Annotated in this window: 50 protein-coding genes, 1 pseudogene and 3 riboswitches (1 of these 54 running past the window's edge); of the genes and pseudogenes, 13 read left to right on the forward strand and 38 right to left on the reverse strand. The window is 39.6% G+C overall.

Going from position 1 to position 57,671, the window contains the following annotated elements; all coding sequences use genetic code 11:
* Positions 1–734: 734 nt before the first annotated feature.
* The 9 genes from M3221_RS20820 to M3221_RS20860 form a co-directional block, all read right to left on the reverse strand.
* On the reverse strand, positions 735–2,180 hold the full coding sequence (locus M3221_RS20820; RefSeq protein WP_251273598.1) for an MFS transporter: 1,446 nt from the start codon (positions 2,178–2,180) through the stop codon (positions 735–737).
* 144 nt (positions 2,181–2,324) lie between these two features.
* The gene (locus tag M3221_RS20825) at positions 2,325–2,894 is read right to left on the reverse strand and encodes a YdhK family protein (RefSeq protein ID WP_251273599.1); all 570 of its coding nucleotides are present in this window, start codon (positions 2,892–2,894) and stop codon (positions 2,325–2,327) included.
* A gap of 59 nt (positions 2,895–2,953) precedes the next feature.
* The gene (locus tag M3221_RS20830) at positions 2,954–3,574 is read right to left on the reverse strand and encodes a nitrite reductase (protein ID WP_251273600.1); all 621 of its coding nucleotides are present in this window, start codon (positions 3,572–3,574) and stop codon (positions 2,954–2,956) included.
* An 81-nt stretch (positions 3,575–3,655) separates the two neighbouring features.
* Positions 3,656–3,835 carry a flagellar basal body-associated FliL family protein gene (locus tag M3221_RS20835; RefSeq protein ID WP_251273601.1) on the reverse strand — a complete coding sequence of 60 codons (180 nt, stop codon included), beginning with the start codon at positions 3,833–3,835 and terminating at the stop codon, positions 3,656–3,658.
* 25 nt (positions 3,836–3,860) lie between these two features.
* Entirely contained in the window at positions 3,861–6,287 is a 2,427-nt protein-coding gene (locus M3221_RS20840) for a heavy metal translocating P-type ATPase (RefSeq protein ID WP_251273602.1), read from the reverse strand.
* Positions 6,288–6,366: 79 nt separating this feature from the next.
* Positions 6,367–6,573, reverse strand: coding sequence for a copper chaperone CopZ (copZ, locus tag M3221_RS20845; protein WP_251273603.1), 207 nt, complete (start codon positions 6,571–6,573; stop codon positions 6,367–6,369).
* A gap of 28 nt (positions 6,574–6,601) precedes the next feature.
* Complete coding sequence (locus M3221_RS20850) at positions 6,602–6,937, reverse strand: metal-sensitive transcriptional regulator (RefSeq protein ID WP_311316158.1); 336 nt, start codon at positions 6,935–6,937, stop codon at positions 6,602–6,604.
* Positions 6,938–7,544: 607 nt separating this feature from the next.
* Complete coding sequence (locus M3221_RS20855) at positions 7,545–8,135, reverse strand: HTH domain-containing protein (protein ID WP_251273604.1); 591 nt, start codon at positions 8,133–8,135, stop codon at positions 7,545–7,547.
* A gap of 2 nt (positions 8,136–8,137) precedes the next feature.
* On the reverse strand, positions 8,138–8,461 hold the full coding sequence (locus M3221_RS20860) for a hypothetical protein (RefSeq protein ID WP_251273605.1): 324 nt from the start codon (positions 8,459–8,461) through the stop codon (positions 8,138–8,140).
* A 54-nt stretch (positions 8,462–8,515) separates the two neighbouring features.
* Positions 8,516–8,602, reverse strand: a riboswitch (cyclic di-GMP riboswitch).
* A gap of 192 nt (positions 8,603–8,794) precedes the next feature.
* Here M3221_RS20860 and M3221_RS20865 point away from each other — a divergent pair.
* On the forward strand, positions 8,795–8,983 hold the full coding sequence (locus M3221_RS20865; RefSeq protein ID WP_251273606.1) for a hypothetical protein: 189 nt from the start codon (positions 8,795–8,797) through the stop codon (positions 8,981–8,983).
* Between the two features lie 56 nt (positions 8,984–9,039).
* Here M3221_RS20865 and M3221_RS20870 read toward each other — a convergent pair whose 3' ends face one another.
* The 4 genes from M3221_RS20870 to M3221_RS20885 all read right to left on the reverse strand — a co-directional run bounded on the left by M3221_RS20870 (position 9,040) and on the right by M3221_RS20885 (position 15,335).
* Positions 9,040–10,251: a PAS domain S-box protein gene (locus tag M3221_RS20870; RefSeq protein ID WP_251273607.1), complete on the reverse strand. Its 1,212-nt coding sequence runs from the start codon at positions 10,249–10,251 to the stop codon at positions 9,040–9,042.
* Positions 10,166–12,697: an EAL domain-containing protein gene (locus M3221_RS20875; protein WP_251273608.1), complete on the reverse strand. Its 2,532-nt coding sequence runs from the start codon at positions 12,695–12,697 to the stop codon at positions 10,166–10,168. The genes M3221_RS20870 and M3221_RS20875 overlap by 86 nt, the downstream gene beginning before the upstream one ends.
* Before the next feature lie 96 nt (positions 12,698–12,793).
* A riboswitch (cyclic di-GMP riboswitch) is annotated at positions 12,794–12,878 on the reverse strand.
* A gap of 919 nt (positions 12,879–13,797) precedes the next feature.
* Complete coding sequence (locus tag M3221_RS20880; RefSeq protein WP_311316159.1) at positions 13,798–14,400, reverse strand: adenylate/guanylate cyclase domain-containing protein; 603 nt, start codon at positions 14,398–14,400, stop codon at positions 13,798–13,800.
* Positions 14,401–14,516: 116 nt separating this feature from the next.
* Positions 14,517–15,335 (reverse strand): hypothetical protein, encoded by an 819-nt coding sequence (locus tag M3221_RS20885; protein WP_251273610.1) that lies wholly within the window; start codon positions 15,333–15,335, stop codon positions 14,517–14,519.
* 386 nt (positions 15,336–15,721) lie between these two features.
* On the opposite strand from M3221_RS20885, the gene M3221_RS20890 reads away from it, so the two are divergent.
* Positions 15,722–16,906: an IS256 family transposase gene (locus M3221_RS20890; RefSeq protein WP_251273611.1), complete on the forward strand. Its 1,185-nt coding sequence runs from the start codon at positions 15,722–15,724 to the stop codon at positions 16,904–16,906.
* Positions 16,907–17,038: 132 nt separating this feature from the next.
* Here M3221_RS20890 and M3221_RS20895 read toward each other — a convergent pair whose 3' ends face one another.
* From M3221_RS20895 to M3221_RS20910, 4 genes are all read right to left on the reverse strand, one after another.
* Positions 17,039–17,980: a DMT family transporter gene (locus M3221_RS20895; RefSeq protein ID WP_251273612.1), complete on the reverse strand. Its 942-nt coding sequence runs from the start codon at positions 17,978–17,980 to the stop codon at positions 17,039–17,041.
* Between the two features lie 262 nt (positions 17,981–18,242).
* Positions 18,243–18,539 carry a Dabb family protein gene (locus M3221_RS20900; RefSeq protein ID WP_251273614.1) on the reverse strand — a complete coding sequence of 99 codons (297 nt, stop codon included), beginning with the start codon at positions 18,537–18,539 and terminating at the stop codon, positions 18,243–18,245.
* Between the two features lie 14 nt (positions 18,540–18,553).
* Positions 18,554–19,729: an MFS transporter gene (locus M3221_RS20905; protein WP_251273615.1), complete on the reverse strand. Its 1,176-nt coding sequence runs from the start codon at positions 19,727–19,729 to the stop codon at positions 18,554–18,556.
* A 316-nt stretch (positions 19,730–20,045) separates the two neighbouring features.
* A complete protein-coding gene (locus M3221_RS20910; RefSeq protein ID WP_251273616.1) occupies positions 20,046–20,615 on the reverse strand; it encodes a TetR/AcrR family transcriptional regulator in 570 nt (189 codons plus the stop codon).
* Positions 20,616–20,922: 307 nt separating this feature from the next.
* On the opposite strand from M3221_RS20910, the gene M3221_RS20915 reads away from it, so the two are divergent.
* A complete protein-coding gene (locus M3221_RS20915; protein ID WP_251273617.1) occupies positions 20,923–21,963 on the forward strand; it encodes an NAD(P)-dependent alcohol dehydrogenase in 1,041 nt (346 codons plus the stop codon).
* A gap of 554 nt (positions 21,964–22,517) precedes the next feature.
* Here M3221_RS20915 and M3221_RS20920 read toward each other — a convergent pair.
* Positions 22,518–23,795: an IS110 family RNA-guided transposase gene (locus M3221_RS20920; protein WP_251273619.1), complete on the reverse strand. Its 1,278-nt coding sequence runs from the start codon at positions 23,793–23,795 to the stop codon at positions 22,518–22,520.
* Positions 23,796–24,162: 367 nt separating this feature from the next.
* Here M3221_RS20920 and M3221_RS20925 point away from each other — a divergent pair, with 367 nt between their 5' ends.
* Positions 24,163–25,398: an IS110 family RNA-guided transposase gene (locus M3221_RS20925; RefSeq protein ID WP_251273621.1), complete on the forward strand. Its 1,236-nt coding sequence runs from the start codon at positions 24,163–24,165 to the stop codon at positions 25,396–25,398.
* Between the two features lie 268 nt (positions 25,399–25,666).
* On the opposite strand, the gene M3221_RS20930 is transcribed toward M3221_RS20925, so the two are convergent.
* Complete coding sequence (locus M3221_RS20930) at positions 25,667–26,863, reverse strand: YhgE/Pip domain-containing protein (protein WP_251273623.1); 1,197 nt, start codon at positions 26,861–26,863, stop codon at positions 25,667–25,669.
* Positions 26,864–27,029: 166 nt separating this feature from the next.
* Between M3221_RS20930 and M3221_RS20935 the strand changes: the two genes are divergently transcribed.
* Positions 27,030–27,647 carry a TetR/AcrR family transcriptional regulator gene (locus tag M3221_RS20935; protein WP_251273625.1) on the forward strand — a complete coding sequence of 206 codons (618 nt, stop codon included), beginning with the start codon at positions 27,030–27,032 and terminating at the stop codon, positions 27,645–27,647.
* A 101-nt stretch (positions 27,648–27,748) separates the two neighbouring features.
* Here the strand turns inward: M3221_RS20935 and M3221_RS20940 are convergent, their stop codons facing one another.
* The 5 genes from M3221_RS20940 to M3221_RS20960 form a co-directional block, all read right to left on the reverse strand.
* Entirely contained in the window at positions 27,749–28,303 is a 555-nt protein-coding gene (locus M3221_RS20940) for an NADPH-dependent FMN reductase (RefSeq protein ID WP_251273627.1), read from the reverse strand.
* A gap of 146 nt (positions 28,304–28,449) precedes the next feature.
* On the reverse strand, positions 28,450–29,310 hold the full coding sequence (locus M3221_RS20945) for an SDR family oxidoreductase (RefSeq protein ID WP_251273629.1): 861 nt from the start codon (positions 29,308–29,310) through the stop codon (positions 28,450–28,452).
* A 70-nt stretch (positions 29,311–29,380) separates the two neighbouring features.
* Positions 29,381–29,728, reverse strand: a complete 348-nt coding sequence (locus tag M3221_RS20950; RefSeq protein WP_251273631.1) for a DoxX family protein — start codon at positions 29,726–29,728, stop codon at positions 29,381–29,383.
* Positions 29,729–29,808: 80 nt separating this feature from the next.
* Positions 29,809–30,855 carry an LLM class flavin-dependent oxidoreductase gene (locus M3221_RS20955; RefSeq protein WP_251273633.1) on the reverse strand — a complete coding sequence of 349 codons (1,047 nt, stop codon included), beginning with the start codon at positions 30,853–30,855 and terminating at the stop codon, positions 29,809–29,811.
* 12 nt (positions 30,856–30,867) lie between these two features.
* On the reverse strand, positions 30,868–31,512 hold the full coding sequence (locus tag M3221_RS20960; protein ID WP_251273634.1) for an NAD(P)-dependent oxidoreductase: 645 nt from the start codon (positions 31,510–31,512) through the stop codon (positions 30,868–30,870).
* Between the two features lie 148 nt (positions 31,513–31,660).
* Between M3221_RS20960 and M3221_RS20965 the strand changes: the two genes are divergently transcribed.
* The gene (locus tag M3221_RS20965; RefSeq protein WP_251273635.1) at positions 31,661–32,233 is read left to right on the forward strand and encodes a TetR/AcrR family transcriptional regulator; all 573 of its coding nucleotides are present in this window, start codon (positions 31,661–31,663) and stop codon (positions 32,231–32,233) included.
* Positions 32,234–32,674: 441 nt separating this feature from the next.
* On the opposite strand, the gene M3221_RS20970 is transcribed toward M3221_RS20965, so the two are convergent.
* From M3221_RS20970 to M3221_RS21000, 8 genes and pseudogenes are all read right to left on the reverse strand, one after another.
* A complete protein-coding gene (locus M3221_RS20970) occupies positions 32,675–34,135 on the reverse strand; it encodes a DHA2 family efflux MFS transporter permease subunit (RefSeq protein ID WP_396395190.1) in 1,461 nt (486 codons plus the stop codon).
* Between the two features lie 15 nt (positions 34,136–34,150).
* A pseudogene (locus M3221_RS26630) lies at positions 34,151–34,309 on the reverse strand (oxygen-insensitive NADPH nitroreductase); the annotation flags it as partial.
* Between the two features lie 216 nt (positions 34,310–34,525).
* On the reverse strand, positions 34,526–34,951 hold the full coding sequence (locus tag M3221_RS20975; protein ID WP_251273638.1) for a MarR family winged helix-turn-helix transcriptional regulator: 426 nt from the start codon (positions 34,949–34,951) through the stop codon (positions 34,526–34,528).
* 444 nt (positions 34,952–35,395) lie between these two features.
* The gene (locus M3221_RS20980) at positions 35,396–36,523 is read right to left on the reverse strand and encodes an NtaA/DmoA family FMN-dependent monooxygenase (RefSeq protein ID WP_251273639.1); all 1,128 of its coding nucleotides are present in this window, start codon (positions 36,521–36,523) and stop codon (positions 35,396–35,398) included.
* 151 nt (positions 36,524–36,674) lie between these two features.
* Positions 36,675–37,019 carry a hypothetical protein gene (locus M3221_RS20985; RefSeq protein WP_251273640.1) on the reverse strand — a complete coding sequence of 115 codons (345 nt, stop codon included), beginning with the start codon at positions 37,017–37,019 and terminating at the stop codon, positions 36,675–36,677.
* Positions 37,020–37,255: 236 nt separating this feature from the next.
* Positions 37,256–37,804 carry an NADPH-dependent FMN reductase gene (locus tag M3221_RS20990; protein WP_251273641.1) on the reverse strand — a complete coding sequence of 183 codons (549 nt, stop codon included), beginning with the start codon at positions 37,802–37,804 and terminating at the stop codon, positions 37,256–37,258.
* Positions 37,805–37,916: 112 nt separating this feature from the next.
* Complete coding sequence (locus M3221_RS20995) at positions 37,917–38,876, reverse strand: NAD(P)H-dependent flavin oxidoreductase (RefSeq protein ID WP_251273642.1); 960 nt, start codon at positions 38,874–38,876, stop codon at positions 37,917–37,919.
* Between the two features lie 176 nt (positions 38,877–39,052).
* On the reverse strand, positions 39,053–39,478 hold the full coding sequence (locus M3221_RS21000; RefSeq protein ID WP_251273645.1) for a MarR family winged helix-turn-helix transcriptional regulator: 426 nt from the start codon (positions 39,476–39,478) through the stop codon (positions 39,053–39,055).
* Between the two features lie 360 nt (positions 39,479–39,838).
* Between M3221_RS21000 and M3221_RS21005 the strand changes: the two genes are divergently transcribed.
* On the forward strand, positions 39,839–41,074 hold the full coding sequence (locus M3221_RS21005; RefSeq protein WP_251273646.1) for an IS110 family RNA-guided transposase: 1,236 nt from the start codon (positions 39,839–39,841) through the stop codon (positions 41,072–41,074).
* A gap of 419 nt (positions 41,075–41,493) precedes the next feature.
* Here the strand turns inward: M3221_RS21005 and M3221_RS21010 are convergent, their stop codons facing one another.
* Both M3221_RS21010 and M3221_RS21015 read right to left on the reverse strand, forming a co-directional pair.
* The gene (locus tag M3221_RS21010; protein ID WP_251273647.1) at positions 41,494–42,786 is read right to left on the reverse strand and encodes a Y-family DNA polymerase; all 1,293 of its coding nucleotides are present in this window, start codon (positions 42,784–42,786) and stop codon (positions 41,494–41,496) included.
* Positions 42,770–43,141 (reverse strand): YolD-like family protein, encoded by a 372-nt coding sequence (locus M3221_RS21015; protein WP_251273648.1) that lies wholly within the window; start codon positions 43,139–43,141, stop codon positions 42,770–42,772. Before M3221_RS21015 ends, M3221_RS21010 begins: the two co-directional genes overlap by 17 nt.
* Positions 43,142–43,329: 188 nt before the next feature.
* On the opposite strand from M3221_RS21015, the gene M3221_RS21020 reads away from it, so the two are divergent.
* The gene (locus M3221_RS21020; protein ID WP_251273649.1) at positions 43,330–43,551 is read left to right on the forward strand and encodes a hypothetical protein; all 222 of its coding nucleotides are present in this window, start codon (positions 43,330–43,332) and stop codon (positions 43,549–43,551) included.
* Positions 43,544–43,792: a LexA family protein gene (locus M3221_RS21025; protein ID WP_251273650.1), complete on the forward strand. Its 249-nt coding sequence runs from the start codon at positions 43,544–43,546 to the stop codon at positions 43,790–43,792. Before M3221_RS21020 ends, M3221_RS21025 begins: the two co-directional genes overlap by 8 nt.
* 193 nt (positions 43,793–43,985) lie before the next feature.
* Here the strand turns inward: M3221_RS21025 and M3221_RS21030 are convergent, their stop codons facing one another.
* The 4 genes from M3221_RS21030 to M3221_RS21045 all read right to left on the reverse strand — a co-directional run bounded on the left by M3221_RS21030 (position 43,986) and on the right by M3221_RS21045 (position 49,600).
* Positions 43,986–45,485 carry a PTS transporter subunit EIIC gene (locus tag M3221_RS21030; RefSeq protein WP_251273651.1) on the reverse strand — a complete coding sequence of 500 codons (1,500 nt, stop codon included), beginning with the start codon at positions 45,483–45,485 and terminating at the stop codon, positions 43,986–43,988.
* Positions 45,478–47,199 carry a glycoside hydrolase family 13 protein gene (locus tag M3221_RS21035; RefSeq protein WP_251273652.1) on the reverse strand — a complete coding sequence of 574 codons (1,722 nt, stop codon included), beginning with the start codon at positions 47,197–47,199 and terminating at the stop codon, positions 45,478–45,480. The genes M3221_RS21030 and M3221_RS21035 overlap by 8 nt, the downstream gene beginning before the upstream one ends.
* Positions 47,200–47,444: 245 nt before the next feature.
* A complete protein-coding gene (locus M3221_RS21040) occupies positions 47,445–48,428 on the reverse strand; it encodes a LacI family DNA-binding transcriptional regulator (RefSeq protein WP_251273653.1) in 984 nt (327 codons plus the stop codon).
* A gap of 179 nt (positions 48,429–48,607) precedes the next feature.
* Positions 48,608–49,600: a LacI family DNA-binding transcriptional regulator gene (locus M3221_RS21045; protein ID WP_251273654.1), complete on the reverse strand. Its 993-nt coding sequence runs from the start codon at positions 49,598–49,600 to the stop codon at positions 48,608–48,610.
* A 1,002-nt stretch (positions 49,601–50,602) separates the two neighbouring features.
* Between M3221_RS21045 and M3221_RS21050 the strand changes: the two genes are divergently transcribed.
* From M3221_RS21050 to M3221_RS21065, 4 genes are all read left to right on the forward strand, one after another.
* Positions 50,603–50,833, forward strand: a complete 231-nt coding sequence (locus tag M3221_RS21050) for a hypothetical protein (protein ID WP_251273655.1) — start codon at positions 50,603–50,605, stop codon at positions 50,831–50,833.
* Positions 50,834–50,915: 82 nt separating this feature from the next.
* Entirely contained in the window at positions 50,916–54,566 is a 3,651-nt protein-coding gene (locus M3221_RS21055) for a multicopper oxidase domain-containing protein (protein WP_251273656.1), read from the forward strand.
* Between the two features lie 483 nt (positions 54,567–55,049).
* Entirely contained in the window at positions 55,050–55,838 is a 789-nt protein-coding gene (locus M3221_RS21060) for a PAS domain S-box protein (RefSeq protein ID WP_251273657.1), read from the forward strand.
* Positions 55,839–57,283: 1,445 nt separating this feature from the next.
* A riboswitch (cyclic di-GMP riboswitch) is annotated at positions 57,284–57,367 on the forward strand.
* A 23-nt stretch (positions 57,368–57,390) separates the two neighbouring features.
* On the forward strand, positions 57,391–57,671 hold the 5' portion of the coding sequence (locus tag M3221_RS21065) for a L,D-transpeptidase (protein ID WP_311316160.1). It continues 274 nt past the right edge of the window; only the first 281 of its 555 coding nucleotides appear in the window; the start codon lies at positions 57,391–57,393; its stop codon lies beyond the right edge, outside the window.

Raw genomic sequence — 57,671 nt, forward strand, 5'->3', positions numbered from 1 at the left:
TATCTGTTGTAAACTGGTTCATAGGGAAGACCTCTTTTCTGTGAATTGTGTTGTGGTGATTCAATTCTACAAGAAAAGGTCTTCCTTTTTCTATTTACTCATTTACACAAAATATTTTACGCTCTCAGTGTTTGTGAGAGCGTCTGTTTTATTATAAATTTTTATATAAATATATATTAATATAAAAATTTATTTATATCAGCTTTAGGCTTGAAAATCCCGACATAACAAGGTTTTCGAGCTTCTTTCTTTATATAATCCATTGCCTTGAATGGATAGCCAAGCCGGTTATAAGCCACTGCCATGTTACAAAGAAACTTGAGCAACTGAACATCTTCAAATTTCGTAAACCCGTTGAGACACAAGTTATTGAACATAGAATAATGAACAGGGTTTTGTTACAAAAAAAGCAATAAAAAAGTGCCCTTTTGAGAACCGGGCGGCCGTGTTCAGAAAAGGACGAGTTTCTGCACATAATAGGTGATTAATGAAACATAGGTTTCGAGCAATTTATCTCAAGAAAAAAGCATGGTGAAAACTTGACGATAATTTTGAAGATCCGTTTTCCTAGCAACAAAAAGAACCCGCCTCAAGGCGGGCTTTTATTTGTAAATAAACAACCGTGAATAGCAATAATCGCACTTAGTTAAATGAATTGCTCTCCCGCCCATTAACTCGGTTTAACAGCTATTTAAAAACGCTCTTTACCTAATCTGAATCGCTGAGAATAGTGACTACAACGTTGCGGATCTATTCGATTTTGTTTCTCCTTGCTCTGATGAGTGAACAAATATAAGCGCTAATATGGCTCCTGCAAAAGCTGCTATTCCACACCAAAAAAATGCTTGTTGATAGCCTTCGTTTAAAGCAACTGCCGGGGTCCCTGTAGTATTGGCCGCAATTGCCGCTGCAATGGAAACCATGATGGCTAAGCCAACTGCTGATCCAACTTGGTATGTCGTATTATATAAACCAGATGCTAGACCAGACTCTTCTGACTTAGCCTCCGATACAGCAGCCGTAGTTGCTGGGAGATAGGCAAGTGCATTGCCAAGAGCAGCCAATAGCAGAGGGATAAACACATCACCCCAATAGTTTCCATCAACCGTATTTCCTGAAAACAGAAGCCCTGCACAGCCGAGTATGGTAAAGCCAATGACCATCGTAACTTTCATACCGAATTTCGCCATTACTTTTTCAGCTAGAACAATCATGAAAATAGCCATTAGAACCGGCGCCGGCAACATACCCATTGCAGCCGTGAAAGGTTCAAATTTCAACACCTGCTGTAAATATAAAATAAGAAAATAAATAAGCGGAAACCAAGATGCCGATAGCAAAATAAGTGAAACGTTCCCCGCTGCCAAGTTTGGTGTCTTAAAGATGCCAAGCGGCACCAGTGGTTCTTTTCTAAAAACTTGTATAAGGATAAAGACAATGAATAAAACGGCTCCAATCGCCAAAGGCAATACAGTAGAGAGTGCTTGCCAGCCATTTTGTTCTGCGGTTACAATGCCATAAACAATTAGAATCAATGCTGCCGTAACAGAAACAGCACCTGCATAATCAATACGGCCCATTTTTCTCATGCTTTTCTGCAAGAGTTTTGGTGCCAATACTAAAACGAGAATACTAACGGGAACGTAGAATAGCAGCGTCCACCGCCAGCTAAGCAACTGTGTAATGACCCCTCCTAGAACGATACCAAGGGAGCCGCCAGCCGCTCCAGAAAGACCCCAGAATGCAAGCGCCTTACCCATTTCCTTCTTATTTTTAGAAAATAAAATCATAATAATGGAAAGTGCTGACGGTGCAATCAAAGCTGAACCAGCACCTTGGACTGCTCTTGCTACATTAAGTGATAATTCGTTCCAAGCTAATCCGGCAAATAAAGACGCTATGGCTAGAATCGAAACCCCCCACATAAAAATGCGCCGATGGCCGAATAAATCGGATAATCTTCCTCCCAATAGCAATAGTCCACCAAACACAATAAGAAAGGCATTCATTACCCATTGCAGGTTTGCCTCTGTATAGCCTAATGCGTCTTTAATAGCCGGCAAGGCAACCTGGATAATAGCAGAATCCATCATTACAAGGAAATTCGCAAAGCACAATAAAGCAAGGGCTTTCCAGCGCTTTGGATCAGGCTGTGCAAGCGTTTGTGGATTTGTTGACATAGTTCAATCTCTTTTAATCTTCAAATTTCATCGATTTTTTAAGTATAGGATACCCCTGTATGGTATAAAAGACACGATTTTCTGCCCTTGGCAACAGCATGCATTCAAATAGTGCACATAATTCCCTAATGCTTTTTTGTACTCTTAATCAGCTGAGAGTTCACTTTCTGTGACCCATTTATGATTTGTCACTTTTTCTCCGTCAGTCGTTGATGAGTAATCAACCATATAAACTGTAGTTTGTTGAGCTGAGTCAATTATTGCCTTTGCCCCCTCCATGCCGTTCATGTGGTCTGCTTCTAAAACCACTTCATCTCCAGGTTCATATGGTTGGTCGCTGGCATCTTTAATCTCTTCATGGATAACCCATTTGTGGTTTGTTACTTTTTCTCCGCCAGTTACCGGTGTATATGAAACTGTATAAACTGTGGTATCGAATGCACCGACAATCGTTGCTTCAGCACCTTCCATTCCTTCCATGTGATCAGAGTGAATCATCGCTTTACTTCCTACCTCAAACTTTGGATTTACTGCTTCTTTTAATCCCTTTGGCAGTTCACCAGAACTTGAATGATTCATATCATGCATCCCTTCATGGCTGTCATTGTGGTTCATATCAGCATGTTGATTTTCCTTATCTTCTTTGGAACAGGCTGCTAAAAATACGGTTAGGGCCAAGGTAAGAAGAAATAGGGCCATGCGTTTAGTTTTCATCACGATCACTTCCTTTAACTTAATTATCTCACTGCCACGATAACATACAGAAATCCGAACTAACTTATTAATTGATCTCTGCCTATCCTTTTCAAAAATTTATAGAATGTCTCCCGTTTTTTCCCCATTTGTGAATAGACATCAATAATCTTTTCTACAGTCTCGTATAACTCTTCTGGCGTCAGATTTTCTACCAGCAGGGAACCCACCTCAGCATCTTTCCCCTTTGCTTTTCCACCAGCATATAAACTGTAATGATCTTTCATTTTCATAATCCCTAGGTCACTTAACAGAGGTTCACCGCAGCCTACAGGGCAGCCTGTATAAGCAACCTTTAAGGTAAATGGAACGGCTTTTCCTGCTATGCGGTGATTTAACTCTTTTGCTACAGGCATTCCTTCCTCTTCTTCCCCTTTGCAAAAATTGCAGGTTCTCAAGCTCTTTACGAAGTTTCCTACTGGATAGCAGGATAGTCCCGCTTCCTTAAATGTTTCTTTTACTGCTTCCGCTTTACTTTCAGGAACTTCAATATAAAGCTGCTGGAAAGTTGTTAACTCCAGTTCGTCACCCTCATTCATGTGCTCAGCAATCACAGTCAACTGTCTAGCATTTAGTTTTGCACCGAATGATATTCCACCGTTAACGGCGAGTTTCACCATTTTCTCTTTTGATTCGTTCATTATTCTCTCCTTGTCTTTTTTCATTAGTTCGGAAAAAGTTATGGATATTTAAAGGAATTCTTTCTTAATACGGCAAAATCACTATACGCCAGTAGGGTATACGTAGTAATCTACATTTTCCTTCTCTTGAACCGTCGCTGCTGCATGATCGGTGTGCTCATCCGCCTTTGGATTTATACTTGCATATACGCTGTATCCCGCGATAACTATCCCAAGATACAAGACAGCTGAAGCTGCCCAGATCATAATGCTTTTTTTCATAGATATTTCCCCTTTCTACCCCTGTTCAAGCTTTTAACTTAATCCGCTGCAGTCTTAAGGCATTGAGAACAACGGATACAGAGCTGAACGCCATCGCCGCACCGGCCAGCCATGGGGCTAAGAAGCCTGCCGCCGCAATTGGGACACCGAGGGCGTTATATGCAAGTGCCCAGAAAAGGTTTTGCTTAATATTTGAGATCGTCTTCTTACTCATGAAAATCGCATCTGCAATGCTCGTCAATTCTCCCCGTATGAGAGTAATGTCTGCAGCTTCCATGGCTACGTCGGTACCTGTACCAATCGCCATCCCGATATCAGCCACAGTCAAGGCAGGTGCGTCGTTGATCCCATCGCCAACCATGGCTACTTTTTTGCCGGCCAGCTGGAGCTTTTTCACTTCTTCTGCTTTTCCTTCCGGCAATACTTCTGCAATGACTTGCTTAATTCCAACCTGCTTTGCAATCGCCTGGGCTGTCTGGGTGTTGTCCCCTGTAATCATCACTACCTCTAGACCCATATTCTGAAGGCGGGAAATGGCTTCTTTTGAGGTTTCCTTAATGGTATCCGCAACGGCTACAATCCCAGCATAGCGCCCATCAATAGCTACTAACATGGCTGTTTTTCCCTGCTTCTCCAGGTTCTCCATTGTTGTTAGGCCATCCTGTACATTGATGTTATACTTCGCCATCAATCTGCGGGTACCGATAAATAATTGTTTGTCTTTTACCGTCGATTCGATACCAAAACCAGGAATAGCTTCGAATGTATCGGGTGACCCCAGCTCAATACCTTTTTCCTTGATACCTTCAACAATTGCTTCGGCAAGAGGATGTTCTGAATTTTTCTCCGCCGTGCCAACGAGGGCAAGAAATTCGTTTTCCTCAATGCCTTCTGCCAAGATAACATCCGTTAAAGATGGCTTTCCCTTTGTCACTGTACCTGTTTTATCCAGGATAATTGTATCTAAACGGTGCGTTGTCTCAAGATGTTCTCCGCCTTTAAATAAAATCCCAAATTCAGCTGCACGGCCTGAACCGGCCATAATGGAAGTTGGTGTAGCCAAACCAAGTGCACAAGGGCAGGCAATGACTAATACGGCAATGAACTTTTCAAGAGCTTCCGCGAACTCTCCAGGGCTTACAGCGAAATACCACACGAGGAAGGTTACAATCGCTATTCCTACGACAATCGGCACGAAAATGCCGGAAATCACATCAGCCAGACGCTGGATCGGCGCTTTAGAACCTTGCGCTTCCTCAACTACCTTAATAATCTGGGCTAAAGCTGTGTCTTTCCCCACTTTAGTCGCTTTAATTTTCAAGAAACCATTTTTATTAATGGTTGATCCAATCACATGGTCTCCAACCGTCTTATCAACTGGAATGCTTTCCCCGGTCAGCATGGATTCATCAAGCGCAGACCGGCCTTCTATGATTTCTCCATCAACCGGTACTTTTTCACCCGGTTTTACAAAAACAATATCGCCTTGCAGGACGTCTTCAATCGGAATGATCATCTCCTGGCCATCACGAACGACCGTCGCATTTTTTGCCTGCAATCCTATGAGTTTTTTGATCGCCTCGGAGGACCGGCCTTTTGCCTTTGCCTCGAACAGTTTGCCCAAAATAATTAACGTGATAAGGACAGCACTTGTTTCAAAATAAAGCTCAACCATATGAGCATTTTGTCCAATGGATTCAAAAGACAAGTATACGCTGTAAAAATAAGCAGCTGAGGTTCCAAGCGCAACAAGAACATCCATATTGGCACTTTTATTTTTTAATGCCTTGTAGGCGCCAACGTAAAACTGTTTCCCGATGATAAACTGAACGGGTGTAGCTAATGCCAATTGTACCCATGGATTCATTAACATTACTGGTACGTAAAGCCCGGATGTAAACTCAAAGTGCCCAACCATCGCCCATAAAAGCGGCAATGAAAGAATGACTGAAAAGATAAACTTACCTGTCTGGCGTTCAATTTCTTTCTGCCGGTGGTCGATATTCTCCTGTCCACTTTCGTCACTCTTTACAGCAGCTCCGTACCCAAGAGATTCGACTTTTTTGATGACATCTGACTGGGAAAGGACAGAAGGATTATATTCAACACTCGCCCGCTCAAGAGCTAAGTTTACATTTGCGTTTGCAACACCCTCCATCTTATTTAATCCTTTTTCAATACGGGTAGCACAAGCTGCACAAGTCATCCCTGTAATGTCAAACTCTTTCTTTTCCTTGATGACTCCGTACCCGAGATCCTCAATTTTTTTCTGGATGGCTTCTACATTGGTTTTAGCAGGGTCATATTTGATTTGAGATTTTTCTAGCGCTAGGTTAACGGATGCATTTTCTACGCCTTCAAGCTTATTTAATCCTTTTTCAATCCTCACAGCGCAGGCTGCACAGGTCATGCCGGAAATCTGTAAGCTTGTTTCTTTCACGCTGTCACTCATGTTTCCTCACTCCTCATACCCATATAGGGTATATTTTTTCCCGAAAAGAACGTGCCATTAGTTAGCACGTTTTTTATTTTTATACTATGTCATATCCTTGGTCATCAATTGTTTCTTTAATTTTTTCAATAGAAACCTGATTTGTATCATATTCGACATCTACCTTGTTTGCCTGTAAATCAACTTGCACAGAGCTGACGCCTCCTAATTTACCCACACTGTCTTCAATTGCTTTGATGCAGTGTCCACATGACATTCCTTGTACATTCAAAGTTGTTTTTTCCACTTTTATTTCCTCCCTCAAATACGAGTGCTTATTTTTTCATCAATCTTTGAATCGTAACTAAGAGCTCATCGACTACTTCATGGTCACCTTCTTGGATACGTTCAATCACACAGCTTTTCATGTGCCCTTCGAGAAGAAGTTTTGCCACACTATTAAGCGCCGCCTGGGTTGCTGAGATCTGCGTAATCACATCATCACAATAAACATCTTTTTCAATCAGGCCTTTAATCCCTCGAATCTGCCCTTCAATCCTATTCAACCGGGTAACTAAATTTTTCTTTGTTTTTTCGGAATGGTGGCTTTTTCGACAGGAGTCTGTTTCTAAAGAAGCCAATTGATCTTCATTTTCTAAAAACGGTTCAATTTTATCCAACTTGCCACCTCCTCTACACTCACCTTACCATACCCCCCAACCCTATGTAAAGGTTAAAGTTTGTCTTTTTATTATTATCTTTTTCCATAGATTTATCCTTTTAAGAAAATGAAGCAGCTACCTTAGATTGGGCTGCTTCATTCTTTAAAACTTTATTTACTTGTCAATAAAATGTTTGACGTCCAAAGTGAATTTCGCGTAAAAGTGTACTTAGATGTACGAGAGATGTTTGTTACAGAAAAAGCAATAAAAAAGCGCCCTTTTGAGAACCGAACAGCCGCGTTCAGAAAAGGACGAGTTTCTGTACATAATAAGGTAATTAATGAGACATAGGTTATGAGCAATGTTTTGAGACACAAAAGTAATAGGATTTTGGCTATAGAGAAGCTGTTCATAAAAACATCTCAAAAACAATCATTTTTAAGACACGCAAGATATGAAAATGGCAGCTTTCAATTTTTTACTGAAAGCTGCCATTTTTTATTAGCACTAAGATCTCGTTATTTGAAATATCCACATAAGGTTACTAAATAATTCTAAAATGAGCCATACTTTTAATTTAAAATAAAATGGAAATAAAACTAATGGGAGCAAAAAACTATGATGACGTTCCTTTATCAAATAACGATTTTCCACGTGCGTAGCGACGCTCTACGCTGATTCGGCTTCTATTGAGCTTTTTGGCAATCTCATCAAAACTCCATCCATCTTCTCTCCATTTTAAAAGGAGTTCAACTTCTTTTGTTGTCCAGCGTGTATAAGTCTTTATTGTTTTACCTGCAGGAGTCTTGCGGGCTTCCTCTACCCAATCCGGCTCAGGAGGCAGGGCATGTTTTTCAAGGAGACTGAAATCGATTTTCTCCTGATTGTGTTTTGCCCAGTTCCAAAAAGAATGGACATCAATGAGGTGAAACTTTCGTTTGCAGCGTGTTATACGTGATATGGCTTCCAGTCCATAAAACTGAATCCAATTGTATATGGTTTTTCTGTCCACATTCAAGGCTTCAGCCAGCTCACTCCCGGTTAAAAGACCTGTAGCGTGTTTAGTATTCCCGAGACCCATTCTCTTTAATTTCAATGATACTGCTGTCTCACTTCGATCAAGTTGTCTGGCGATGGCAGATAGGGAGCAGTTACCCACACGCTTTTGCAGAAAATAAAGGTCTTTTTCTGTCCACTTTTTTCCCATATTTATCGCTCTCCCCTTTTACATTCGTAAATAGGCTGGAGGCAGCTTGCTGCTTGTTGAGGTTTTACAGATACAACACTCAGAAAAGAGAAAAGGGGATCATCTTCTGTACATTTCCTCAACAAACGAAATATATTGGGTTCATGTTCTTTTAGCAATGTCATACATTCAATAAAAGGCAGCCCATCTTCTTGGTCATTTTCTCTTTTGAAAGAGTGTAAGAATTGTACAAATACTAAGGTTGAATCAAAATCATTTAGATAGTTTTGCAACAACAAAAAAGACTTCCCAGTGTTCCTTTTTAATTCAGTTATTTTTCCTCGCATTTTCCAATCCCACCTTAAGTAGTTATTGGCCCAAATACGGAGTAAAAACTCTTATTTGGCAACCCGGCTGTCATAATCCTTAAGGATCGTAGACCCGTGGCTTTGCGTCCTTCCCTTTCGAAAAGTTTGCCTTTATCATTATCAATCAATTAAATCATGTCGGAATATTTCCAGTCATTGGTGTCTTTACTTGTCTCACTCTATAGGGTCAGTCCCTATTCATTATCACGAACCTCATTCTTATTTATTTAACATCTTATTGATAAAATATATAATCATAAAAAGTTCTCGTTTCGAGAACCTTTCTACGTCGAATGACAAGGAGGAGATACCTTGTACTGCCTTGCAAAAGATTCTTTTGATTATTATGTGTATGGAGACACTGACGACGTGATGATTTTTATAGGAGCCAATACAGATATTAAATGGGAACTATGTTTTTATTTAGAAAAAAAAGATTTATTAGAAGCTGTGAAAAATATGAATAAAACAAGATCGACGATTGTAATGAGTTTGTTTTGAATCATAAAGCTAAAAGAAACATAAAAATTAGGCTGCAGTATAATATTCAGGATTATCTAATACTTAAAAGGTTTTTTATTCAATATAACGTCTTGTGTTTTGGAAATAAGGGACTGGTTAAGTGGTAAAATAACCTCCACAATGGTTCCCTGATTGACAATAATTTCTAAGTGGATGGTTCCACCATGTTCTTCGATAATTTTGTGGCTGATCATTAAACCTATTCCCGTGCCTTTTTCTCTTAGGCCGTAAAATGGTTCACCTATACTTTTCATTCGTTCCTCAGAAATACCATAACCTTGATCAATAAACCTAAACTTGATACGGTCAGATCCATGCTTCATTGTTTGAATTTTGATGACTCCTCCATTTAACGTGGCTTCCACAGCGTTTTGAAGAATATGGATAAAAACCCGTTTGATTTGATGCTCATCACAATGGAGAGCTGGCAGTTCGGCATCTGTTTTCTTTACGATTTGAGTATTTTTCAGTGCAGCTTGTGTACTGACTAATGTCATTACATCATCTAAAAGAATGTTTAGATCAGTTGAAGTCACTTTACTTATTTGCGGCTTAACAAATGCTAAAAATTCATTGACAACTTTTTCTACATTGCTGATTTCAGACAACATAATATCTGTATACCCAGGATTATTTAATTCATCCTGCATTAATTGAAGAAAACCTTTTAATGCAGTAAGAGGAGTCCTTATCTCGTGTGCAACGCCTGCCGCTAACTGACCGGCAACAGCCAGCTTTTCTGTTTTTTGTATAAATTTCTCTGTCTTTTTTCGCTCCGAAATGTCTCTTGCTACTACAATAATACGTTCTATTTCTCCATTTTCACCAAGTACAGGCGTTTTTTTTGATTCCATATAAACCCACTCGCCATCCGCATCTGTCATTCGGAATTCGAATTGGCTGGGTTTTTGAGTCGATATCATGTGAAGAAATTGTTTTTGACTATCAGAAATATCATCAGGATGAACCCTGTCAAAAATCGATTTCCCTTCGTAAAACTCTGGCGGATTTCCCAGTACCGTTTTATGCGAAGGGGAAGCATAGAGAATGGTTCCATCCACATTTAAAACACTTATTAAATCCTCCATATTATCTGTAATAAGACGATAATTGGCTTCACTCCGTTTTAGGGCTTCTTCAACCTGTTTTCTTTCGGTGATGTCAATACAAGAACCAATAACCAATAACCTCCACCACTTGTCCGCCTCTTCGGATGGGGCGTAAGGAGGCAGCATAATAGATGCCATTTACGATTCCCTCGTATGTTACATGCTCCTGCCCATTCCAGGCTTGCTGGTAATATTCATGCTTTTCTTTCGCACTTTCCAAAGGTAGAAAATCACTTAGTTTCTTACCGGTAATTTGTTCAGGAAGTAAGCCAAGTCGATACAGCAGCTCTCCATCACATAGGGTGTGAATAAAGGCCCCGTCTTTTTTAACAAACTTAAAAATCATCCCTTGTTGCTGCCGAACCGTATCCACTAACTCTTGGCGGGCGATTTCTAATGCTTCTTCTGTCCGCATTTGATTGGATACTGCTGTTGGAATACCATTTTGCGGAATAATTTGCTCGATTTCATTAATTTTTCGTTTTAATTCTGCTGCTGGCACCGGTTTGCTGAACAAATACCCCTGGGCCTGATTACAAAGATGTCGCTGGAGGAACACCAAATGCTCTTTTGATTCAACGCCTTCAGCCACAACATTCATTTTTAACTGATGAGCCATCGCGATAATGGTTTTCGTAATAGCCGCATCATTTGGATCTGCTGTACAGTTACGAACGAATGACTGGTCAATTTTCAGTTTATCGATGGGAAGCATTTTTAAGTAATGAAGGGAGCTATAGCCTGTGCCAAAGTCATCCATACTGATTTGGACACCGATCTTTTTTAGTTCCTCTAAAATTTTAAGCCCCTGCTGCATGTCCATTAACATGCTTTCAGTAATCTCAAGCTCAAGATACTCGGGAGAAAGTTTTGTCTCTTTTAAAATCTCTTTGATCATTGCAATTAAATCAGGCTGATACAGCTGGCGGACAGAGAGATTGACCGATATTACCATAGGAGGCAGTCCCGCTTCCTGCCAGGCCTTATTTTGTGCGCATGCCGTGTATAAAGCCCATTCACCAATCGGAATAATAAGCCCTGTTTCCTCCGCAAGAGGGATAAATGTCGCTGGAGAAACCAGCCCTTTTTCCGGGTGCTGCCAGCGTAATAGTGCTTCTGCTCCAGCCACTTTACCTGAAGATAAATCTACCTTAGGCTGATAATATAAAAGCAGTTCCTTTTGTTTCAGTGCTTTTCGAAGATCGGTTTCTATCTCCCATTTTTCATACGTGTATTCTGCTTTACCAGAATCATAGAATCGATAATGATTTTTCCCTGTCCGTTTCACTTGATGGAGGGCTAAATCAGCTTTTTTTATTAATGTATCGACATCCTTGCCATCGTATGGATAAAAGCTGATGCCAATGCTCGCTGTTGTATATAGCTCATACTGATCGACATGAAAAGGCTCCGTAAAGCTGTCCAAAATATGCCTCGCCACTGCGGCCACTTCTTCTCGCCTCATATTACAGAGAGAAACAAGAAATTCATCACTGCCGTTTCGCGCCACATCTCCCTCAATATCCATACAGCTTTTTAACCTGTCTGATACCTTCTGTATTAAGCGGTCGCCTGTTTCCTGCCCCAGTGATTCATTAAAAACCTTAAAACGGTCTAAATCGATACTAAGAACAGCTACATTCTTGGTTGTTTCCTGAGACAAATGATTTTTTAAACGATTATAAAATTGATACCGATTGGACAGTCCCGTTAAGTCGTCGTGATAAGCCAGATATTTAATTTTTTCTTCTGCTTTTTTCCTTGCAGTGATATCAAGAAGGGTTCCTGTTATGGCAGGCTTCCCTTTATAGGTTGTCTTAGATCCAAGCACTTCCATATGAAGCACCGTTTGGTCTTTTTTTATAGCCCGATATTGATAGTGAACATTTGAAAACCCCTCTTCCATCCGCTTTCTCAGATTGTCATTTACGATCATTCGATCTTCCGGATGGATAAAATTCAGCACATTCGATCCAATTAGTCCTTCCCTTGTGTAACCGAGCATTTCAGCCATTTTTTGATTCACATACATAATGATGTCATCTTGAATAATATAAATACCAACTACAGATTCCTCTGCCAGGTTCCGATAGTGAGACTCGGCTTCTGTTAGAGCCGCCTGTGTTTGATTAAGAACAGTAATATCTTTATGAATTCCATATACGCCAACAATTTGATCATTGACTATGATGGGTATATTCGTGACCCTTATTTCAAAAATTTCACCATTTTTGCCATATATAGCAGTCTCATAGGTTATTGATTTTCCCTCTGCAGCTGTTTGGAAATGTTCTAAGGTCTTCTCTAGCTGGTCTGGCACAACGTAAGGAATAAAAGATTGATGCAGCATTTCTTCTGGTGTATAACCATAGTGCTCTATGGTTGTATTCATGCTTAAAAAGTTTCCTTCTAGATCAAACGTTATAACCAAATCTGGATTCTGCTCATAAAGAGACTGGTAGTGCTGTTCATTTTTTTTAAGATCCAACAGTTTCCCTGCCCATTTTTTCTGAATACGGGCTTGAAGAAAGATAATAATTAACAGAATCAAGATTACAACACCAAAACCAATCGTCGATTCCATACTGCACCCCCGAACATCAAAAGATAGATTGTAGCTCATTTATACTTTAAGTCATTAAAAAAGACTAAACGAATACCGATTAGTCTTTTTAATATCGTCGGTAACTGGCTGGCATAATCCGCAGATTTTAGCCCCTATAGTTTTGCGTCTTTACCTCTCGATAAATTTGCCGTTGTAACTTTTATTCAATTATTCCACAACATATAAACGAAACTGTTTATTTTAAAAGAGGAAAGTATTATATCTACATATGCTAAAGTCTCTTTCTCTTCGTCTCTCTTAAAATAACAGCTAAACCTATGATATAAGGTTTTCGTTTTCATTTTCATTTTCTATTTTTAGTAAATGGTATTATATGCCTATAATATAATAATTTATATATAAAATCGACATATTTTTTGTTTTGATAGCTAATTACTAAGCGTGTTAGTGATGTATATAACTGAATTTCTGATCGAGCACTTAGCAAGAAATCACAAAAGACATTACCTGACGTTCTAACCCTCATAAGTATTTTTGTTTCATCAAAGATTTGGTTTCCTTCATTGAAATAACCTTTATGATTTGAAAGGTATATCCACAAGCTCGTCCTTTTCTCAACATGACCACCCGGTTTTAAAAAGGGCCAATATAAGCGGTATTTTGTACGCTAAATATATTCAAAAACTTTTCAGAAATTTATTTAACAATAAAAACCTAGACTAATTAGTCTAGGTTTTTATTGTTAAATTATGACCCTAAAGGGGTTAAAAAAGACCGTCTATTGACAGTCCTGTTGTATTAAAACACACGTTAGTCGAGTGATAACTTTTTTCAGCTGTTGATTGTTGGTGTATATAATTCTTCTGTTGCAGTAGGAGATAAAGTTATTTCCACGAACGAAATTGTTCCTGTATCGTTTCCTTTTTCATCAGTAAGAAAATCTCCGTATAATCGGTAAACTTCTCTATACATGCGCTCAAGATTTTTAGCAATAATCACGATTTGCATTAAATGCAATGGTTATTTGAAATGTTCTATTTTCTAAAACATGATATATCCTCTTGAGTAGTATCAGATTTCATAATAAAACAGCGCTCTTAAAAAAGAGCGCTGTTTTATTATGAATTATCATCAACCCATTCTTGCATCGAAATTCTGTGGAAATTGCCCGTGTAAACTGTCCCGTGTTTAGGATGGAAATTTGGAGACAAATAATCCTGAAAAGTTTTTTGTGTTTCAGAGTTTGCAATATAGGTGCCGGCAGCTAAATAAGCACCTTCTGTAACGCATATAGGCCAAGAGTATTCTTTGTGTGCTAGTCCGCACATCTTAGAAGCTCTGTTTACTACATCACCCATGTAAATCAAATCCTTTATACCACTTCCATTGAATCCAGCTTTAATTACTAAAGCTCTTCCTAAGGCTACCCCTATACCCGCTTGTAATTCTTTAAAATTGCTTCCCCACTTTTTCTTATATTTAACATTCAAAATTTTCATCATACCATTTGACATAGAAGCAGCCTGCAATGCTTCTATGACCGGTGTATTTTCTCCTTCTCCTGCAAACATTGCTGAAACGCAGTCTCCAACAATGTTAATTTCCTTGCATGTATCAAAACTATTAACGATAGCCACAATCTCACTGATATAAGCTCGATACAGCCTTGCTAGAGTTTTTGATTTTCTTCCTTGGGTTTTATCCTTAACTTCAAATTTTATAGTTTATTTCTCAATTGTTTGGCAAGCCGCTCGTTCATAATAGCAGCCGTGTAGAAATAAATTCCTTTACCATTCCTGCTTGATTAAATGATAGATTGTTTTTTGATTAAGTTCCTTTAACTACACCCGCATCTTCCAAAATCATCAGGTATTCTTCCGCAAGCACCGCATTTAGAACGAATCAGTTCTCTCCTTTTGTTATGAAGTTTATTCTCATATTGCAAATGTAAGAGTGCTCGGTTAGATAGTTCTGATGAAAAATTCACATTATATTCAAAACCTCTTGCCGATTTCCACCCATAACCTGTTCCCTTTGCTCCTAAAGGTTCTTCTTTAGAGAGAGTTTTTGCTGCATTATCAATAACTTCACTTTGAATGCTTCGAGCAACAGTTGTTTTATGTCTGCTTAATTTTACAGCAGGAGGAGAATCATTAGAAGGTTGAAAGTGACCAGCTTCCCTTTCTAATAATTGTAGATGTATGTTTAAGAGAATGAGCACACCCGCCATCCTGTCATAATTTTTTTTCTCATAAATTTGGTCTGCGCGAGAAGCTGCATCTGAAAAATCATTCCGGTTAAAAGGATCTTTATTTTGTAAATCGGAAAGTCGGGAATGTATGTTAAAAAGAATTTTAAAGAGATTATGTCTGTTCCACTTGGCATGTCGAAGATCGGACTCTCTAAAAGATTGCCGTGGCGTAGTCTTTAACGTTTCTAAATTTAAAAGCCGGGTGCTTATGCTCAGGAGATATTCTAGAAAACGGCATCTTTCTTCATTTAATGTAGGCGCATAGGGATCTTCAACAACTAATGTAAAATCACCCAGCAACAATTGAGAGTATTCTATTAGCCTTTCTGTTTTCCCGCTATCTTTTTTTAGTCTGTCTATCAGCACTCTAAGATCGTCTATTAATTCAGTCGATGATTTATCCATAGATTTATCATCCCTTCACAGCACATAAACTTGAATAGGTTTTATTTGAACTACTTAAAGAATATATTAGGAATTTATTGTATTCAATACATTTTCTGAACACATGAGGAAATAATAGGGGACAGGAATAATCTTTCTGCCGATTAACAGTACGTCTACATAGGGAGTCGCTGCTATTTTAATCTTCCTTAACAGTACATCCAAAAAGTTATATAACTTTATTATTCAGTTACAAATAATAAGAACCGCCTTAATTTAATTAATTGACGGTTCTTTTATCTGGAGAGCGTAAAATATTTTGTGTAAATGAGTAAATAGAAAAAGGAAGACCTTTTCTTGTAGAATTGAATCACCACAACACAATTCACAGAAAAGAGGTCTTCCCTATGAATCAGTTTACAACAGATATCGTCGACGCTCTAGTAAAAAAACAAGACATTACGGAAGTATTTCGTTTACACCTTGAAAAAGCGGTTAATTCACTGCTTGCAGCCGAATTAACGGCGTTTTTAGATTACGAGAAATACAACCGGATTGGCTTTAACTCAGGCAATTCCCGCAATGGTGCCTATTCCCGCACGCTGCACACCGAATATGGGGATCTCCAGCTAACGATCTCGCGTGACCGCAATGGAGAATTTAAACAACAGACCATCGCACCTTACCGGCGCTCCAATGACACGCTCGAATCGTTTGTCATCCACTTGTTTCAAAAAGGCGTCACGATGACCGAAATCTCCGATTTGATTGAGAAGATGTATGGCCATCATTACACACCGCAGACAGTTTCCAACATGGCCAAAGCGATGACGGGACAGATTGAAGCCTTTATCCGCCGTCCTCTTAGTGCCCGATATGTCTGTGTATATTTGGATGCCACCTACATTGCCGTTAAGCGTGAAACGGTTTCGAAAGAAGCCGTCTACCTGGCGGTCGGTATCCGGGAAGACGGGTCAAAAGAAGTCCTTGCCTACACAATCGCTCCCACAGGGTCGGCATTTGTCTGGAAAGAGCTGCTTCTTGATATCAAGGAAAGAGGCGCAGGCGAAGTGCTTTTGTTTATTTCTGATGGCCTGCAAGGCATCACGGACAGTATCTTCCATGTCTATCCCCATGCTCAGTATCAGACATGTCTTGTCCATCTTGCCCGCACCATTGCCCATAAAGTCCGTGTTTCAGACCGGGCTGAAATCTGCGGGGACTTCAAAGCCGTCTATCGCGCTGAGAGTGCCGAAGAGGGACAACAGGCACTGGAAGCCTTCTGTTCCAAATGGCAGGCGGTTTATCCAAAGGTGACGAAGTCACTGGCTGAAAACCCGTATATCTTTACGTTTTACGGCTTCCCAAAATCTATTTGGCGCAGCCTTTATTTAACGAACCTGATCGAATCGTTCAATAAACAGATCAAGAAATACACGAAGCGCAAAGAGCAGTTTCCAAACGAAGAAGCGCTGGAGCGCTTTCTTGTTTCACAATTTGAGGATTACAACCAGCGCTTCGCTGTCCGCTGCCATATTGGTTTTGACCAGGCCCGTGCGGAGCTCGCAGCCGTGTTTAAAACCACTGATTAAATGACAGTCTGCAAGAAAAGGGATTCGTCATTTACACAAAATTATTGACGGTCCCTAACATCGATATAACAGCTTCTTAGGAAAGGAATTATTGATTTACCCTTGAAATAAATTTAATATGTTATTTTCTGTTTAAAATAATTTTATTAAAATCACACCACCGAGCATTATAATCAGGCCCAATATTTGAATTGGTACAATTCGGTTCTTAACGGATTTTAATAGCCCAAATTGTTGCACTAGAAGGCTGCCAGCAATCTGACCAAATAAGGCAATAACTACTGTCTGCCCGGTTCCAATTTGACCAACAAGGTAAACATTAATAAGCACGTATAGTCCACCTATAATACCACCAATCCATACCCACCAAGGAGCTGATTGTTTGATTGGCTCCTTAATATTGCCGTAAGAACGCTCTTTTAAGCCTACTACAATAATTAGCGTAATGGATCCGATAAAGAATGAGACAAAAGCTGCTTGGAATGGAGAATTCAGCACTATCCCTAATTGGCCATTGATAGCCGCTTGAATTGACATTAACATACCAGCTCCGATTCCAACAAAACGCCAAGGCCATTGGTTTACCTTGTTTTCTTTTGTTGTTACGAAAGAATGACGTCTAGACATGACTTCTTGTACAACTACAGCTAAAAATACGCCTAATAAGACTAAGAATACACCGAAGATTCGATTTATCCCGAAAGAATGTTCCATTGAGTTAAACCAGCCAAAATGGTCAATTAACATTCCCATAACTACCATTCCTAAGATTGGCATAACAGATGTCTGCACACTTCCCAGTTTAGGAAATAGGAGTATGTTTGTGGTCAGTCCAATTACACCACAAAAACCTCCGAACCAAATCCATATTGGCTGGCTCGAGAACAGGTTTAAAGATAAACCTAGTGGTGAACCACTAATTATTGTAGTGATAGCTAAAAAGACTGCTGCTACTATGAATGAGATCATAGAAGCTAAAAAGGGAGAAACAGTAAACTTCCTTAATTGTGAATTGATGGCTGTTTGCGCAGCCAAACTGACACCAATTCCAATACCCAAAACGGCTGCAAGCATCTACTTCACTCCTTTAAAGATTAAATATGATTTTTCCTTGGAACTATTTTCTTCTATATCCCCTAAAGGTATAAATAAAAATAGTCCTTGAGTATAGAGCAATTTTCTTAAGTTCGAAACGTCCAATCAAGAAGGAAAAGATCTCTGTTGAAACAACAGAGATCAATTGTTAAGGAGCAGATTGAACTTTTATTTTTTCCTTAATTAATTATTGGCGGACATTTCATTTCTAACTAATTACCTAAATACCTTTGATTATTTTTTAAACATTGATTTGAACAACATTAATGGATGAAGGATCCAAAAGCACAAATGCATTTGCACCGATGTTTAAATGATCTGGGTTTTCCATGAATATTTTCCAATTTTCTTCATCCTCAAAATCCGCCACTAAAGCCACTGTTGTTTTTGTATCATACCAACCAAGGTTTTTTCCAACTGTTAGTTGAATTATTTCAGGTACCTTTTCCGACAGTGAACGATAATCATTTAAAAGTTCATCAAGCTGCTCTTCTGTTACTCCCTGTTTAATAGAAAACATAAAGATATGTCTAATCATTTTTTATCTCTCCTTTAAAGTGCTTTCTGATGGTTCGTAACTGTTTTCGTTTCTCCACGTCTAGTCATAGAGTAAATAGCTGGAATCAAAGATAAAAGGATGATTACGCCGCCAACTAAAGGGTTAATCATAACGGAGTATTGATTAATTACAAAACCTCCAATCATAGATCCCAATGCGAGCCCGATATGCAATGACGAGGTATTCAAACTAAGCTGGATATCCGCTGTATCCGGAGCCGCTTGGATAAGATAACTTTGAATAGCAGGACTTGGTGCCATATTGAATGCGCACCATACGGCTACTACCACTACAAATGTAATCATCAAGGATGCGGACAATGGAAGCGTCATAACGACAACTGCGTGTACCAGTAAAGTAATCAAGATTGTCTTTGAAGCACCCAATTTATCGGAGCTCCACCCGCCGAGCCATCCGCCGAAAATCCCACCTAAACCATATACAAGTAAAACCAAACTAATTGTGGATGCCGATAGGTTCATTCCTTCCTGCATAAAAGGTGTGATATAGGTGTATATTGTGAACTGCCCAGTCATTTGCAAAATAGAGATAAAGTGTGCAGATAAAATCTTGGGCTGCTTCAGCGTCTTGAGCTGGTTTAAGAGCGGTACACCTGGTTGAGGAGCAGCTTTTGGTAAATAACGCAGCATAAATAATGTAACAATAACAGTAAGAACTGAAATCAATCCAAAAGTCATTCTCCAACCCCATAAGTCACCAATCCATGTTCCAAGCGGCACGCCAAGCATCATGGAAGCACTAATTCCCATAAAAATTGTACCAATTGCACGACCCTTTAGCTCTGATGATACGATATTGGTTGCCAGTGTTAGTGAAAGAACAACAATCAAACCACAACTAGCAGCTTGCACAATTCTTGACACCATTAATATTGCAAAATTCGGACTCATTATAGATAATAAATTACCTGCCAAAAAAACAATCATAGCTATAATGAGTAATTTTTTCCTTTCAACTCTTGACGTTAATGTAATAAGAATTGGTGCTCCAATGGCAAATACCAGTGAATATACAGTGAGAAGCTGTCCAACGGTTGCTACAGAAACGTTTAGATCCGTTCCAATCATATCAATTATGCCAGTAACCACCATTTCAACCGTACCAACGACAAAGACAGCAATTGCTAAAAGCCATATTCTTTTATCCATTTCTAACCCTATTCCTCCTAATAATTTTTTTACTTTTCAAAGAGTAGTTCTTCTCTAGTTCATATAAAAAGGAGTTACTTTACTGTAAGTAAGAAAAAGCAACCATTTCTCTAACCACCTTTATAATTTAATCGAATGTCCGTTGAAATTGATTTTATAAACGAACGATCGTTTATTTTAAAGAAGCGCTTGATCTATAATAAACGATCATTCGATTAATATCAAGCATAAAAAAATCAGAGGAAGTCGTTTTTTCATCCGTCCATAACGAAATCAGATTTTTTCTCCCTCTGAATAAAAAGTTATAATGCGATATCTAAGCTTTTACAGCATCCCAACTCATTTGAATAATTTTATTTAGATTTTCCTGATTCATTTCAACCAGCCCATTAAAATGATCTTTTGCAAATTTCATAACCGGTTCAAAAGTAAAGTTTACCAACAAATGCGTATCAACTTGTTTGAAAACATTTTGTTTCTTGCCTTTTTCAAACAAGTTGCGAATTGGATCAAACAACTCAGTCCCTTCTTTACGTGACAATTTATGAATAAGAGGGGAGTTTGAAAACTGCTCAATGAATAAAAAGTCGTTTTTATTGTTCAAGATAAAATCAGCCAATTTTCTTAAACAGTTTTCAAAAGCTGTTTGTAATGATAAATCATCAAAGTTGTCGAAAACAGCTTGGCTCATCTTCTTTTTGACGCTTAAATACAGCTTGTTAAGCATATCCTCCTTATTTTCAAAATAAACGTAAATAGTTGAAGAAGATACATTAGCTTTCTTTGCAATTTTCGACATAGAAATTTCGGCTAGTCCATATTCATTTATTAGTTCAACGGCAGCGTAAAAAATATTTTCGCTTTTATTTTCATCTTTTAGTCTCATGAGATGAATGCTAAACGATTGTTCGATTAAAGTCAAGGCGACATCAACGTCATCTCAAGTTGTAACCAGTATCTTATGGAATTAGTATCGTAAATACCTTCACTGATTTTAGTTAGTAAATTATTAGCTTGCTACACAAGAAATTCTGCGCCATGTTAAGCACCCACCAAAGGAGGCCACAATTGAAAAGTTAGCCGGGAATTTGGAGAAATTGCACCAGTGTTTAAAATTGCATTTAATCGAACGATCGTTTATTATAGGTCGTGCGTTAGTATATTTTTGAAAAATTGATTGAGGAGGTTTTTTAATGAAAAATGTTAATGCACGCGCAGTTTCCAGTCCGGAGAGTTCATTCCATGCTATTACAATTAATCGCCGTGAACTCTACCCCCATGACGTACTGATTGAGATTAAATATTCAGGTATTTGCCATTCAGACATTCACCACGCCCGAAGCGAATGGAAAGATGAACACTATCCTCTTGTTCCGGGACATGAGATTGCAGGAATTGTTACCCAAGTAGGATCCAAAGTAACAAAGTTTAATGTCGGCGATCGGGTGGGAGTCGGTTGTATGGTAGATTCCTGTGGTGAGTGTGACAACTGTCGCAAAGGTGAGGAGCAGTATTGCCTAAAAGGAAATACCCTTACTTATGCAGATGTAGATAAATACGGAGAACATACGCAAGGAGGTTATTCTACCCATATTGTCGTAACAGAGGATTTTGTACTCGGAATTCCTGACGGTATCGAACTTGACGTTGCTGCACCATTATTGTGCGCAGGAATTACGACGTATTCTCCACTGAATCACTGGGGTGCTGGTCCAGGCAAAAATGTAGCAATCGTTGGCCTTGGCGGACTAGGTCATATGGCAGTTAAAATCGCAAATGCCATGGGTGCTGAAGTTACAGTGCTATCTCAATCCCTGAGAAAAAAAGATGATGGATTGCGGCTTGGTGCCAGCCACTACTATGCTACAAGTGATCCTAACACATTTGAAAAGCTAGCCGGCTCTTTTGATATTATTATTAATACCGTAAGTGCAAATATTAATATAGATTCTTATCTTTCATTGCTAAAAATGGACGGCGCATTGGTTAATGTGGGCGCACCTGTTGAACCAATATCGTTCAATGTATTTTCACTTCTCGGTCAGCGCAGATCTTTTTCCGGATCCATGATTGGGAGTATTCGTGAAACACAGGAAATGCTGGACTTCTGCGCCGAACACAAGATTGGACCAGAGATTGAGATTGTTTCAGCTGATCAGATTGACGAGGCATACAATCGCGTATTAGCATCCGATGTTCGGTACCGGTTCGTGATTGACATCAGTACAATGTAAACTGCGTAAATATCGGTTTCCATATAATTTCACAATCCCTGAATCTTTTTTTAATAAGGAAATCAGGGGTTGTGTCTTTAAAATTTTCTTGAGACAGAGCTACAAAAAACTTGCTATAAAACTAACTACATAAAATCGACTTTATTTATATAACTTTGTAAAGGAATGTACTTAAACTAAACTCCCTCTATAAACATTGATGTATCAACGGTTTACATCACTACGTGATGAAGGGAAAATTATTTTTATACTTACTTATAAACATAGTTTTGAATTTATTGTTTTTATTACCAAGTTGGGTGTACGCTTCGCTAAAGCCGATGGAAATCATTGGCTTTCGTTTCCGTTATTATGATGCACAATGGATCTCTGCAATGCTTATGATGACGTACCCTCCCATGTCTCTTGGCGTCAGTGCGCTTACATTCCTTCGTTCGGTCTATTCATAAGGCAGAGGCCTGCTAAGCTGCTTCGGGGACTCATGGTCTTAGATTAGTTATCATGCCGGCTTCTCCGTGTCATCCTTCTTGTTATAGTCGATTGATTGAAATGTATTACACTGACACTCCAAGACAGTGGAGATCTTGCATCATATATCTTGCATCGAAAAGAACTCTCTTCTTGCAAATACCGTGTAATATCTTGAGTAATTTACTACATAGCACAACCATTGACTGTTTTCCCCGCAGGGGGTTAAGTGGCCGGGTTGTGTAATATTCATGAAGCTGTTTAAACGCCTTGTTATGCCGAATCAGTGGGACTATCACTTTGAAGAGAACCATCCTCAATCTCTTCCTGCCGCGCTTGGAGATATGTTTTTGGCCCTTGTGCTGTCCGGATGAAGTTTCACGCAATGTTAATCCCGCTAGTTTGATGAGTTGGCGTGGATTTTCATAGAGTGAAAAGCTTCCTACTTCCGAAAGCAGATCGACAATTGTGGCATCCCCTAATCCGGGAACAGAGCTAAGGAGTTCGTATTCTTGAGTCGCTTTCGTCATTTCAGCTAATTGACTGTTTAGACTCTCGATCTCTCCTTCCAACAACCGGTATTGGCGCAAGAGTGTGGCGATTTCATGTCGGGCCATCTGTAACCCTTCCGTCAGTCCGATCGAACTCGTGGCTGCTTCTACCAGAAGCTCCGCTTTTGGCAATTGTGGTGCCCTCATTCCCTCTACCTGCCGGTAGAGAAAGACGATCTCTTCAGCTGTTTTTCCTTCAATATCCTGTGGAAGAGGTGTCATCTGAAGTGCTGCAAGCGCCATCTTTCCGAAAGCCGGATAGACTTGCGTAAACTCTGGAAAATAACGGTCAAGCCAACGGATAATCCGGTTTTTGATACTCGCTAAATCCTCTGTCAGCTTTGAACGTAGTGTAGAACCGATACGCAGTTCAGCCTCGACCTCCTTGAGGAAACGGGGATAGCTAAAGCGGCCGTCTTTCATTAATCTGGCAATGACCAGTGCATCTTTCTTATCGTTCTTGGTTGGAAGATTATCATCCAATTCCTTGGAACGTTTGACGTGCAATGGATTCACCATGACAAGCGGTATCTCATATTGGTGCAGAAAATAGGCCAAGTTCATCCAGTAGTGTCCTGTCGGTTCAATTCCGACGATTACTTCCGTTTTCTTAGTCTCCTTCATTGCTTGGCGAATCTTTTGATAGAGCGCTTCAAAGCCTTTCTTTGACTGATGTACCGCAAAGGCTTTTTCAATTACACGTCCACGTTCGTCCACAAAGCAGGCGTAATGCACGCTTTTGGCAATATCCATGCCGATGACGAGAGTGTTTTCCGTGACTTGATTAAGTTTTTCATTCGCTATAGAATTCATAGAGGAGTCCTCCTTGTTTGATGATGGGTCAATTGGTCGTTGACACTCATGCATCATACTAGAGGGCTCTTTTTCTTTCAAGATGGCGCAAATCCTTCTAACAGGAATGCTGCTTCGTTCGTATTATAAGGTCAGCCAGAAAATTTTCTGGTTGACCATTTTTTATATGGTTTTATGATATCAGTAGCCAGGGTAGAACGTAACTGCCCGTGGGGCTTGACCCCGTCAGCTAAACCGTTCGCCCCCTACTTGTAGAAACATGATTGAGGCTGATTGGGACGTAGATCTCGTATAACAAGCGAAGCTGTGATACTGCATGGAGGATAAGGGGTTACTGGCAAATCACTAGATTAGGAGGAGATTTAGAATGAATCCAGTCGTCGGTCTGGATATATCGAAAGGGGAAAGTCAGGTTCAAGCCTTTCTAGATAAAGGTAAGCCATACAGTAAGAGCTTTAAAGTAAATCACACTCTTGAGGGCCTTCGTTCACTTGTATCGTTTCTTGAGAATGTAAAGCAAGAAGCTGGGAAGAAACCTTCAGTAATATTAGAGGCTACTGGGCATTATCAAACTCCAGTCGTTCAATACTTGGAAGAACGAGGCTATTTATTGGTTATCATCAATCCATTGATCTCCTATAAGGCAAGAGGATCAAGTTTGAGAAAAGTAAAGACAGATGCCATTGATTCCTATCTCCTCTGTGAGTTGTTTTATAAAGAGGAATTAGAACCGTATAAAAAGCGTGGAGTTCAGTTATTGAACCTTCGGAATCTCACAAGACAACACGAAAACATCACCGGCGTGATGGTTCAAACAAAACTTCAATTTCAAGCAGTGCTTGAACAAGTGTTTCCTGAATATAAAGGGGTTTTTGGAGATTTATATTCTGTGGTCTCACTTTCAACTCTTTCAGTGTTTCCTTCCTCAGAAGACATTTTGAGGACGAGCGAAGAAGACATTACAGACAGAATAGTTGAGTTATGTAAGAGTAGATCAATCAACTGGGCAAATGAAAAAGCCATTCAACTTAAAGCTGCGGCAGCACGCAATCCCTTTGAAAAGACCATCTATCAGAGCCATATTCTAAGCCTTGGTATGTATATAAATATTCTTCTTCAGTACAAAGAACATCTATCAAAGTTAGAAGCAGAGATAGATGCCCTCGCTAAAGAAATAGAAGAATATAGTATCATCAAATCTATCCCAGGCATCGGAGAAAAGATCGCAGCAACGATTATTTCTGAGATTGGTGAGATTGATCGATTTAGCCATCCTAAAAAGCTTGTAGCCTTCGCTGGAGTGGATCCTAGTGTATTCGAGTCTGGCAAGTTTACTGCCACTAAAAACCAGATCACAAAGCGAGGATCGAGCAGACTTCGTCACGCCTTATATATGGCCGTTCGTTGTGCCATTCGTGATTGCCGGAAGAAGAAAACAACAGATGAAATCATCCCCCGCAACAAAAGAATGCGGGAATTTTACGACAAGAAACGCGAAGAAGGAAAACCTTTTAAAGTAGCTGTGATTGCTTGTGTGAATAAGCTCTTACATTGGATTTATGCCCTATTAAAAAACAATACGACTTTCCAAGATATAGCCTAAAGTCTATATCTAACTAAATAATACAAAACCTTCTAAAAGTATATATTAAGAAGGTTATTTGGTATGCCCTTTTTTAGTATAGCATGAATGATTTTAAGTTTTTATTGAAAAATCTTGACAAACTATTAGCTGGTTAGCTGAATAAGAAAAGGCTGCCAAAATGACAGCCGAGTTATTAAACAAGAGCCCCCGTTAGCTTAAGTACATTAGTTCACAAACTTGGACTAAAACAAGCCGTTTTCCTTTAAGGAAACGGCTTGTTTATTGTTTATGCCACTGATTTTTCGGTTTGTTTTTTCTCTTTATCTGAATTAAGTTTTAATGCAGAAGCCAGTATGACTAACATGCTAACTACTCCAATCCAAACAAGGTTAGATACTGGAGAATTCCAAGATAATCCTTGCCCGAAGAAGAACAACTCCCGTAGACCTTGTACCATAAATCGCATTGGCAGCCATGAGAAAATCCAATCACGATAAAATGAAGACATCATTTCAGGTGCCATTGAAAGCAATGGTGCCCCAAAGAATAACATTAAGGCAAAAACAGGTAAACTTTTAATTCCCAATAGCGAAAGTACAGCTGAAATCATTAAGAAAAAGCTAAAAGAAGTAATCGATAGAAATAAGGCTGTATCCGTAAACTGTTGAATATGAATTCCTACCATCCCATCTGCCAGCCAAGTTAACCCAAATCCAACGACAAGGGCAACAATTGCCCCCATTAATATTTGCCCTATCTTTGCAGCAAGGTTCTCTTTCCGATTTGTAATGGATTGTTTGCTAACAGCGATAAAGATAATAGCAGCACTCGCTAAACTTGCTATCCATAGAGGCTGGAATAAAGAAACCGGAGCATTTCCGTTTGCACTATTAGTACCAATTTCATTAACATTCGTGACGTTTTTTGTAATAGGCGCCGCTAGACTTGCAGCTTGCTTAGCTGTTAATGTTGCTCCTTGTTTTTCAAACCCTTCAAGTAGCTGGGTACGAACATTGTTGTTCATATTGTCAACTACCCCGTTCAATATTTGTCCTGCCATCGTCGAAGCAGCCATATTCATTCCCTGATTAATAAATATTTGCACTTCAGGTGAAGAAGGCGCCGGTGTCCGTAATGATACCTGTTTAGAACTAAAATCTTTTGGGATGACCAATGCTGCATAATATTTTTGATTATCTAATCCCTCTCGTACTTCCTCTGTATTTTTTACTACAACCCATTTCACCGCAGGATCTTCTTGATCTGAAGTTGTTTTTGAATTTTTTTGTATCGTTTCAACTATTGTTTGGCCCATATTCATCTTTGGTTGATTAGGGATTTCCACTCCTGCATCCTCATTTACAATTGCAATGGGCAAATTTTTTGGCTGAGTTTGGGCCGATGGAATTAACGTTAATGAAAAGATAAAAATAACCGCCAATGCGATAAGGGGTGAAACTAATAACAGTTTATTTTTGAACATATTATATCCTCCCTGATTTTTTGTTATAATAACGAACAACGTGTTGTTTATTACATTCCAAATTTTATAATTGAATCCTTTTCTGTTCAATAATCAAAAATGGCAGATGTGTTGGTTACAGAACACATTTTATAAATGTGTTGGATAAAATGAAGGAGGAAGCAGCTTGCGAGATACTAATACGGACCTGCGGATCATTCGGACAAAAGAATCAATCCGGCATGCACTAGTAGAATTAATCGATGAAAAAGGTTTCGAAGCAATTACGGTAAAGGACATAACAACTAGAGCGAAAATTAATAGGGGAACATTTTATGCACACTATCAAGACAAATTTGATTTAATGACGAAATGCGAAGAAGAAATTATGCTTGAAATGTCCAGAATTGCAAAAAAGAACTTCCCTGGTGTTATTGCTGCCCTTAGAACCAGCTCACCGGCTGAAGCACAAATGCCCTTTGTAGTTTCAATATTTGAATACCTTAATGAGAATAGTGAATTTATGCAAGCTCTGTTAGGTTCCAAAGGAGATTTATCATTTCAAGCAAGACTGAAAGATTTTATGTGGAAAACATTGTTTGGGAATAATTCAGATGCACTTCTTAAGGAAGAAGATCTACTTGTTCCAGGACATTATTTAGCTTCTTATATTGTATCTGCACACATAGGAGTCATTCAGCAATGGCTGAATAACGGCAGGAAGGAATCTCCCCAAGAAATGGCTCGTATCCTATGGACCATTACAGCCGATGGCCCCTTCTTTGCAGCTGGTTTGAAAAAATAAATCCTTCAAGGGAAAAAGGACACTACCTTAGAACGAAAAAGGTAGTGTCCTTTTATTAATTAGGAAGGGGTTAATTTGCTATTATCTAATATTAATTATCATTATTTTCTCAAGGTTTGTAATGCACCACTCCATGCGATAACTTGGTCAAGCATCAAATTGACATTATTAAGGTGTAAGTCAGCTGGTTTAAATGTTGTAAAGTTTTCGAAATCTGTAAATAAAGATAATGTTGGGTGAGCCTTCACATCTGCAATTAGTAATTCTCCACAGATTCCTCTTAAATGTTCAGCTGCACGAGCTCCACCAGTTCCCCCATAGCTAACGATACCTGCCGCTTTGTTATTCCAAGCTTCACGATTAGCAATATCAAGTGCATTTTTTAATGCCCCAGTAATACTGTGATTGTATTCCTGAACAATAAATACAAATCCATCCAAGCTAACAATCTTATCACTCCATGCCGTTATCCCAGGTTCTGTTCCATCGGTTGTTCCTAAAAACGGCAATTGGAACTCGGCAATATCTACAATTTCATAATTTGCATCTCCACGTTTTTCCGCAATTCCTTTTACCCATTCTCCAACATCAGGACTCACTCTGCCTTGACGAGTGCTTCCTAAGATAATTCCGATATTTAATTTTTCATTTGTCATGATTTCTTCCTCCTTGGTCTATTAAAACGAATTTTTGAATTAGTTCTACGATAATTTAATTGTTTGTTTGAGATAGTTGGCTAACAATTTGGGCCAAAGCCTCTTTCATGGGCGTGACTGGGCGTCTGATACAGCGGCATTTGTAATTATTTTAATAAAATTTGTAACGCTTCTTTCACAGAAGTTGGTTTGCGACCTAGAAGCATTTCTAAATCAGAATGTGGAGCTTCTAATCCACCTTCACGAATTCCATTTTGAATCGTCACTGTCATTGATACAAATTCTTCTGGCACGCCAGCCTCTTTTAGCATGTTTGCATGAGCTTCAGAATCTACAGCTAATAAGAGAATTTCTTTACCTGTAACCTCATTAACTGCATCAACGAATTGTTGTTGTGTTAAGTTTTCACCTGCTAATTCGTATGCTTTATTATCGTGTCCATCACCTGCTAACACATTGGCAGTAGCTTCACCTAAATCTGGACGGTAGACCCAAGCTACCTTCCCTTCTCCTGCAGATGTTACCCAAGGTGCGCCATTTAAGCATTGTTGAATGGTACCTAATTCGTTTTCAACATACCAGTTGTTGCGAACGAATACATATGGAATACCTGATTCTTTAATGATGTTTTCACGTTCACGGTGAGGAGCAGCTAAAACGAAATCACTCACATCTGCACGCGGAGCACTTGAGTAAACCAATTGGGATACACCTGTCTCTTTCGCTGCTTCTACAGCATTTTTCTGGTGTTGGATTGCTGTTTCCATAACAGGTACTGTTGAAACTATGAAGACACGGTCCACACCCTTGAATGCTTCAACTAATGTTTCTTTTTTCTCAAAATCTGTTAATCGAACTTCAATACCTTGTGCTTCGTATGCCTTTGCTTTTTCTGATTGTGGATCACGTACACCAGCGATAATATCTGAAGCGGGTACTTTCTTCACTAAATTTTCAACGATATTTGATCCTAATTTTCCTGCTGCACCTGTAACTAATATTTTCATCTTCTTTCCTCCAAAAATAAAATTTTATATTAAATTTCCCTTTTAACCCATCTTGGTAAAAAAGAAATTTTTACGCTAAATAAAGATAAAGTACAACAAACGATAAAATAGCTAAGAATAGAATCATAGCCGTATCCTTAAAGGAATCCTTTGCCCGAATATGAGTAAGGATGCCGCCTACACTTGTAATACCGAGTAAAAGTGCCCCTGCCATTGCCGAAATGGGAACCCAATATCCAACGATTAAAAGTACAGCTCCTGCTAATTCAACAATCCCTGTTACACTTCTAAACCATTGTGGCAGTCCCCAATGATTAAAAGCTTCCACATGCATTTTAGAACCTGTTATTTTTCCGAATCCTGCCATCAAAAACATTAATGCAAGAATTCCTTGTAAAATATACGCTACTATTTCCATAATTCCTCTTACTCCCTTTTTAGATTCAATTTCTCTCTTGTTTCTTTAGTCATTTTCTAAAACAAAACCACAGTTTTACGTTATTTAGATAAAGCTCTGTGCACCATTGGTGCTACTTTGTTTGCCAGTAAATCAATTGCTTTTTCTACTCTGGCTAATGGCTGACCACCCATATCGAATTGTCCCATAAAGCGTGAATGTCCGAATAACTCATGCTGATACAATATCTTTTCTGCCAGTTCCTCTGCACTGCCAACGGCTGAAATTTGTCCTGCCGTTCTCTGAGGCATCAATTGCTCTGGTGTTGTATAAAAGTGTGGAAGACCACGATCTTTTGAAAAGTAGCCAGAATATTGATTATAGTATGGAACAAATTCGTCAATCGCTTGTTCTCCTGTTTGGGCTATATACGAATGCCCCGTCACAGAAACTCTTAACTTGGATACATCATGACCTGCTTCTTTTGCACTTTGCCAGTATAGATCTGTAAGTGGTTTAACAGATTCTGGACGGCCGCCTAACAAGCCAAGTGCCATATTTACACCAAGTCTTCCTGCACGAACTGCACTTGCAGGGGTACCCCCAACACCAACCCATAGCGGCAGTTTATTCTGAACAGGTCTAGGTGCTATTTGTGCATTTCGAAGGGAAGAACGGAATTTCCCCTGCCAGGTGATGACTTCCTGCTCTTGGAGTTTCATAAAAAGATGCAGCTTCTCTTCAAACAATTCATCGTAATCATTTAAACTTACTCCAAAAAGAGAAAATGATTCTAAAAATGCCCCACGGCCTAAAATAATTTCCGTTCGTCCGTTCGATAATAAATCAAGTGTGGCAAAATCTTCATAAACACGCACTGGATCGGCTGTACTAATAACGGACAACGTGCTGGTTAGTTTAATATTTTTCGTTTCACGTGCAATGGCTCCAAGTATCATTGCGTAGCTTGACGTGACAAAGTCTAAACGATGGTGCTCACCTACACCGAATACATCAAGTCCTGCTTCATCTGCCCACTTTGCCATTTGGATGATGTTCTCTACACGATCTTTAGCAGACAACACATTCCCCTTTGCATCTGGAATACGTTCGCCTAATGAATAAACCCCAAATTCAAACCCGCTCACTCTCTTGCCCTCCTAGTTGTTAAATACGATTGGCATTTTATGAATCCACTCATCTCTCGTCACAGCATCAAGCATACATTTCGCAGCATTATAACGGGAAACACCCATCTTACCTTTTGTATCTCCAAAAGAAACTGAATAATCGTTACCATTTGTTTTAACATTCGGATTAATAATCCGTACAACAGTCCAATCCATTTTAGAATTTTTAATCAATGTCTCTATTCCTTTCATCTCAGCGTATGGAGTAGGAGAGAATAGTTTTGGCATTATATTTGGAAACACAGTAATAAATTGTTTCACGTCTTCTTCAGCAGAGATACTAGGTGTTCCAAGTGTAATCAACCTTTTAATTCCGCACTCTTCCATAACTGAGATAATAGCTTTATGTGCTTCTGCAATAGGAAGGTCCACAACTTGTCGTTTCATTGACAGTGCTGGTCCAAGGGCACTTAATACCGCATCCCTTCCTACAATTGCTTCTTTTAATTTTTCTCGGTCTGTTAAAGCCCCAACTACAATTTGCAGGTTTTCATGTTCTATATTTAAAGCATTAGGTCGTCTCGTATAGGCTGTTACATCGTGACCAGCCTGGAGTGCAAGACTCACAAGAAGCTGACCAATCTGACCATTTGCACCAAAAATCGTTATGTTCATTTTTTTCACTCCAACATCTTTTGTTTAGACAACATTTGTTGTAAAGTTAATATAACAAGATGAAAAACGTAAAACAACCGACAAAAAAGCATAGATATCGCTTAAACAACACATTGTTAAAAATGTCGGGAAAATAGGAGTGAATCGAATGGAAAAACAACTCGACCCTCGAGTTTTGCGCACCCGCAAGCTCATTATGGATGCGTTTATCGAGTTATCAATGAAAAAACACTTTAAAGACATCACCATTAAAGACATTACGACTGCCGCAACGGTCAACCGGGCAACCTTTTATTCTCATTTTATTGATAAATATGATTTGCTTGAAAAGGTACTCAGCGAAAGCGTGATGAGAGAGATTCTTCTTGAGGTGAGTACCCATGAGGTGATTAATGAGGATACGATTAAAGCCATTTTTTTCTCTATCATTAAGTTCCAAACATCCATCAGCAACCAATGCAGACGAAGCTACGAGGCATTTACACCTCAAATCGAAACCATTTTCAAACAGGAACTCCAAGCCTTTTTTACAGAGTGGGCTCAAAAACAATGGCCTAATCAAAGGAAAACTGAGGTAGAGGTCTATGCAGTAATGTTAAGCTGGGCACTTTATGGAGCTGCAATGCACTGGATGCAAAATCAAACCTCACAGCCAGAAGATTATGTAGAGCAAATACTGCATATTATAAAAATGGAGAAAACATGGATAAAGAAGGATTAATTTGATTTAAAATTAAGCTGAACTCATCTATTTTATTTTTATTCTCCAAAGATAGTAGAGCCTGTTTTTATATGAAAAAACAGGCTCTTTAAATTGTCTTGGCTTCTATCCTTATTAAACTATCCTGCGCTTTAGTTGAGAAAAAAAGACCGGCTGGAACAGCAGCCGGTTCTTAAACTCTTGCCCCCGTTAGTTTAAGTACATTCCTTAACAAACTTGTCTTTTGCTATTTCTTTTATTACAGGAATGCCGCCCTTTAGCTAAACAAAAAAAGAGCATTGATCCTTCTTGGATCAATGCCCCCGTTTGTTTAAGGTAATTCTTCACAATGGGCATATCCGGATGACACCAGCTCATAAAATTCCAACCGACACCCAATTTTCCTTCCATTTAGTGTAAACGCTCTTCATAGATACCGATAAGGGATTCGCTGACAAAACATCAATGTGGCGAATGCACCGCTTCGCGGCTGACTACGACGCGGCGGATGAAAAACGCTATGACCAAGCCAATCAGTGCTATGATCATCGTGAACAGGAACACGTTTTGTGATCCAGCCGTCATCGCGTTTGCAATTTCGGCCTGTTTGGCCGGAGCGGAGGAGCCGTGCAAGTATTTCTCCATACTGCCCGTAAGGATACTGATGGCAACCGCTGTTCCAATCGCGCCCACGACCTGCTGCAGGGTGTTCATGACTGCTGTGCCGTGCGGGTATAGCTCCGGCGGCAATTGATTGAGCCCGTTCGTTTGAGCAGGCATCCATATCATGCCTACCCCCACCATAAGCCCGATATGCAAAGCCACGATAAAGGCCACTGAAGAAGCAGGAGACAGGGTAGTAAAGAACCATAACATGACTGCAACGATCACGAGTCCGGGAATAACGAGCCATTTCGGCCCATATTTATCGAACAAGCGCCCCATACGCGGGGAGAGGATACCGTTCAGCGCGCTGCCCGGCAAAAGCATGAGACCCGCAGTGAACACAGACAGTCCTGCACCCGTCTGCAGAAACATCGGCAGGATAATCATGCTCGACATCATGATCAACATACACGACAGTATCAGGAGCAGCCCCACGACGTACATTGGGTACTTGAAAACGCTCAGATTCATCATTGGATCGCGCATAGCGTTCTGCCGCAGTATGAACAGCACCAGTGCGATGAGCCCAACGACGATTGAAGTAACCACAACTGCACTGCCCCAGCCTTCAGATCCTTCGCCTGCCTTACTGAAGCCGAAGACAACTCCTCCAAAGCCGATCGTTGACAATACGACAGACAGCAGATCGATCCGGGGCTTCGTGACATCAGTAACATTTTCCAAGTACTTCAGCCCTACCAACAACCCAATAACCAGGAACGGCAGCGAGAACCAGAAGATATAATGCCATGTTAAATACTCGATTAATAGACCGCCAATGGTCGGGCCGGTTGCTGGCGCAAACATGATCACAAGTCCAACGAAGCCCATCGCCGCTCCCCGCTTTTCCGGCGGATATATGACAAGAATCGTATTGAACATGAGCGGCAGCAATAACCCCATGCCTGCCGCCTGTAAAACGCGAGCGACCATCAACATTTCAAAATTAAACGCGAGCGCCGCAATGAGTGTACCTAGAATTAAGCTTGTGAGCGAACCTGTGAACAGCTGTCTCGTTGTAAACCTCTGCAGCAGCAGCCCGCTCATCGGCATTAAAATGCCAAGAGTCAGCAGGAAACCGGTTGTTAACCACTGTGCGGTTGCGGCTGAAATTTGGAACACGTCCATTAAATTAGTCATTGCTATGTTTAGAGCGGTTTCGCTAAACATGCCGACAAAACCGCAGATAAGCAGCGATGCCAGGATGGCACGCGTATTGTATTGCTTCTTCATTTCTATATCTCCTTGTAAGTCAATTTAAGTAATAACCGTTTATTTTTTAGCAAATCCTTGTTTGTTTAAATACTCAAGCATGAAAGGCTGTTTGCTTCTTTCAAGATGATCCTCAATATGGTCTTTCCATCCCTTTACTTTCTTCACTGTGAAAGGCGCTTTAACAGGACGATCTTGGTAATATTCACGCATCTGTTGGCATAAGTTGCATTCAATGTACGTCTTTAGAAAAATATCCTCCTCTGAAATTAAGCAAATGCGTGTTAGCAATACTGCTATCATTGTTTCGGCTGGACATATCGTCTTCATTGGATTCCCATAACCCTTTTCTTAGTAAATAAACGATATAGAAGTATTTAATGTTTATGTTACTAAATAATTATTTAGCGTACTAATTATAAACTTAGAGAAAACCTAAAATAAGTTTTTCTCCATTCGCTTCATTAGTTGCCTTAATAGTAAGAGATCTTCCGGTGAAATTGAATGCAGTAATTTTTCCTGCTGCTGCTTCCATTTGAAATCAACCGGTTTCTCTAATTCTTTGCCTTTGTCCGTTAGAAAAATCCGCATAATCCTTGCATCTTGTTCATCACGTTTACGGTATATGAACCCATTTTGCTCCAGCGATTTAACCATATTTGTTACAGTAGGCGGTTCGCATTTTAAATGTTCACATAGTTGCATTTGTGTTATTCCATCACCTAGCCACAAACGAGCGAGTAGTTTATCCTGGCCTACATGAAGATTAAGTTCTCTTAGACTTTCGCTATAATCTCGACGCATTTGGGATGAAATTTTATCTAACGACTCACGAATATCGCATCCAACTTTATCGTTCATAGCTTCCCCTCAACTAGTCAAAATATATTTAGCGGGCTAACTATACCACGGTGAAATTCAGGTGTCAACTTATCTTAAGAACCTACTTACATTATATCGGGCGGAATTCATCCAGAGCGAAGGTCAAAAGTATCTATCCATCAATAAGATAGAACCCTTCTTACATAGTACTTATCCCTTTTTCTTGCTAATTTTTTTGCGTATCCTTGCTTGTTTAAATAGTCCAGCATTCGATGTTGAATGCTTCTTTGAAGATGATCCTGGATATAGTCACTCCATCAGCTAAATTGGAGCTATTTGTAAATAATAAGTATGCTTGCATAGACCATAATAAAATCATTACTCTTATTATGGAAGAGGGCAATTTTAATTGCCCTAGTACTATTTTTCGACCTAACATTAGGAAAAAGGTTAAAAATATCTAAATTGTTTGAATATGGTTTTTTAAATTGAATATCTATTTTCAGGATAAGGCAAGCCTAAATTACCTCGTAAAGTGTTTGATTCATATTCTTTACGGAAAATTCCCCTTTCTTGTAAGAGAGGGACGACTAAATCAATAAAGTCATCGAACCCTGAAGGAAGCTCCTGTCTTATCAGCAATAGATCCATCGCCCCTGCCTCGTACCAGTGTTGAATTTGGTCTGCTACTTTTTCTGCCGAACCAAAAAATTCTGGTTTTGGTATTCGGTACATAGGCATTAGTGACTGCAGCTCTTGAAATTTTTCCTCTGCTTCTTTTTCTGTCCGTCCTACAATAGGATTCTGGGTAGGCATGATTAAAAAATCATTAGGTGACCGACCTTCTAATTTCACCCTTCTCTTTAGTTCTTGACTGAATGCTTTCGCATGCTCTAAATCTTCCCCGCTAACCAATACACCCTCGGCATGCTTGGAAGCGATATTCATAAAATCCGGAGAAGTACCGGCCTGGAAAATAACCGGTCTTCCTTGTATAGAACGGCTAATATTTAACGGGCCATTCACGGAAAAATAATTCCCTCTATAGTTTAGAGCGTGCATTTTTTGTGGATCAAAGAATACGCCTCTTTTTTTATCCCGTATAAAGGCGTCATCCTCATAGGAGTCCCAAAGACCTTCGACAATCTCTAAAAATTCCTTTTTCATTGGATACAAGTCTGCTTTAGAAAGATGAGTGCGACTATAATTCGCTAGTCCTCCTGGATTGGAAGTGATGGCATTCCATCCTGCTCGGCCATTGCTGATTTTATCAAGAGAAGCTATTTGGCGGGCAACAGTGAATGGATCCGCATAAGAAGTTGCGATTGTTGCAGTAAGCCCAATAGAATGAGTCACCATGCTTAAGGCAGACAGAATACTTACACCTTCAAACATACTGAGATAATGAGGAATCATCCCCGGTCCAATATGGCTGACGTCAGCTAAAATGATCATGTCAAACTTTCCTTCTTCTAACCTTTTAGCTTTTTGTACATAGTAATCAATGCTCTCACTGGCATTAGCCGGCATATCTGGGTGACGCCAACCTATGTAATTCCAGCCTACTCCATCTATAATTCCACCAATTTTAAGTTGTTTTTTCTCTTTCATTAGTTTCGCCTTCTTTTCATTCTAGTCTTGTTAGCTATTTAGCTCTAAGATCAAATTTTTCTGCCAGTAAATGATGTCCCTTTAGTCGGCTTGCTTGGTCAGGGTAAAAATCTGCTATCAAAATCTCATCTAATAAAGCTTCTTTTGCCATTCACTTTAAGTTTTCAGCAACATTGGCTGCACTTCCAATAACAAAACGGCCTTTATTATATTGCCGTGCTGCCTCTTCCTGTGGTGTATAAACATACTTACTGGCTTCTTCCCGTGTTGGAAATGAAAGATCACTCGAACCTGTTGCCATTCTTGCCCACATTAATTCCAATGGCCCTGCCAAATATTTTGCCTCTTCCTCTGTTTCTGCTGCAATAACACCAATAGCCAGAATGCTTTTTGGTTCCTTCATATGATGCTCCATAACTTTCTTATGTGAAGGAGGGAAGAAAGTAGTGATGATGTTAGATTTTGAGTAATAATTTTCTCTTTTCACCTTATTCACTACTACTCTTGAATAAGCTGTCTTGCTAAATCTTTAAAGTGCAGATAATCACCAATTTTAAAATTAGACGTATCAAGAAGATAGAGAGAATTTTTTTATTCCAAGTTAGTTGTTTATATTTGGGTATTCGGACTTTATGGTGGAAAAGGGTCTATAAGTCATCCCTCTACAAATTCTTAATAAGTGTGGAAATTTTTCCTTTCGTTGTCCTTTTTATTTATCTAAAACACCGATTCTCAAAAAGAACCTTTCTTATTGACTTCTTCAAGCAATTTAGATATTAATAACTTTAGTGAGGAATTAACCTCATTTTTTACAAATTCCCCGTCTTCGTTCAATTTATTGTTTGCTCCTGAAATTAATAATGCTCCACCATCGAATACATTCGCATTTAACATACTTAAATTGAGTTGTAATGCTTGATGAGCATTTTCCCCATCACATGAAGCTGTAATAACCGCTACTGGTTTCGTATAAAGCTCAGCAGACGACACCAACCATTCTAAAGCATTTTTCAAAACACCAGGTACACCCTTTATATATTCGGGTGTACAGATAATGACTCCATCTGCTCTTGAAAGCAATTCTCTATATACTTGCACCTCTACTGGTGGTTCATCATTATCTAAATCACGATTAAAATGCGGAAGTTTTTCAATACCATTGTATATTTCATATTCAACACTGTCTGGCATGAATTTTTTTAAGCTATTAAGTGCTTTTTGAGTTGATGATTTTTTCCGGCTACTTCCTGATAGGGCTACAATATTAATCTTTGTTTCCATACGAATCTCTCCTTCAATAAATATTGATTAAAAATTACTTCACTTCAGAAACTCTGATTCCATTAAACTTCTTTTTAGTTTAGGGTGAATATATTCCGAAGATCCTAATATTTTAATTAAAGTCTTGCATCAAAGTATCTACCACTTCTTTTACAGTTCTGATTTCTTTAATTGGCGTAATTCCAGTACCTATAGAAATATAGCCATCGTCTGTATTTCCTTCTAGCATGCCGATACGCATTCCAATTGATCCACGCATCATTTTTGCTATTTCTTCACGACTAACACCTTGTTTATCCATTTCGACTAGTTTATTCGCAAATTTAGTAGGTAAAGAACGATAGTATGCTGGTAAAGTACGGAACATTAGTAAATCTTCTGCTGTAGCATCTACAATCATTTGTTTCACGTTTTCTGCTGCTGGATTTTCTTTTGTTGGAATAAAGACACTACCAGCAAACACACCTTCAGCGCCTAAAGCAAATGCGGCACGCACTCCTCTAACGTCTCCAATACCACCAGCTGCCATTACAGGGGTATTTATAGCATCTACAATCATTGGAACAATCGAAAATGTTCCAATAACTCGTTCTGGAACCGTACCACCTTCATCAAATCCAGTTGCTACATAAACATCTATTCCAAATTCTTCTGCAGCTTTTGCATCTTCAATAGTAGGGGTAAGGGGTCTATAAACAATTTTAATATTGTTTTCTTTTAATGGTTTAAAGATTCTTTCATCCAGTACACCGTTCACAAGAACAACAGGAACTTTCTCGTCAATAACTGTTTCTAAAATCGGCCATGTGTAAGCTAAATCACGATTTACGATCACAGGTATTCCAAATGGCTTATTAGTTAATGATTTTGTTTTTTGTATTTCAGTTCTCATTCTTTCCGCACTTGTTTCGGGTGAACGAGTTATATCAACCTGACCGGCATTTGGACCTAGAAATCCTAATCCACCAGCATTGCTTACCGCTGCAACAAATTCGGCATTAGTAACCCAAGACATCGGGCCCTGTATAATCGGTTTTTCTATATTTAATATTTCGCATATTCTATTATTCATTATTGAATCCTCCTGCTTACGATTATTTTCAACAACCTTCAGTTGGTTAAAAAAACACTTAGTTTGGTAAATATTTTTCACCTTGGCTAATTTACTAGTGCAATGTTTTGGCCAGAGTATCTTCAAGGCTTCTAAATATGTATTTAGGGTGCTAAATATATATTTCGAGAAAAAACCTAGTATAAGTTTTTCTCCATACACTTTAATAAATCCCTTAATATTAAGCGTTTTTCGGCTGAAATTGACTGTAGTAATTTTTCTTGCTGCTGTTTCCATTTAAATCTAACGGGTTCTTCTAATTCTTTGCCTTTGTCCGTTAGATAAATTCGCATAACCCTTGCATCCTCTTCATCACGTTTACGGTATATGAAACCATTCTGCTCTAGCGATTTAACCATATTTGTTACCGTAGGCGGTTCGCATTTTAAATGTTCACATAGCTGCATTTGTGTTATTCCATCACCCAACCACAAACGCGAGAGTAAATTATCTTGGCCTACATAAAGATTAAGTTCTCTAAGATTCTCACTATAATCTCGACGCATTTGGGAAGAAACTTTATCCAGGGACATACGAATATCACAGTCAACACTAACCTTCATAGATGCACCTCCTATAGCCAAAAAATATTTAGTGGGCTAAATATATCATGGTTGTTTTTTAGTTGTCAACGTTTCTGCATTGATTGCTCTTCTTCAGCTAACCTGCCCATTCGTATTATAAGGTCAGCCAGAAAATATTTCTGGTTGACCATTTTTTATATGGTTTTATGATATCAGTAGCCAGGGTAGAACGTAACTGCCCGTGGGGCTTGACCCCGTCAGCTAAACCGTTCGCCCCCTACTTGTAGAAACATGATTGAGGCTGGTTGGGACATAGATCTCGTATAACAAGCGAAGCTGTGATACTGCATGGAGGATTAGGGGTTACTGGCAAATCACCATATTAGGAGGAGATTCAGAATGAATCCAGTCGTCGGTCTGGATATATCGAAAGGGGAAAGTCAGGTTCAAGCCTTTCTAGATAAAGGTAAGCCATACAGTAAGAGCTTTAAAGTAAATCACACTCTTGAGGGCCTTCGTTCACTTGTATCGTTTCTTGAGAATGTAAAGCAAGAAGCTGGGAAGAAACCTTCAGTAATATTAGAGGCTACTGGGCATTATCAAACTCCAGTCGTTCAATACTTGGAAGAACGAGGCTATTTATTGGTTATCATCAATCCATTGATCTCCTATAAGGCAAGAGGATCAAGTTTGAGAAAAGTAAAGACAGATGCCATTGATGCCTACCTCCTCTGTGAGTTGTTTTATAAAGAGGAATTAGAACCTTATAAAAAGCGTGGAGTTCAGTTATTGAACCTTCGGAATCTTACAAGACAACACGAAAATATAACTGGAGTCATGATTCAGACAAAGCTTCAATTTCAAGCAGTGCTTGAACAGGTGTTTCCTGAATATAAAGGGGTCTTTGGCGATTTATATTCGGTTGTTTCACTCTTAACTCTTTCAGAGTTCCCTTCTTCCGAGGATATTTTGAGAGCCAGTGAAGAAACAATTACAGACAAGATATTTGGATTATGTAAAAGTCGATCAATCAGATGGGCAAAAGAAAAAGCTGTTCAGCTTAAAGCTGCGGCAGCCCGTAATCCTTTTGAAAAAACAGTGTACCAAAGTTATATATTAAGTCTTCGTATGTATATTAATATTCTTCTTCAATACAAAGAACATCTATCAAAGTTAGAGTCAGAAATAGATGCCCTCGCTAAGGAAATTGAAGAATATAATATCATCAAATCTATCCCTGGTATTGGAGAAAAGATCGCTGCAACGATCATTTCTGAAATTGGAGAGATAGATCGATTTACTGATCCTAAAAAGCTGGTAGCTTTCGCTGGAGTTGATCCTAGTGTATTTGAATCCGGTAAGTTTACAGCCACTAAAAACCGAATCACTAAAAGAGGGTCAAGCAGGCTTCGGCACGCCTTATACATGGCAGTTCGTTGTGCAATTCGTGACTGCCGTAAGATCAAAACAAGCGATGAAATCATTCCTCGTAATAAGAAATTACGGGAGTTCTATGATAAAAAACGTGAAGAAGGAAAACCCTTTAAAGTAGCCGTTATTGCGTGTGTAAATAAACTCTTACATTGGATATTTGCCCTTTTAAAGAACAGAACAACTTTCCAGGATATAGCTTAAAATCTACATCCAACCAAATAACACAAAACCTTCCAACACATGATTAAAAGAAGGTTATTTGTCATGCTTATTTTTAGTATATCATGCGATTTTCAAGATTTTTATTGAAAAATATTGACAAACTATTAGCTGGTTTAGTTTAAGTATATTCCTTCACAAACTTTTCACTCTTTAGTACAAAATCTCTCAGTTTCTTTAAAGACTAGTAATAAAGTGTGCCGGTTACTTAATAACGATACATCATTTTTTCTAGTAAGCTTTTTTCTACATCAATAAATTTTCATATAAATATATATTAATATAAAAATTTATTGATATAAAAATATATTTTTAGCAAGGCGTTTAAATAGCAAATGTCATTGTACATATGTAACGAACAAAAGAAGGTGCCAGCTAAATGCTAGTACCCTTATGTGGAATTAGGTAGAAGCCCCTTTGTGCCCCCCAATATGACCCGCTCGCTGAAGATAAGTGCCGCCATTCATTAAGCTATACGCGTGAAAAATCGCTTTTTTACCAAAACGGTCACGTATTTGATCGATGGTTTCATCTAAAACATGGCGTCTTTCATCCAGTTCAGGGGGCGTAAATAAATCAATCTGTTCATGTGCTGCAGGCTGTAATTTACTGCACACTACATGGATCTGGCGTACTGGCTGTCCGTCCCAATACTTTTTAAACAGCCGGACAAAGTGCTCACACAGTTCGGCTGTCTTATTTGTGCTTCTTGGAAGCAGTATTTGATGCCTAAAGCCGTGGTCCTCAATATCCCGGCTGTAAGATATGCCAAGTGCAATCCCCGCTGCGGCAGCCCCATGCTGGCGCAAACGCATCGCCACATCCTCTGTCATTTCTTTGATGACAATCATGATCTCCTCTTCCCTGTCATAATCCCGCAGCAAAATCTGCCCTTTGGAAAAGGATTTTTCACGGGCCCCTGCCTTCTCCGATATCACGCTGTAATCAATCCCCCAGGCATGGTAAAAAATTTGCTCCCCGAGCACGCCAAATTTTCGCTTTAGTTTCCACTTATCTGCGTGAGCAAGATCTTTTACCGATTCAATCCCTATATTGTAAAGGGCCTTGGCGTATCCATGAGAAATTCCCCACATATCTGTTATAGGGTCAATTGCCCAAACCTTCGCTGGGACATCTTCATATGACCAGTAAGAAATCCCATTCGGAGCGTTTTTCCCTTCATTATCAAGTGCCAGCTTCGCAAGCAAAGGATTGTCGCCAATCCCTATGGTGACAACCAGGCGCAGCTCCTGCCAAACCGTACGCTGAATGGTACGGGCTATTGTGAATTTATCCCCACCAAAGAGCCTTTTTGAGGCCGTTATATCCAGAAACGCTTCATCTATGGAATAGCAATGCAGGTCTTCTTCTGCTACAAAGCGGCGAAAAATATCTAGGATCATTTTATTTACTTTTAGATAAAGAGCCATAGAGGGTTCAACAATGATTAAGCGTGGATCTTTCGGTATTTCATAATTCCGTGACCCTGTCTTAATACCGAATTCTTTTTTTACCCGCGGTGAGGCAGCCAGTACAACAGAAACGGACCGTTCTTTATGGGCGATCACAATCACATAGGCATGCAGCGGATGAATCCGGCGGCGCACAGCCTCTACACTGGCAAAGAAGGATTTCACGTCAATGCAAAATACATCCCTGCGTGGCAAGTGTTCATCATCAATAGGCCTCACCATATTCATCGTCTCCCGCGGCAAATGAAATAGACACCATTTCATCCAATCGAAACTTGGAACTGTACCCTTTCAGCTTTATATATGGATGCTGGCCGGGCAGCCGGCAAAATTCTGAGACAATCCCCTTTACCTGCAACAGGTCATGATCACCGAAGGTATTCATCTTAAACACTACTTCTCTTTCAAGATGAAGTGAGCTTTGGATAAGTCGGTCGAATTCCTCTAATTGCTGTTCGTCAAATAGAATTTCTGTTTTCACAGGTTTGCTTTTGTCTCTTTCCATCATTTCAGCATGCTCGGCTAGTATGAGTCCCTGCCATTTCATCATTCCCCGGTCATTATACAATTTCTTCATCCAAGATAACTCCTTTCAATGAGAATATATGTTCGTATATAGTATATAATTCAGTATAAGAACAAATATTCCTGCTGACAATGAAAACTTTTTAAAGATTCCTCTTTTTCATCGAAAATACGTTTGGTTTTTATTGAAGTATGAACATTTGTTCTATATAATGAAGTCGTGAAGAGGAGGTTGTTAAAATGAATGGATTGTTTAACACATCGCTGGAACAAAAAAAGCTGATATCCATTATGTATATGGCAGATGATCATACGGTTACTTTTCGCAGTATTATCGTTAGGAAAATATATGGCATTCACATCCACGCGTACTGCTTGAAGAGGCAGCAAATCCGGAAGTTTAAGCGGTTCAACATTTTAGCAGCAGGAAAAGCACCGCAAAGGAGAAAGGCTTATGCTTAAACAACTGTCTGCACGTCAGGAAAAAATGCTGCAGTTTATAGATGATTATGTCAGTGCCAAAAACTATCCCCCGTCTATTCGTGAAATAGACGACGCGGTTGAGTTAAAGTCTTCTTCAACCGTAAAGGGCCACCTTGATCGTTTAAAAGCGTCGGGATACGTAACCTGGGAACAGGGAAAGCCGCGGACATTGCATGTGGTGAAAAGAAGCGCAATTACCCCAATGAGATTAAATGCTTAATATACAAAAGGAGCAATAACAGCATTGAAGACTGTTATTGCTCCTTCTCCTTCCTCTTTTTTCTTATAAGTCACCTTTAGTTCCTTCTGCAGTTTATTTAAATTTTGTCAGAAAGGCCCGCTTTCTTTAAGGAAACGGGCCTTTCTGGCGATATAAGATATCTTTTTATCCCTTTCTTCTTTAAAGAGAAGTCTCAATTTTGCTGGACCTTCTTCTGCAGAGGATTAGGTACCTGGACTTTCTTTTTTGGTTGTTTAACATTACTTTCTTTTTCACCCTGATCCTCTATCATAACTTCCTTCGGCACTGCAAATAAGTAAGTGATCACAAAGGCAGCCGCAAAAATCAGGACAGATACCACAATATATACAAGCAGCTGATTCCATTCGTAAATGTACATTAGAGGAGAAAGTATCACAGCCAACCCATATGAATTTGCTTTAATATTTAATAAGGATAAAATTGCACCACCAGCAGCCGAACAGGCAATCATCACATAAAGCGGTTTCAAACTATAGCGCATTACAACACCAAACAAAGCTGGTTCGCTGACACCCAGCAGCTGCGTCAGGGCTGCACTCATACCTGTTACTTTTACTGTCTGTTTTTTCGCTTTAATCGTAATCCCCAAGCATGTGCCGGCGTTTGCAAATCCGTACATGGCACAAAGCGTAATAAGGGGGTTAAAGCCTGTATTGGCCAGTAGTGTTGTTTCAATCATAATAAACAAATGATGCATTCCCGTCATAACGGCTAAAGGATATAAGAAACCGATCAACAGTCCGCCTATTCCAAAAGGAGCCTGTATAAGCTGAGTCACTACTGTGACTAAGCCTGATTCTAGAATATGCAATAATGGACCTAGGATCAGCAGACCCGTAATCATCATCGCTAACAAAACAAAGAATGGAGTAAAAATTAAATCTAACGCATTTGGCATGACAGCCCGCAATTTCTTCTCTAATTTTGCTCCAAGGATTCCTACAACAAGCGCTGTCAGCACGCTGCCCTGGTACCCAACAACCGGAATGAAACCAAAAGCCATGATAGGTTCCACCCCACTATTGATATCTGCCACTGCATAAGCATTTGGAAGAGCTGGAGAAACAAGCATCAACCCAATAACAAAACCAATAATCGGCATACCGCCAAAGTTTCTAAAAGCAGACCAGCAGATTAAAGCGGGCAAGAACGCAAAAGCGGTATCTGTAAGAACAGAGACAAGGGTCTGCAAATAAGCGGGAATATCCTCGATAGTCATCCCCATTACACCCAGAACGGTATCATTAAACAGCACGCCTTTTAAACCGAGGAATAAACCGGTTGCTGCGATGATTGGAATGATCGGAATAAAGATATCGGCTAATGTCCGGACCGCTCTTTTAATTCCTTTCTCCCTTGGACCGGAAGATGTTTTTTGATCCAATTTATCATCTTGTTCAGGCTGGTTTCCTTTTAAGGCAGCGTATACTTTGTTGACAGTACCAGTGCCTAAAATGACCTGGTACTGTCCTGCGTTGAAAAAGACACCTTTTACTTCATCGATTTTTTCAATTGCCTCATCGTCAATCTTTGCGCGGTCTTTAACCGAAAAACGCAGCCTGGTTGCACAGTGAACAACCGATTCAATATTATCTTCACCAATGACATGGACAATTTCTTTCCCTATGCGTTCATATTTATTTTCACTCATGAAAGCACTCTTCTTTCTTTAAAAGGATTAATGCCTGATATGGCTGTAAAGAATTCGCTGTTTCTTCTTTATAATTATTTAATAGAACTGTGTAATTTTCAGGGTTCCAATTCAGCTCTTGCTGTTCAGAAGAAAAGTTGAAGTAACACACTACTTCTTCTGTATTCCATTTTCGCTTATAAGCCACAATAACAGGGTGATCTTCTAAAATAGGTTCAATCTCCCCGTATATTAAGCAATTACTTGCCTCACTAGACTGTCTGACTCCAATCATCTTTCTGTAAAAATTCAAGATAGAATCCGGGTTCTTCTCTTGCTGCTCCACATTAATGCTTGTGAAATTTTCATTCATGCCAAGCCACGGTTTTGTCTTTGAGAATCCCCCGTACTCATCAGCATTCCAATGAAAAGGCGTTCTTGAGTTATCACGGCTTCTTAAGTTGATAAAGTGCAGGGCTTCTTCTTCGCTGAACCCTTCATTCATGGAACGATAGTATTGGTCGATACTTGAAATATCATCAAACTCTTCAATACTTTTACGCTTAAAGTTAGTCATTCCTATTTCCTGGCCCTGGTAAATAAACGGTGTACCTCTAAGATAGAAAAACATAGCCCCAAGCATAGTCGCTGAATAGAAGTTTTGATCCTCTTCTTTTATGTACTTGCTTAATGATCGATTTTGATCGTGGTTCTCTAAAAAGTTAGCTCCCCATCCTACTTTTTGGATCTCCTTTTGACTGGTGAAAATTAATTTTTTGAGATCCAGCACTGTCCAATCAAGTCTTCTGAACCATTCGCTTCCAGATGCCACATCAAGATCTGCATATCTAAAATCAAAAATCATCGAAAAGTAACCGTTTTCTCCGATATAATCACCAAATTGCTCGTAGACAACGCCCGGTGCTTCACCGATGGTCACACAATCATATTTGGAAAAGGTTTTTTCGTTTAATTCATGGAGAAATACTTCAATGCCTGGCTGATTCCGGGTCTTTTTTGTGCACTTTACAAGCCCGTCTGCTCCGTCAGCTGGAAGATCGCTAAACGTTTGGTCTTTTTTTATAAAAGTAATCGCATCAACCCGAAATCCGGCAATTCCTTTTTCCAGCCAATAATTGACCATCTTATACAACTCTTCACGTACTTCTTCATTTTCCCAATTTAAATCTGGCTGCTTAACGTCAAAAGAATGGAAATAATACTGATCTGAGTTCGGCAGAGGTTCCCACACACTGCCGCCAAATACCGAGCGCCAGTTTGTCGGAGGCTGGCCATCTTTACCGGATTTCAATACATAGTAATCTCTATATTTGCTGTTTGGATTCTTTAAAACGTCCTGGAACCATGGATGTTCATCTGATGTATGATTAATAACTAAATCCAGAACAATCTTAATTTCTTTTTCCTTTGCTTTTACAATTAACTCGTCTAAATCTTTCATTTCACCAAATTCCGGATTTAACTGATAGTAATCTGAGATATCGTATCCGTTATCAGCCATTGGCGACTTGTAAATAGGACAAATCCATATCATCGTAATGCCTAAAGACTGGAGGTAATCGAGTTTCTCGGTAATCCCTTTTATATCACCTATTCCGTCATTGTTTGAATCGCAAAAACTTTTAGGGTAAATCTGATAAATCACTTCTTTCTGCCACCATTTTTGCTTCATACCTGATTCTCCAAGAGGGTATTCATGTAAAGTTTGCTGCATGGCTGTTCCTCCAAACTCATATTCATTTAAAGAAAAATTTTGTTCAATTTATGGGAACGGTTCCACAATTTATTAAAAAATGGATGATGAATGCTCTGTGACTCTATTTCTAACGAATTGTATGTACGAACTATACACATTCACTAAATGTGGGAACGGTTCCACAGTTATTTAAAAAAATAGAAATGGTTTTATACGTGGTTACGGATTTAGAACCGGTTCCATGTTTTAGATTATACGCCTCCTCATTTTATTTTGTCAACGCTTTCTCTTTTAAAAATTTCAAATTTTAAAGTTGTGCACTTTTTAATCTCCTTATGATTAATTAAATGATGGATATTTTGAGCGGCCATTTGCCCTGCTAATTGATAGTGAAACTTAACAGTCGTTAAGCCCGGTGACATATATTCTGATATGCTATACCCTCCAAATCCGGTGATAGATAAATCTGTAGGCACCTTTATGCCATTATCGTACGCTGCTTTCATTGCACCAAGAGCTATATTATCCGTAGCACAGACAATGATCGAAGGAGCAAAATCACTGATTATATTCTTGGCTGCATTCCTGGCATCTTCTGTATCAAATGTTGTTTCATAAAATCGAATATGTATATCATTCTCTTTCCCAACTGCTTTTTTAAATCCCTCTTTTCTTTTGAAACCGGCAGCAACATCTCGTTCTGCCACTCCTAAAAAAGCAATTTTTTTATGTCCTTTTGATATCACATACTTTCCTAGTTCAAATGCTGCCTGTTCATCAGGATGGACCAAACAATATAAATTTTCATGTTTTTGACCTACAATTAATACAGGAATATCGATTTTGTAAAAAGCTTCTAAATGAGCTTTTGTGATCACAGTTGGCAGTACAATTAACCCTGCAACTTTCTGTTTAGCCAGGCTGTAGATATTTTCAATTTCTCTTTCAACACTTAATCCCGAATTTGCCACAACCATTTTCAAATTTAACTCCCTCAGCTGCTGGTCAATGCCGATCATTGTCTTTGAAGCCGCGTAAGAATCAAGCCGGGGTACCACGACCCCGACTAAGTTTGTCACTTTCGCTTTTAAACTTTGTGCAAAAGAATTAGGCACGTATTCAGTTTTCTGGATGACTCGTTCTATTTTAAGCTTTGTGACTGGGCTCACTGATCCATCATTTAAATATCTTGAAACTGTACTTTTTGCAACACCAGCCATTTTTGCAATCTCAGCTATCGTAATCATGCAATCCCTCCTAACCAACAAACATAAGAAGCTGACAAAAGTGCTTTATATAAAGCCTAATTTTAGCTTTTCTAAAAATCACAATGTTGTTCTCATGAAGTATATTTTTTATGAAAACTAAAGCGTTGCAAAATACTTCTTCTTTTCCAGAAACTGTTTCAGCACTAATGTAGTCGATTTCAAGTAGATTCACGGATAATCAACTCAATGGGAAGCTCATAATATGGATCAAGTGATTCGGCATTATTTAACTTCTCAATAATAATTTCTACTGCTTTTTCTCCCAGTTGATCGACTGGCTGCTTAATGGTTGTCAGTGTTGGACTCACAACCCGTGCGATTGGCTGGTCATCAAATCCCATAATGGCAAGATCATCTGGAATTCGGATCCCCTGGACATTCGCTTCAGCAATCATTCCGCTGGCAACCTCATCGCTTCCGGTAAACACAGCCGTTGGCCTTTCTTCCATCTCCAAAATTTTTCTGAGTACCTGCTGTCCATCTTCGATGCTGTGCTGGTTGACAAAAACCCAATTCGGGTTAACCGAAATCCCCGCTTCTTCTAAGGCTTTTTGATAGCCTTGATTACGCTCTTTGCCTTTCCCTTCTTTTTTAAAAAATCCCCCTGTACAATAGGCAATTTTCCTGTGTCCTTTTTCAATCAAGTGCTTTATGCCATCGTAAGTCCCTTTGTATTGGTTAAGGCGGACTATTGGAACTTTTGATTTGTCGATGTATACGTTACAAAGCACAATGGGTCCGTGCTCTATAAATGATTTGACTTTAGACCAGTGGTTTTCAACAGCCGTCATAATTACTCCATCCACTTGTTTTGTTTTAAGTAAATTTAGAAACGCCAGCTCTTTTTTTCGATCCTCATTACTTTGGAAAATCAACACTTGATAGCCTTTTTCATAAGCTGCTTCTTCAATGGCATCTACCAGGTAGGAAAAGAAAGGATTGGTGATTTTGGGCACTATGACTCCAATTGTCGTGGTTAGCTGTCCTCTCAGCCTGCGAGCAGAAAGGTTGGGGTGATATTCTAACTCTTCCATTGCTTTTAAAACGAGTGCTTTTTTTTCTGCGGATACATACCCTTTATTATTAATAACACGAGATACTGTAGTTTTTGATATTCCTGATAACTGAGCCACGTCTTTTATTGTCGGCATTTTTTTCATCCCTTTGTATTGCAATTTGTGGAACCGATTTCACATATTGTACCCTACAAAGAAGGGCTGTTTCAATATTTATTCTTTGCCTAACCATTTCTGAATGCCCCCTCATATTGATCAGTATAATCATGAATTATTTTGATTAATTATAAAAATATAATCAAATAAGTGAGGAAGATTTTTTAATATATATTTTCTTATAAATATATATTAATATAAAAATATATTCATATCAGATTTAGGTTTGAGAATCCCGACATAACCAGGTTTTCGAGCTTCTTTCTTTATATAATTCATTGCTTCAATGGATAGATAAGCCGGTTATAAGACACTGCCATATTATAAAGAAGCTTGAGCACTTAAACATCTCCAAATTGCGTATCCCCGTTGAGCCACGTGAATGCCTTATTAACGTCAATTCACCTCTTGCAGCTTTTTTCTTTTAAAATTGTTGCACCTTAACATAAAAATTATTAAGCTATTGAGCATAGAATAATGAACAGGGTTTTGTTACAGAAAAACCAATAAAAAAGCGCCCTTTTGAGAACCGAACGGACGTGTTCAGAAAAGGACGAGTTTCAGAACAAATATCGACTAATAAATTAGTAAATAAGAAAAAGACTCATAACGAAAAAGCAGCTGTCTCTTTCCCAAGGAGACAGCTGCTTTTTCCAAATGTATGTGTCAAAAGAAAACGAGCAAAAGTGCGTCGTCACTCTTGCTTTACAATCTTATGGCTGTATAGCTGAAATATTCCTGTAAATAAACAGCTCACCCCATTCATCGTTAAATAACATCGATTAAAAGAGCCAGGATAACCATCATTGGTATATAGCGTTGGTTCTTACAATTTCACTACGCATATATTTTATTGAGCCACGAAGAATATGTCATCCATTTATCACATACATTCCTTTATTGTTTGAAACCTAACCTTTGTTTCGATTGCAACCCAAATTTCCGCCCACTTTAGAACAAGAAGAAAGGAAGTGTAACAGAATGGCCCATAACCGTTTACGTTCCAATGATATGAATGTTGCCCATGACATGGCACTTGTAGAGCATTTTAGGGCAGCCATTGGCATGAAGACCTTTATACTGACTCCTTCCTATCCATTTATGTTTGTTGGCGAAATTGTTTCCATGGTAGGGGATCAAGTCGAGATATTCGCTGAAACCACACATTTTTGCTCAACTGGAAAAACGAAACTGGCTGATCCATGTCCATAATATCGAAGTGTTTTATATCGAGTTTCCCGGTGATCCGCGCATCCCAGAGTTAAATGACATGCTGTAACAAGGAGGGAAAACGATGATAAGGCGCTATCATGTGGTGGCCATTCCGATCCGCATTGTCGTCAACAATTTTGGCGACCATAACCCGGATGGACGAATGTACGTGTTAAAAGAAAACGAGGCAAAGGTAAAAGAATTGGTCCGTAAAAATCCCTTTACCCCGGTAGAACTCATAGAGCCGCTGACCATTAGAGCCAATGAAGGAGACACAGTTGAGATTCTGTTTGAAAATCAGCTTCCTTTTGCAGCAGGCATGCATTTTCAGGATCTTGATTATAACGTGCTAACCTCAGACGGAGCCAACGTTGGCTTTAACCCAAGCTCACTGGCTGAATGCGGTGAAAAGCTTCTTTACAAGCTGGATGCTACGTATGAAGGAATTTGTTTTTTCACTGATGTCGGCAATGTATCAAGCACCGAAGAGGGATCCAGCATCCAAGGCCTTTTCGGTACATTGCTCGTTGAAAGAAGAGGTTCCTGGTGGACCGATCCTGTCACAGGCGGACCGATCAACAGTGGTGTTTTCGCAGATGTCCATCACCCTTTTCTTCCCTCCTTCCGTGAGTATGCATGGTTTTTCCATGATGAAATGGAAGTGGATGATTTAACGGGCAACCGGCCGCTTAACCCGATGACCAATCAGGAAAGTGAATCCTTTCACGGTTTGAACTATCGATATGAACCACTTCATAACCGCCTGAAATTGATTGAAGAAGGCGTCGTATCTCCCGAGCTTGAAGGCGAGGAAGTTCATCATGACTCCTGGGTATTTGGCGACCCTGCCACACCGATTTTGCGTGGCTATCGGGACGATCCTGCCGTTGTCCGCCTGATTCATGCAGGCTCAAAAGAAACACATGTGTTCCACTATCATGTGCATCAATGGCTTAGAGATCCTGGAAACATTAATTCAGAGATTGTGGATGCGCAGGCAATCAGCCCGCAGTCTCACTATAGTGTTCAGCCTTTATACGGGCTTGGCAGCATGCAGGGGGCAATTGGGGATGTGATTATTCATTGCCACCTCTACCCGCATTTTGAAGCCGGCATGTGGGGGATAAACCGTATCTTTGACACCCTCCAGGACGGCAGTCAATGCTATCCAAACGGCACCCCGATTGCCCCGCTTCAGCCGCTGCCGGACCGTCCCTGCCCGCCGTGTCCAACAAAAGAAAAACCAGGGTTTCCTAACTTTATCCCCGGTAAGGTTGGCTGCAAAGCGCCGAGACCGCCGCTTGGCATTGTTGGCGGACGGGGCATGACGGAACTCGAAAAAAATGCCGCCGTACCGAATGCAAGACCAGGGGCCGTTTTTGCTGATTCCTGTCTGGGAAATCCGGTTGTCCTGGAATTTAACGTGTCCGTGATTGATCTTCCGCTTGTTTATAACAAACAGGGCTGGAACGATCCAAAAGGAAGAATTTATGTAAAAGATGAAGATATTGAGGATGTGCTGTCCGGAAAAAAAGAGCCGGAACCGTTAGTCCTGCATGTGCCAGCCGGTTCTTGTGTCAGGATAAACTTCACAAACCGGCTGTCTCATATTCTGGATGGAGATGCCTTTCAGCTGGTCACACGAACCTATGAGGTGGGCTTTCATGTCCATTTTGTAAAGTTTGATGTTCTTGTGTCTGATGGTGCAAATGTAGGCTGGAACTATGACAGTGCCATTTTGCCGGGTGAGACTGGCCGGTATGAATGGTATGCGGACACCGAATTAAAAGCTTTTTTCTTTCACGATCACCTGTTTCCCGTTTCTCATCAGCAGCATGGGATTTTTGGTTCGTGTGTCATCCAGCCTCGATTTTCTACATTTTTGGATTCAAGAACGGGTGAGGAAACAGATCATGGTACACAGGTTACTGTTGCCCATCCTCTTATTCCGGATTACCGCGACTTTGCGTTATTTGTCCAGGATTTCGCCTTGCTGTTTGACAAAGACGGCTGTCCCATTCAGCCACCGCAATTTCCAGGTTCTTTGGAGGACCCCGGTATTTTTGCGGTCAATTATAAAAATGAACCGCTGCAATTCCGGCTTGGGAAAGACTGTGATCCAGCCTATTCCTTCAGCTCCTATGTGAATGGAGACCCCGTTACCCCTATTCTGCGGGCGTATGAAGGAGATTCCATCCGTATCCGGCTGCTGCAGGGAGCTCATGAAGAATCCCACAGTTTTAATGTGCATGGACTAAAATGGAAATCAGAACGGCCCAGCAACGATGCACAGATCCGTTCGCAGCAGCATATCGGCATTTCAGAGTCATTTACATTTGAAATGGATATTCCAAGAGCAGGGGATTATTTGTGGGCTTTTGAAACAGAAGAAGATATCTGGAACGGCACATGGGGACTTATTCGCGCTTATGACCAGGAAGTGGAGCATCTCATTCCTTTGCCTGACCGGCTTTTGCCGGAGCCAAGAACAAAACCGCTGCCCGAAGTAACCGGAAAGCCGCCGGCTCTAGCCGATCCACAGTCTACCCTGCCGCCTGAAGCACCACATAATCCGCCGGTTCGAAAGTATAGTATTGTTGCGTTTCAAACACCTATCGTATACAACTCGTTTGGAGACCATGATCCGTATGGAATCGTGTTTGCTTTAGAAGAAGATGTTGAGGACATTCTTCGCGGCAAGAAAAAGCCAGATCCGCTTGTGCTTAGAGGAAACGCTGGTGATCTTCTAGAAGTCACGCTGACGAGCCGTCTGAAACCTGATTTATTCCCATTCCCTGATGGCATTCATCCTTATCCGCCAGTAAAAGAACAGGCCTTTTATCCGCCGTCTCTGCGTATTTCCCTGCACGTCAATATGCTTGATTATGATGTGACCACTTCAAGCGGTGATACGGTCGGATTCAATCCTGATCAAACAGTGGGACCTGGTGAAACCATTACGTACCGCTGGCATGTACAGGATGCCATGGGTACCTGTGCCATGTGGGATATGGCCGACTTACGGAATCACCGCTCCTTTGGAACGTTCGGTGCTTTTATTGCGGAGCCGCGGTTTACAACATACCACAACCCTTATACGCTGGAACCTGTCCGAACAGGCACAAATGTGGTGCTCAGGAACCCGTTTGGCAGTGAATACAGAGAATTTGTTTTGGTTATGCATGACGGTGTTCGTTTAGAAGATAAGCACGGCAAAGTGATTATCGATCCACTGGACGGCGTCATTCCAGAACCTGATCCTGAAGACGATGAAGTAGACACCTATGATTTCGGGTCACGCGGCTTCAACTATCGGACAGAGCGGTTAATTAACCGTTTTAGAAAATATCCAGTTTTAGGTGACTTATTTAGCTCAAAGGTTCACGGTGATCCGGCCACACCTGTTTTCGAAGCATATCCAGGTGATCCTGTCGTTATTCGGCTCACTACTCCATCAGAACGCAGAAGAGCCCATACATTTCATCTGCACGGCCATAATTGGAAATTTGACCCGAGAGATATTGAATCCCGTATTGATTCATACACCGGTCATATGGTTGCCGGTGTCACAGAAGACCTGCTTTTAATTGGCGGTGCTGGAGGAACGTATAACTATCCAGGGGATTATATGTACCGGGCCGGCAACATTCGCTGGGATATCGAGCAGGGCATGTGGGGGATTATTCGGGTCCATGATAAAATCCAGCCTCATTTACCTTCACTAGATAAATGACATATGAATAAAGGACTGTCAAAGACAGTCCAAAATAAATTGATACGAAAATTGTTTAGTTTTACACCCGTTTGGACAAAAATAAATAAGGGAACAGAAGCACGTTTTTTCTGTTTTTTCTTTTTTTGCCGGCCCCCGAGACAGCTCCGGGGGCTTCTCTGTTTTTACTCCTGCTTCACTAAATATATTAATGAGGTTCTACATTAAATTTTTCAGCTACTCGCCGGTATCCGCCCATTTCACTTGATAAGTAAAGTTCAACCGCCTTCAGCTTAACTTCTGCAGAATAAGTTTGTTTTCTCCCCATATAAAAATCCCCTCCAAGTAGATAGTAGCGTTGCTTTCTTATAACTGTCTACTTAAAGGGGAGCATATCGGATAATTTCAGTATGATGCTTCACAATTCCCCTTAATACACACAAGACAAAACAAGTGTATAATGAAATCCAGAACCTTCTACGTCATAAAACAGGAGTAACTTTTATGAGTGACAATATTTCAGACATTGATTACAAACAAGTAATTGAGTATGCTTTAGAACCTTTAATTATTCATTCACAGCTAAAAATTATCTATGTTAATCGTGCAGCCGAAATATTCTTTAGGGCTTCAAAAGAAGAAATTATCGGAGCAAGCCCTTTAGATATTTTTAAGGAGTCATCCAAATCAGCAATAGACAAAAGAATACAAAATGCTTATGAACGGCCAGCTAATGTAATTGAAGAAACAATATATCGAATGGATGGTACAACAGTTGATGTAGAATTATACTGCCATCCTGTGTTACTGGGTAATACAAAATCTATCCAGACATATGTAAGAGATATAACAGAAAGAAAAGCAGCTGAGAAAAAACAAAAAGAAATGATAAGTCAAATAAACGAGTTATCATCAACTATAGTTCCAATATTGGAGGGGGTTGCGGTACTTCCTTTATTGGGTGCTTTTGATGAAGAACGAGCAAGACAACTTTTAGAAAGAGTCCCAGAAAACGTACAAAAACAAAGTATAAAGTGCCTAATTATAGATTTCTCTGCTATTTATAACTTAGATTCTCTTGTAGCGGAATATATTTTTAAAATTAGTACCGTATTATCGCTGCTTGGTGTACGTTCTATCATCACAGGTTTAAGACCCGAATTAACCTTAGTTGCCGTACAACTAGGTATAAATTTCAATTCCACACCCACTGTTTCAACTGTAAAAGCTGCACTTCACTTACTAGGTGTAGAGCACAATGAAGATTCATTAATCCAAACGGAAAACAAGTAAAGCAAAGAATGTAGGAAGCAATGTGACGAAACATTGCTTTTTTTATTTTTGGATTTATCTCTTCAAATAACCTGCACCATTAGTTGAAGAAGAAAAGATGGAGTAAATATAATCTTGTTTATATTTACTCGTTTGTTTTGTACGTGATCTTTAAAGGCTTATCAAAATGAATAAGATATATATTTTCATTCTGTCGCTTGACAAGATTAACTATGAATAATTCCATCTTATGTCAACTCTAAATCCTAGAGAATCCGCGTCGCATCAGCGTTTTTCCGTTATAGGATTGTTCCTTTTGATAATTGGAAAGCCGTTTCGTTTATGCAGGACACGCCTTTAGCCGTTGGTACGGCTGCATTTGGCTATGTATATTCGTGTTTGATGGCGCGGACAGCTGCGTGTAGCCGGATGTGCAATCGGACGGGCAAACGCTATATAATCATACTGCCGGAAAACTGCAGCACACCCTCGACTTTTTTAAGCGTAGACGGCCCAGGCCCTCACTACACTTGTAATCGGCCCGCTACCGTCCTGCAGCACGGATTTAATACCGTGTGGTTTAAGTTCCTATAACAACAGGAAAATAACGCAGAACACGGTTTCACGTTAAACCACCTACCCTATATCTTGTCTATTGTCGTGGTGCTATTCCCACGGCCTTTTTTATACGGATTATTGAACATTGAGGCAGCCGGCCTACATCGTTTTTAATACGAGGCATACGATAATTTAACGGGCGGTAGTGATGTCCATGTGAACCTCCAGCAACTAGCGAGTGGTCAACGCATACGGCGGTTTATACGTATATTCTTCTCTGAGTACCGATTAAACATGGCGACATTTCACCACTCGCATATCTACCATCGTTTATTGCCGCGGGGCCTCCCGCGGCCTTTTTTGTGTATTCGGTTTATCTTCGCATCAAAGCAGGTAAACGTTATCATGTGGCACACACTTGCCACATCTCCTAAACTCTATATAGTTCGTCTTGTTCGCTGCGGAGTCGCGTCCGCAGCCTTATTTGTGCGCTATTACAGGCGACTTTCGATCGAGCCTACTTATAAAAACTTAATTGCCTCAATGACGCAAATCATTTTGTGTTGCATCAATTGCAGTTCCAACTACATTCATCACAATCGTTGATGCAACACTTAAAAATACTTTCTCTTTTTATGGAAACTTTAGATTCAGACATAATTAACCTCCATAAATTTAATAACCTAACTATACCGTCTAGACGTTTTTTGCAAATTAAATAATTTTCCTTGTTTTTGGGCGGTAGCTGGCTGGGGGTGCAAGGGCGAGCCAGTGCATTGGATAGATCAATAAAGCGAGTTACTACATTTACTTTTTTTACCTAAAATGTAATCATTTTTTATATTTAAATTTCGTCACATTTGAAAATTTCGTAATATAATTGTAATAATATATTTTTTAAAATTTTAAAAAGATAAAGGCAAACCATTCAAAAGATTGGGACGCAAAGCTACAGGTCTAAGGTTTTAAACTATGATGGCTGGGTTGCAAAATCATAGGAGTGGTATATTTGTTGATGAAAAAGTTATTCAAAAACCTATTTGTAGTATTAACGTCATTAGCACTGGGCATAAGTATTCTAGCCACGAAAGCGGAAGCTAGTAATGAAAAAAACAATGACCTTATCATAGTCAACAAAGCTTATAATAAGATGGTGTTTATTAACGATGGGTTTATTGAAATGGTTGCACCAGTAGGGACAGGCCGCACATGGGATCTCACCCCTGTCGGGCAGTTTAAAGTGGTGAATATGGTCAAAAATAGACCTTATTACAAAAAAAATATCGCTGGTGGTTC

Source organism: Domibacillus indicus (genome assembly GCF_023715895.1).
GTDB classification, from domain to species: domain Bacteria; phylum Bacillota; class Bacilli; order Bacillales; family Domibacillaceae; genus Domibacillus; species Domibacillus indicus_A.

Excerpts from the sequence above, each read along its gene's own strand:
- M3221_RS21060 (WP_251273657.1), top strand. The coding sequence starts at position 55,050 with ATGAGTGACAATATTTCAGACATTGATTACAAACAAGTAATTGAGTAT.
- M3221_RS20975 (WP_251273638.1), bottom strand. The coding sequence starts at position 34,951 with ATGAACGATAAAGTTGGATGCGATATTCGTGAGTCGTTAGATAAAATT.
- M3221_RS21010 (WP_251273647.1), bottom strand. The coding sequence starts at position 42,786 with ATGGTGAGGCCTATTGATGATGAACACTTGCCACGCAGGGATGTATTT.
- M3221_RS20870 (WP_251273607.1), bottom strand. The coding sequence starts at position 10,251 with ATGGCATCTATTATGCTGCCTCCTTACGCCCCATCCGAAGAGGCGGAC.
- M3221_RS20895 (WP_251273612.1), bottom strand. The coding sequence starts at position 17,980 with ATGCTTGCAGCCGTTTTGGGTATTGGAATTGGTGTCAGTTTGGCTGCG.
- M3221_RS20920 (WP_251273619.1), bottom strand. The coding sequence starts at position 23,795 with ATGAATTCTATAGCGAATGAAAAACTTAATCAAGTCACGGAAAACACT.
- M3221_RS21055 (WP_251273656.1), top strand. The coding sequence starts at position 50,916 with ATGATAAGGCGCTATCATGTGGTGGCCATTCCGATCCGCATTGTCGTC.
- M3221_RS21050 (WP_251273655.1), top strand. The coding sequence starts at position 50,603 with ATGGCCCATAACCGTTTACGTTCCAATGATATGAATGTTGCCCATGAC.
- M3221_RS20875 (WP_251273608.1), bottom strand. The coding sequence starts at position 12,697 with ATGGAATCGACGATTGGTTTTGGTGTTGTAATCTTGATTCTGTTAATT.
- M3221_RS20915 (WP_251273617.1), top strand. The coding sequence starts at position 20,923 with ATGAAAAATGTTAATGCACGCGCAGTTTCCAGTCCGGAGAGTTCATTC.
- M3221_RS20855 (WP_251273604.1), bottom strand. The coding sequence starts at position 8,135 with ATGGGAAAAAAGTGGACAGAAAAAGACCTTTATTTTCTGCAAAAGCGT.
- M3221_RS20980 (WP_251273639.1), bottom strand. The coding sequence starts at position 36,523 with ATGAAAGAGAAAAAACAACTTAAAATTGGTGGAATTATAGATGGAGTA.
- M3221_RS21030 (WP_251273651.1), bottom strand. The coding sequence starts at position 45,485 with ATGAGTGAAAATAAATATGAACGCATAGGGAAAGAAATTGTCCATGTC.
- M3221_RS20945 (WP_251273629.1), bottom strand. The coding sequence starts at position 29,310 with ATGAAAATATTAGTTACAGGTGCAGCAGGAAAATTAGGATCAAATATC.
- M3221_RS20930 (WP_251273623.1), bottom strand. The coding sequence starts at position 26,863 with ATGTTCAAAAATAAACTGTTATTAGTTTCACCCCTTATCGCATTGGCG.
- M3221_RS21020 (WP_251273649.1), top strand. The coding sequence starts at position 43,330 with ATGAATGGATTGTTTAACACATCGCTGGAACAAAAAAAGCTGATATCC.
- M3221_RS20890 (WP_251273611.1), top strand. The coding sequence starts at position 15,722 with ATGAATCAGTTTACAACAGATATCGTCGACGCTCTAGTAAAAAAACAA.
- M3221_RS20990 (WP_251273641.1), bottom strand. The coding sequence starts at position 37,804 with ATGGAAACAAAGATTAATATTGTAGCCCTATCAGGAAGTAGCCGGAAA.
- M3221_RS20910 (WP_251273616.1), bottom strand. The coding sequence starts at position 20,615 with ATGAGACTAAAAGATGAAAATAAAAGCGAAAATATTTTTTACGCTGCC.
- M3221_RS21045 (WP_251273654.1), bottom strand. The coding sequence starts at position 49,600 with ATGCCGACAATAAAAGACGTGGCTCAGTTATCAGGAATATCAAAAACT.
- M3221_RS20820 (WP_251273598.1), bottom strand. The coding sequence starts at position 2,180 with ATGTCAACAAATCCACAAACGCTTGCACAGCCTGATCCAAAGCGCTGG.
- M3221_RS20925 (WP_251273621.1), top strand. The coding sequence starts at position 24,163 with ATGAATCCAGTCGTCGGTCTGGATATATCGAAAGGGGAAAGTCAGGTT.
- M3221_RS20940 (WP_251273627.1), bottom strand. The coding sequence starts at position 28,303 with ATGACAAATGAAAAATTAAATATCGGAATTATCTTAGGAAGCACTCGT.
- M3221_RS20995 (WP_251273642.1), bottom strand. The coding sequence starts at position 38,876 with ATGAATAATAGAATATGCGAAATATTAAATATAGAAAAACCGATTATA.
- M3221_RS21040 (WP_251273653.1), bottom strand. The coding sequence starts at position 48,428 with ATGATTACGATAGCTGAGATTGCAAAAATGGCTGGTGTTGCAAAAAGT.
- M3221_RS21025 (WP_251273650.1), top strand. The coding sequence starts at position 43,544 with ATGCTTAAACAACTGTCTGCACGTCAGGAAAAAATGCTGCAGTTTATA.
- M3221_RS20900 (WP_251273614.1), bottom strand. The coding sequence starts at position 18,539 with ATGATTAGACATATCTTTATGTTTTCTATTAAACAGGGAGTAACAGAA.
- M3221_RS20830 (WP_251273600.1), bottom strand. The coding sequence starts at position 3,574 with ATGAACGAATCAAAAGAGAAAATGGTGAAACTCGCCGTTAACGGTGGA.
- M3221_RS20835 (WP_251273601.1), bottom strand. The coding sequence starts at position 3,835 with ATGAAAAAAAGCATTATGATCTGGGCAGCTTCAGCTGTCTTGTATCTT.
- M3221_RS20960 (WP_251273634.1), bottom strand. The coding sequence starts at position 31,512 with ATGAACATAACGATTTTTGGTGCAAATGGTCAGATTGGTCAGCTTCTT.
- M3221_RS21000 (WP_251273645.1), bottom strand. The coding sequence starts at position 39,478 with ATGAAGGTTAGTGTTGACTGTGATATTCGTATGTCCCTGGATAAAGTT.
- M3221_RS21015 (WP_251273648.1), bottom strand. The coding sequence starts at position 43,141 with ATGAAGAAATTGTATAATGACCGGGGAATGATGAAATGGCAGGGACTC.
- M3221_RS20885 (WP_251273610.1), bottom strand. The coding sequence starts at position 15,335 with ATGGATAAATCATCGACTGAATTAATAGACGATCTTAGAGTGCTGATA.
- M3221_RS20950 (WP_251273631.1), bottom strand. The coding sequence starts at position 29,728 with ATGGAAATAGTAGCGTATATTTTACAAGGAATTCTTGCATTAATGTTT.
- M3221_RS21005 (WP_251273646.1), top strand. The coding sequence starts at position 39,839 with ATGAATCCAGTCGTCGGTCTGGATATATCGAAAGGGGAAAGTCAGGTT.
- M3221_RS20840 (WP_251273602.1), bottom strand. The coding sequence starts at position 6,287 with ATGAGTGACAGCGTGAAAGAAACAAGCTTACAGATTTCCGGCATGACC.
- M3221_RS21035 (WP_251273652.1), bottom strand. The coding sequence starts at position 47,199 with ATGCAGCAAACTTTACATGAATACCCTCTTGGAGAATCAGGTATGAAG.
- M3221_RS20860 (WP_251273605.1), bottom strand. The coding sequence starts at position 8,461 with ATGCGAGGAAAAATAACTGAATTAAAAAGGAACACTGGGAAGTCTTTT.
- M3221_RS20825 (WP_251273599.1), bottom strand. The coding sequence starts at position 2,894 with ATGAAAACTAAACGCATGGCCCTATTTCTTCTTACCTTGGCCCTAACC.
- M3221_RS20965 (WP_251273635.1), top strand. The coding sequence starts at position 31,661 with ATGGAAAAACAACTCGACCCTCGAGTTTTGCGCACCCGCAAGCTCATT.
- M3221_RS20905 (WP_251273615.1), bottom strand. The coding sequence starts at position 19,729 with ATGGATAAAAGAATATGGCTTTTAGCAATTGCTGTCTTTGTCGTTGGT.